The organism is Streptomyces sp. NPDC026062, from assembly GCF_055568375.1.
Map to the genome: position 1 here is coordinate 106932 of NZ_JBVHOQ010000004.1, position 56435 is coordinate 163366.

At 71.7% G+C, this 56435-nt stretch carries 48 protein-coding genes and 1 pseudogene (1 of these 49 only partly in view); 16 read left to right on the forward strand and 33 right to left on the reverse strand.

Going from position 1 to position 56435, the window contains the following annotated elements; all coding sequences use genetic code 11:
• Positions 1 to 111 precede the first annotated feature (111 nt).
• From ACZ4LX_RS05135 to ACZ4LX_RS05150, 4 genes are all read right to left on the reverse strand, one after another.
• A complete protein-coding gene (locus ACZ4LX_RS05135) occupies positions 112 to 1230 on the reverse strand; it encodes an acyl-CoA dehydrogenase family protein (RefSeq protein ID WP_467639651.1) in 1119 nt (372 codons plus the stop codon).
• Positions 1227 to 2414, reverse strand: a complete 1188-nt coding sequence (locus ACZ4LX_RS05140) for an acyl-CoA dehydrogenase family protein (protein ID WP_467639648.1) — start codon at positions 2412 to 2414, stop codon at positions 1227 to 1229. The genes ACZ4LX_RS05135 and ACZ4LX_RS05140 overlap by 4 nt, the downstream gene beginning before the upstream one ends.
• Positions 2411 to 3379, reverse strand: coding sequence for an NADPH:quinone oxidoreductase family protein (locus ACZ4LX_RS05145; protein WP_467639645.1), 969 nt, complete (start codon positions 3377 to 3379; stop codon positions 2411 to 2413). The genes ACZ4LX_RS05140 and ACZ4LX_RS05145 overlap by 4 nt, the downstream gene beginning before the upstream one ends.
• A gap of 173 nt (positions 3380 to 3552) precedes the next feature.
• Complete coding sequence (locus tag ACZ4LX_RS05150) at positions 3553 to 6222, reverse strand: beta-N-acetylglucosaminidase domain-containing protein (RefSeq protein ID WP_467639642.1); 2670 nt, start codon at positions 6220 to 6222, stop codon at positions 3553 to 3555.
• A 211-nt stretch (positions 6223 to 6433) separates the two neighbouring features.
• Between ACZ4LX_RS05150 and ACZ4LX_RS05155 the strand changes: the two genes are divergently transcribed.
• Complete coding sequence (locus ACZ4LX_RS05155; protein ID WP_467639639.1) at positions 6434 to 7399, forward strand: SDR family oxidoreductase; 966 nt, start codon at positions 6434 to 6436, stop codon at positions 7397 to 7399.
• Between the two features lie 33 nt (positions 7400 to 7432).
• Here ACZ4LX_RS05155 and ACZ4LX_RS05160 read toward each other — a convergent pair whose 3' ends face one another.
• The 3 genes from ACZ4LX_RS05160 to ACZ4LX_RS05170 all read right to left on the reverse strand — a co-directional run bounded on the left by ACZ4LX_RS05160 (position 7433) and on the right by ACZ4LX_RS05170 (position 9697).
• Positions 7433 to 8266 (reverse strand): enoyl-CoA hydratase/isomerase family protein, encoded by an 834-nt coding sequence (locus ACZ4LX_RS05160; protein WP_467639636.1) that lies wholly within the window; start codon positions 8264 to 8266, stop codon positions 7433 to 7435.
• A gap of 216 nt (positions 8267 to 8482) precedes the next feature.
• A complete protein-coding gene (locus tag ACZ4LX_RS05165) occupies positions 8483 to 9214 on the reverse strand; it encodes a PIG-L deacetylase family protein (protein ID WP_467639633.1) in 732 nt (243 codons plus the stop codon).
• 204 nt (positions 9215 to 9418) lie between these two features.
• Positions 9419 to 9697: a metal-sensitive transcriptional regulator gene (locus ACZ4LX_RS05170; RefSeq protein WP_467639630.1), complete on the reverse strand. Its 279-nt coding sequence runs from the start codon at positions 9695 to 9697 to the stop codon at positions 9419 to 9421.
• 101 nt (positions 9698 to 9798) lie between these two features.
• On the opposite strand from ACZ4LX_RS05170, the gene ACZ4LX_RS05175 reads away from it, so the two are divergent.
• Positions 9799 to 10371 (forward strand): rhodanese-like domain-containing protein, encoded by a 573-nt coding sequence (locus tag ACZ4LX_RS05175; protein WP_467639627.1) that lies wholly within the window; start codon positions 9799 to 9801, stop codon positions 10369 to 10371.
• A gap of 78 nt (positions 10372 to 10449) precedes the next feature.
• On the opposite strand, the gene ACZ4LX_RS05180 is transcribed toward ACZ4LX_RS05175, so the two are convergent.
• Positions 10450 to 11745: an alpha/beta fold hydrolase gene (locus ACZ4LX_RS05180; protein WP_467639624.1), complete on the reverse strand. Its 1296-nt coding sequence runs from the start codon at positions 11743 to 11745 to the stop codon at positions 10450 to 10452.
• Between the two features lie 104 nt (positions 11746 to 11849).
• Here ACZ4LX_RS05180 and ACZ4LX_RS05185 point away from each other — a divergent pair, with 104 nt between their 5' ends.
• The 3 genes from ACZ4LX_RS05185 (at position 11850) to ACZ4LX_RS05195 (ending at position 15212) form a co-directional block, all read left to right on the forward strand.
• On the forward strand, positions 11850 to 13013 hold the full coding sequence (locus tag ACZ4LX_RS05185) for an ABC transporter ATP-binding protein (RefSeq protein WP_467639621.1): 1164 nt from the start codon (positions 11850 to 11852) through the stop codon (positions 13011 to 13013).
• A gap of 121 nt (positions 13014 to 13134) precedes the next feature.
• Positions 13135 to 14286 carry a Gfo/Idh/MocA family protein gene (locus tag ACZ4LX_RS05190; protein ID WP_467639913.1) on the forward strand — a complete coding sequence of 384 codons (1152 nt, stop codon included), beginning with the start codon at positions 13135 to 13137 and terminating at the stop codon, positions 14284 to 14286.
• Positions 14283 to 15212, forward strand: coding sequence for a DUF6807 domain-containing protein (locus ACZ4LX_RS05195; RefSeq protein WP_467639618.1), 930 nt, complete (start codon positions 14283 to 14285; stop codon positions 15210 to 15212). Before ACZ4LX_RS05190 ends, ACZ4LX_RS05195 begins: the two co-directional genes overlap by 4 nt.
• Before the next feature lie 42 nt (positions 15213 to 15254).
• On the opposite strand, the gene ACZ4LX_RS05200 is transcribed toward ACZ4LX_RS05195, so the two are convergent.
• From ACZ4LX_RS05200 to ACZ4LX_RS05215, 4 genes are all read right to left on the reverse strand, one after another.
• On the reverse strand, positions 15255 to 16208 hold the full coding sequence (locus ACZ4LX_RS05200; protein ID WP_467639614.1) for an ABC transporter substrate-binding protein: 954 nt from the start codon (positions 16206 to 16208) through the stop codon (positions 15255 to 15257).
• Positions 16205 to 16882 carry an ABC transporter permease gene (locus tag ACZ4LX_RS05205; protein WP_467639611.1) on the reverse strand — a complete coding sequence of 226 codons (678 nt, stop codon included), beginning with the start codon at positions 16880 to 16882 and terminating at the stop codon, positions 16205 to 16207. The genes ACZ4LX_RS05200 and ACZ4LX_RS05205 overlap by 4 nt, the downstream gene beginning before the upstream one ends.
• Complete coding sequence (locus tag ACZ4LX_RS05210; RefSeq protein WP_467639608.1) at positions 16879 to 17556, reverse strand: ABC transporter permease; 678 nt, start codon at positions 17554 to 17556, stop codon at positions 16879 to 16881. Before ACZ4LX_RS05210 ends, ACZ4LX_RS05205 begins: the two co-directional genes overlap by 4 nt.
• Before the next feature lie 105 nt (positions 17557 to 17661).
• The gene (locus ACZ4LX_RS05215; RefSeq protein ID WP_467639604.1) at positions 17662 to 18360 is read right to left on the reverse strand and encodes an alpha/beta fold hydrolase; all 699 of its coding nucleotides are present in this window, start codon (positions 18358 to 18360) and stop codon (positions 17662 to 17664) included.
• Between the two features lie 358 nt (positions 18361 to 18718).
• Here ACZ4LX_RS05215 and ACZ4LX_RS05220 point away from each other — a divergent pair, with 358 nt between their 5' ends.
• Both ACZ4LX_RS05220 and ACZ4LX_RS05225 read left to right on the forward strand, forming a co-directional pair.
• Positions 18719 to 19111 carry a nuclear transport factor 2 family protein gene (locus ACZ4LX_RS05220; RefSeq protein WP_467639601.1) on the forward strand — a complete coding sequence of 131 codons (393 nt, stop codon included), beginning with the start codon at positions 18719 to 18721 and terminating at the stop codon, positions 19109 to 19111.
• Between the two features lie 91 nt (positions 19112 to 19202).
• Positions 19203 to 19880: a formylglycine-generating enzyme family protein gene (locus ACZ4LX_RS05225; protein ID WP_467639598.1), complete on the forward strand. Its 678-nt coding sequence runs from the start codon at positions 19203 to 19205 to the stop codon at positions 19878 to 19880.
• A gap of 21 nt (positions 19881 to 19901) precedes the next feature.
• On the opposite strand, the gene ACZ4LX_RS05230 is transcribed toward ACZ4LX_RS05225, so the two are convergent.
• From ACZ4LX_RS05230 to ACZ4LX_RS05240, 3 genes and pseudogenes are all read right to left on the reverse strand, one after another.
• Positions 19902 to 21059 carry a PLP-dependent cysteine synthase family protein gene (locus tag ACZ4LX_RS05230; RefSeq protein WP_467639594.1) on the reverse strand — a complete coding sequence of 386 codons (1158 nt, stop codon included), beginning with the start codon at positions 21057 to 21059 and terminating at the stop codon, positions 19902 to 19904.
• On the reverse strand, positions 21056 to 21883 hold the full coding sequence (locus ACZ4LX_RS05235) for a Rossmann-like domain-containing protein (RefSeq protein ID WP_467639591.1): 828 nt from the start codon (positions 21881 to 21883) through the stop codon (positions 21056 to 21058). The genes ACZ4LX_RS05230 and ACZ4LX_RS05235 overlap by 4 nt, the downstream gene beginning before the upstream one ends.
• Positions 21880 to 23135: pseudogene (locus ACZ4LX_RS05240) on the reverse strand (ATP-grasp domain-containing protein). The gene ACZ4LX_RS05235 and the pseudogene ACZ4LX_RS05240 overlap by 4 nt, the downstream one beginning before the upstream one ends.
• Positions 23136 to 23569: 434 nt before the next feature.
• On the opposite strand from ACZ4LX_RS05240, the gene ACZ4LX_RS05245 reads away from it, so the two are divergent.
• From ACZ4LX_RS05245 to ACZ4LX_RS05255, 3 genes are all read left to right on the forward strand, one after another.
• Positions 23570 to 24862 carry an alpha/beta family hydrolase gene (locus tag ACZ4LX_RS05245; protein ID WP_467639588.1) on the forward strand — a complete coding sequence of 431 codons (1293 nt, stop codon included), beginning with the start codon at positions 23570 to 23572 and terminating at the stop codon, positions 24860 to 24862.
• A 276-nt stretch (positions 24863 to 25138) separates the two neighbouring features.
• On the forward strand, positions 25139 to 26230 hold the full coding sequence (locus tag ACZ4LX_RS05250; protein WP_467639585.1) for a tetratricopeptide repeat protein: 1092 nt from the start codon (positions 25139 to 25141) through the stop codon (positions 26228 to 26230).
• Positions 26227 to 27276, forward strand: a complete 1050-nt coding sequence (locus tag ACZ4LX_RS05255) for a polyprenyl synthetase family protein (protein ID WP_467639582.1) — start codon at positions 26227 to 26229, stop codon at positions 27274 to 27276. Before ACZ4LX_RS05250 ends, ACZ4LX_RS05255 begins: the two co-directional genes overlap by 4 nt.
• Positions 27277 to 27352: 76 nt before the next feature.
• Here ACZ4LX_RS05255 and ACZ4LX_RS05260 read toward each other — a convergent pair whose 3' ends face one another.
• Positions 27353 to 27784: a DUF2000 family protein gene (locus tag ACZ4LX_RS05260; protein WP_467639579.1), complete on the reverse strand. Its 432-nt coding sequence runs from the start codon at positions 27782 to 27784 to the stop codon at positions 27353 to 27355.
• A 114-nt stretch (positions 27785 to 27898) separates the two neighbouring features.
• Here ACZ4LX_RS05260 and ACZ4LX_RS05265 point away from each other — a divergent pair, with 114 nt between their 5' ends.
• Entirely contained in the window at positions 27899 to 28717 is an 819-nt protein-coding gene (locus ACZ4LX_RS05265) for an AraC family transcriptional regulator (RefSeq protein ID WP_467639576.1), read from the forward strand.
• 367 nt (positions 28718 to 29084) lie between these two features.
• On the forward strand, positions 29085 to 30038 hold the full coding sequence (locus tag ACZ4LX_RS05270; RefSeq protein WP_467639573.1) for a nitroreductase/quinone reductase family protein: 954 nt from the start codon (positions 29085 to 29087) through the stop codon (positions 30036 to 30038).
• A 187-nt stretch (positions 30039 to 30225) separates the two neighbouring features.
• Here the strand turns inward: ACZ4LX_RS05270 and ACZ4LX_RS05275 are convergent, their stop codons facing one another.
• From ACZ4LX_RS05275 to ACZ4LX_RS05295, 5 genes are all read right to left on the reverse strand, one after another.
• Positions 30226 to 30738, reverse strand: coding sequence for a mycothiol transferase (locus ACZ4LX_RS05275; RefSeq protein ID WP_467639570.1), 513 nt, complete (start codon positions 30736 to 30738; stop codon positions 30226 to 30228).
• A 108-nt stretch (positions 30739 to 30846) separates the two neighbouring features.
• Positions 30847 to 32997 (reverse strand): discoidin domain-containing protein, encoded by a 2151-nt coding sequence (locus tag ACZ4LX_RS05280; RefSeq protein ID WP_467639567.1) that lies wholly within the window; start codon positions 32995 to 32997, stop codon positions 30847 to 30849.
• A gap of 220 nt (positions 32998 to 33217) precedes the next feature.
• The gene (locus tag ACZ4LX_RS05285) at positions 33218 to 33535 is read right to left on the reverse strand and encodes a YkvA family protein (protein ID WP_467639564.1); all 318 of its coding nucleotides are present in this window, start codon (positions 33533 to 33535) and stop codon (positions 33218 to 33220) included.
• Positions 33536 to 33610: 75 nt separating this feature from the next.
• Positions 33611 to 33865, reverse strand: coding sequence for a WhiB family transcriptional regulator (locus ACZ4LX_RS05290; protein ID WP_467639561.1), 255 nt, complete (start codon positions 33863 to 33865; stop codon positions 33611 to 33613).
• Between the two features lie 135 nt (positions 33866 to 34000).
• Positions 34001 to 34465 carry a hypothetical protein gene (locus ACZ4LX_RS05295; RefSeq protein WP_467639558.1) on the reverse strand — a complete coding sequence of 155 codons (465 nt, stop codon included), beginning with the start codon at positions 34463 to 34465 and terminating at the stop codon, positions 34001 to 34003.
• Between the two features lie 212 nt (positions 34466 to 34677).
• On the opposite strand from ACZ4LX_RS05295, the gene ACZ4LX_RS05300 reads away from it, so the two are divergent.
• The gene (locus ACZ4LX_RS05300) at positions 34678 to 35595 is read left to right on the forward strand and encodes a carbohydrate kinase family protein (RefSeq protein WP_467639555.1); all 918 of its coding nucleotides are present in this window, start codon (positions 34678 to 34680) and stop codon (positions 35593 to 35595) included.
• A gap of 134 nt (positions 35596 to 35729) precedes the next feature.
• Here ACZ4LX_RS05300 and ACZ4LX_RS05305 read toward each other — a convergent pair whose 3' ends face one another.
• Both ACZ4LX_RS05305 and ACZ4LX_RS05310 read right to left on the reverse strand, forming a co-directional pair.
• Positions 35730 to 38732, reverse strand: coding sequence for a carbohydrate binding domain-containing protein (locus ACZ4LX_RS05305; protein WP_467639553.1), 3003 nt, complete (start codon positions 38730 to 38732; stop codon positions 35730 to 35732).
• A gap of 289 nt (positions 38733 to 39021) precedes the next feature.
• Positions 39022 to 39621: a TetR/AcrR family transcriptional regulator gene (locus ACZ4LX_RS05310; protein WP_467639550.1), complete on the reverse strand. Its 600-nt coding sequence runs from the start codon at positions 39619 to 39621 to the stop codon at positions 39022 to 39024.
• Between the two features lie 153 nt (positions 39622 to 39774).
• Between ACZ4LX_RS05310 and ACZ4LX_RS05315 the strand changes: the two genes are divergently transcribed.
• Positions 39775 to 42066, forward strand: a complete 2292-nt coding sequence (locus ACZ4LX_RS05315; RefSeq protein WP_467639547.1) for an exo-beta-d-1,3/1,6-glucosidase — start codon at positions 39775 to 39777, stop codon at positions 42064 to 42066.
• Between the two features lie 123 nt (positions 42067 to 42189).
• Complete coding sequence (locus tag ACZ4LX_RS05320) at positions 42190 to 42780, forward strand: SMI1/KNR4 family protein (RefSeq protein ID WP_467639544.1); 591 nt, start codon at positions 42190 to 42192, stop codon at positions 42778 to 42780.
• Positions 42781 to 42943: 163 nt separating this feature from the next.
• On the opposite strand, the gene ACZ4LX_RS05325 is transcribed toward ACZ4LX_RS05320, so the two are convergent.
• From ACZ4LX_RS05325 to ACZ4LX_RS05355, 7 genes are all read right to left on the reverse strand, one after another.
• Complete coding sequence (locus tag ACZ4LX_RS05325; RefSeq protein WP_467639541.1) at positions 42944 to 44572, reverse strand: MFS transporter; 1629 nt, start codon at positions 44570 to 44572, stop codon at positions 42944 to 42946.
• 145 nt (positions 44573 to 44717) lie between these two features.
• On the reverse strand, positions 44718 to 46574 hold the full coding sequence (locus tag ACZ4LX_RS05330) for a dipeptide ABC transporter ATP-binding protein (RefSeq protein WP_467639539.1): 1857 nt from the start codon (positions 46572 to 46574) through the stop codon (positions 44718 to 44720).
• Positions 46571 to 47452, reverse strand: coding sequence for an ABC transporter permease (locus ACZ4LX_RS05335; RefSeq protein WP_467639536.1), 882 nt, complete (start codon positions 47450 to 47452; stop codon positions 46571 to 46573). The genes ACZ4LX_RS05330 and ACZ4LX_RS05335 overlap by 4 nt, the downstream gene beginning before the upstream one ends.
• Before the next feature lie 5 nt (positions 47453 to 47457).
• A complete protein-coding gene (locus ACZ4LX_RS05340; protein WP_467639533.1) occupies positions 47458 to 48402 on the reverse strand; it encodes an ABC transporter permease in 945 nt (314 codons plus the stop codon).
• A gap of 1 nt (position 48403) precedes the next feature.
• Entirely contained in the window at positions 48404 to 49996 is a 1593-nt protein-coding gene (locus ACZ4LX_RS05345; RefSeq protein WP_467639530.1) for an ABC transporter substrate-binding protein, read from the reverse strand.
• 348 nt (positions 49997 to 50344) lie between these two features.
• Complete coding sequence (locus ACZ4LX_RS05350) at positions 50345 to 50428, reverse strand: putative leader peptide (protein WP_467639910.1); 84 nt, start codon at positions 50426 to 50428, stop codon at positions 50345 to 50347.
• Positions 50429 to 50517: 89 nt separating this feature from the next.
• Positions 50518 to 51744, reverse strand: coding sequence for an ROK family protein (locus tag ACZ4LX_RS05355; RefSeq protein WP_467639527.1), 1227 nt, complete (start codon positions 51742 to 51744; stop codon positions 50518 to 50520).
• Positions 51745 to 52288: 544 nt separating this feature from the next.
• Between ACZ4LX_RS05355 and ACZ4LX_RS05360 the strand changes: the two genes are divergently transcribed.
• Positions 52289 to 53251: a TauD/TfdA dioxygenase family protein gene (locus tag ACZ4LX_RS05360; protein ID WP_467639524.1), complete on the forward strand. Its 963-nt coding sequence runs from the start codon at positions 52289 to 52291 to the stop codon at positions 53249 to 53251.
• Positions 53252 to 53627: 376 nt separating this feature from the next.
• Here the strand turns inward: ACZ4LX_RS05360 and ACZ4LX_RS05365 are convergent, their stop codons facing one another.
• The 3 genes from ACZ4LX_RS05365 to pcaB form a co-directional block, all read right to left on the reverse strand.
• Entirely contained in the window at positions 53628 to 54803 is a 1176-nt protein-coding gene (locus ACZ4LX_RS05365; RefSeq protein WP_467639521.1) for a 4-hydroxybenzoate 3-monooxygenase, read from the reverse strand.
• A 3-nt stretch (positions 54804 to 54806) separates the two neighbouring features.
• Positions 54807 to 56012, reverse strand: a complete 1206-nt coding sequence (gene pcaDC, locus ACZ4LX_RS05370; RefSeq protein WP_467639517.1) for a bifunctional 3-oxoadipate enol-lactonase/4-carboxymuconolactone decarboxylase PcaDC — start codon at positions 56010 to 56012, stop codon at positions 54807 to 54809.
• Positions 56013 to 56136: 124 nt separating this feature from the next.
• A protein-coding gene (gene pcaB, locus ACZ4LX_RS05375) for a 3-carboxy-cis,cis-muconate cycloisomerase (protein WP_467639907.1) crosses the window boundary here: on the reverse strand, positions 56137 to 56435 show its final stretch. The gene runs 1177 nt beyond the window's last position; only the last 299 of its 1476 coding nucleotides appear in the window; its start codon lies beyond the right edge, outside the window; the stop codon is at positions 56137 to 56139.

Consider the following 56435-nt stretch of genomic DNA (forward strand, 5'->3'; position numbering starts at 1 on the left):
GGCCCCCCTGGCCGCCGGGCCGGGCGGGAGGGGCGGTGCGGCTGGGGCGGGGGGGGGGGGGGGGGGGGGGGCCGCGCCGGGGCGCCCCCGCCCCGGGTCCGGTCGACTGCGCTACGGGGCCGGCAGCTCCATCAGAGCGGCGACGGTCTCACGGTGCCGGCCCGCCGTGCCGAAGGCGGTCGCGTCGGCCTTGGCCCGCTTCAGGTACAGGTGCGCCGGGTGCTCCCAGGTCATCCCGATGCCGCCGTGGAGCTGGACGCACTCCTCCGCCGCGTGGACGGCGACCTTGGAGCAGTACGCCTGCGCCACGGCCACGGCCAGCGGTGTGTCGGGGCTGTCCGTCGCCAGCGCGTCGGCGGCGTTGCGCGCCGCCGCCCGGGCCGAGACGACTTCCAGCCAGAGCTGCGCCATGCGGTGCTTGAGCGACTGGAAGGATCCGACCGGGCGGTTGAACTGGTGACGCTCACGGGTGTGCCGCACCGTCTCGGTCAGGCACCACTCGGCGAGTCCGAGCTGCTCGGAGGCGAGCAGTCCGGCGCCGGCCAGCAGTCCCCGGTCCACCACGGCCCGCGCCGCCGCGGCGTCCGCGAGGCGGGTTCCGGTGGCGCCGGTGAGGGTGACGGTGGCGAGCGGGCGGGTGAGATCGAGCGGGACGAGCGGCTGTACGGCGACGCCGGGCGCGTCCGTGGCGACCGCGTAGAGGCCGTCCCCGGTGGGAATCAGCAGCACGTCGGCGGCAGCCGCGTCGGCCACCGGCCCGAGTACCGTATCGAGGGTTCCTGTCTCCACCGGCGTGTGGGACGTCGCGGCCGAGAAGGGGACGGCGAGCACCGCGACCTTGCGGCCGGCTGCCAGGTCGGCAAGGATTCCGGCCGCCGGCCCGTCGTCGGAACCGAGCGCCAGAAGCGTCTGAGTGGCGACGACGGAGCTGGTCAGATAGGGCGCGGGGGCGACGCTGCGCCCGAGCTCCTCAAGAACGACGGCGGCCTCCCGGTGGGTGGCCCCCTGTCCGCCGAGCTTCTCGGGCACCAGCAGTCCGGCGGCGCCGATGTCGGCGGCGAGGCCCTTCCAGAGCTGCGGGTCGTACGGCGTGTCGGACTCGGTGCGGGCGATCACCGCCGGCGCGCCGCACCGGTCGGCGAGCAGGGAGCGGACTGCGGCCCGCAGGTCCTCCTCGGCCTCCGAGTACAGCAGGTCGGGTGCCTGGCCGGATTCGGTCTGTGCGCTCATCGGGAGAGGTCCTTCCAGGCGACGTCCTTGTCGTTGCGCGGCTCGGCGGGCAGGCCGAGCACGCGTTCGGCGACGATGTTGAGAAGCACCTCGCTCGTTCCGCCCTCGATGGAGTTGCCCTTGGAGCGGAGGTAGCGGTAGCCGGCGTCGCGTCCGGTGAAGTCGACATGGTCCGGGCGCCGCATGGTCCAGTCGCCGTACAACAGGCCCTCGTCGCCGAGGAGTTCGACTTCGAGTCCGCTGATCTCCTGGTTGAGGCGGGCGAAGGCGAGCTTCATGCCGGAACCCTCGGGTCCCGGCTGTCCCGCGACGAGCTGCTGGCGCAGGCGCTCGCCCGCGAGGCGGGCGACCTCGGCCTCGACCCAGAGGGTCAGCAGGCGCTGGTGCAGGTCGTGGGTGCGCAGTCCGGGCCGTTCACGCCACGTCTGCGCGATGGGGCCGATCATGCCGCCCTCGCGCGGGATGCGGGATCCGCCGATGGAGACACGCTCGTTCATGAGCGTCGTCTGCGCGACCTTCCAGCCTTCCCCGACCGCGCCGAGCCGGCGGCTGTCCGGGATGCGGACCCCGGTGAGGAACACCTCGTTGAACTCGGCCTCGCCGGTGATCTGGCGCAGCGGCCGCACCTCGACGCCCGGGTCGGTCATGTCGCAGATGAAGTAGCTGATGCCCCGGTGCTTGGGCACGTCCGGGTCGGTGCGGGCGATCAGGATCGCCCAGCGCGCCACATGGGCGCTGGATGTCCAGACCTTCTGTCCGTCGACCACCCAGTCGTCGCCGTCCCGTACGGCACGCGTACCGAGGGCTGCCAGGTCGGAGCCGGCGCCCGGCTCACTGAAGAGCTGGCACCACACCTCCTCGCCGACCCACAGCGGGCGCAGGAATCGCCGCTTCTGCTCGTCGGTGCCGTAGCCGAGGACGGTCGGGGCCGCCATGCCGAGACCGATGCCGATGCGGCGCGGGTCGTTGTCCGGAGCGTTCGCCTCGGCGAGTTCGGCGTCGACGACGGGCTGGAGGGAGCGCGGCGCGTCGAGGCCGCCGAGTCCGGCCGGGTAGTGCACCCAGGCGAGTCCCGCGTCGAAGCGCGCCTTGAGGAAGTCGGTGCGCTCGGTGGTGGCCGGAGGGTGCGCGGCAAGCAGTTCGCGGGTGCGGTGGCGCAGTTCGGCGGCGTCGGGGGCGGTCATCGGGCGGCTCCTGACGGGAGGACGACGATGCGGCCGGTGCTGGTGCCGTCGGCGACCCGCTGGACGGCGGCCGCCGCCCCGTCCATCGGGACCCGTTCGCTGATCAGCGGCTTGATGACGCCCTTCGCGGCGAGCCGGGTGAGCTCCTCGTGGCAGTCGCGGACGGCCTGCGGGGCCTTCGTGTTGTACAGGCCCCAGTGGAGCCCGACGACCGAGTAGTTCTTGACCAGGGCGTGGTTGAGCCCCGGGGTGGGGATGACGCCACTGGCGAACCCGACCACGATCACCCGGCCCTCGAAGGCGATGCACTTCACGGACTTGGCGTACGCGTCGCCCCCGACCGGGTCGTACACCACGTCGGCGCCACGCCCGCCGGTGAATTCCTTGACCGCGGCGACGATGTCCTCGGTGCGCCGGTCGATGACCAGGTCGCAGCCGAGCCCGGCGGCGATCCCGGCTTTCTCCGGGCCGCCCACGACACCGATGACGGTGGCTCCGGCGGCCTTGCCGAGCTGGACGGCCGCACTGCCGACGCCGCCGGCCGCGGCGTGGACCAGCAGGGTCTCGCCCGCCTGCAGACGCGCCCGCCGATGCAGCCCGAACCAGCCGGTCTGGTAGCCGATGTGCAGCGCGGCCGCCTCGGCGTCGTCGAGGGCGTCGGGGGCCGGCAGCAGGGCCGCCTCGTCCGCGACGACGTACTGGGCGAATCCGCCGTCCGGCAGCGCGGGGGTGGCCAGCACGCGGCGCCCGTCCTCGGTCCTGCCGCAGATCTCCACACCGGGTGTGAACGGCAGCGGGGGCCGCACCTGGTACTGACCTCGGCAGAGCAGCGCGTCGGGGAAGTTGATGTTCGCCGCGAGCACTTCGATGAGCACCTGCCCGTCGCCGGGCGTCGGCCGGTCCGTCTCTTCCAGCCGCATCACCTCGCTCGGCTCGCCGTTCCGGTGCACTCGCCATGCCTGCATGAGGGGCCTCCACAACACTGTCGGCATTACCACTGCTCCGCCGCATACTAAGCGGTCGCTTGCCCCTCTGGGAACAGCCTGCGGGTGACCGTTTCCACCGGGCCGCGGCATGGACGTGCGCCCGGCCCGCCCGCAGGGGTACGGCGGCGCCGGGCGCACGGTGGTGCGGTTCGCTACTTCCCGACCACGACCTCCGCGATACCGGGCGCCGGGGAACCCTCGCGCCAGGCAAGGCGTACCGCGTCGGCGGTCCGGCCGGCCGCGTCGACGCGCGTGTACGGACCGTCGAGCGCGCCGATGGTCAGCCAGCTCCCGTCCGCGTTCCTCAGCTGGACGTCGGCCGCTGCCGCGGAGCCGGACGGCTGGAGAACCGTGATCGCGCCGACCGCACGGGCGGCGACGAGATTCACCTCCAGCGATTCGCCGGCCTCGGGTGCGCGCGCGGCCCGGTACACACTGGCCGGGTCCCCGTCCGCCGCCGAGCGCAGGACGGATCCTGCGGCTGCCGGCGGGTTGCCCGTGATCTCACCGTCCGTGGTCGCCACGTCGAATTCGCGTACGACGACCCAGCTGTCCTGTCCGGCGGTCGCCCGGGCCCGGACATAGCGGGCCTCGGTGCCTGCGGGGACGGCCGCGGTGACGTCCGGCCTGCCGGAGAACTCGGTGAGCGTCGTCCAGTTCTGCCCGTCGGCGGAGTACTCCAGCACTCCCGCGTGAAGGTAGTCGTCGGTGCTGCCGGGCTTGGCCATGGCGAGGGTGACGTCCCCGATCTCCCTGGCCTCCCCGAGGTCGACGGTGAGCTGGTCGCCCGCGGCAGGTGCGCCGTCGCTCCAGAAGTAGGTGGAGTCGTCGCCGTCGAGAATCCTGGCGAGGGCGTTGCTCTGGTACGCGCCGAGGCTCGTCGAAGCCGTGGGCCTGCCGCTCACACCGAGGATCCGGTCGTGCTCGGCGGTGGCCGCCTCGACGAACCCGTCCAGCTTCCCGTCCCCCACGAGGACCGGCACCTTGCCTCCGCCGAGCCCGGTGTACGTGAACGACTTCGCGTGCTCGACCTGCGCGGGCAGCCGCTGACGCAGCTCCCAGGCCAGTCCACCGTCTCCGGCACGGGCCGCCTCGACCATGCGCAGGGCGGTGCCCGCCGCGGTCGCCCAGGACTCCGTGGCGTCGAGCCAGGGGCCCGAGTCCTCGATGAAGCCCCGGTCCGGAAGGTGCGCCCGCAGCCGGGCAGGGGCGGCGCCGAGGCCGGTCAGCACAGAGGTGAGCCGCTTGGCGTCACCGGACTCCCAGTAGCGGGCGAACTCGGCGGCCAGCTCGGGCGCCTTGTCGGTGTTCAGCGCCGAGCTGTAGTTGACGTCGGCGAAGGCGCGAAGGGCCCGCTCGGTGAGCGGGTCGCCGCCCGCGTACTCCTTGAGCCCCCTGCCCCACGAGGTGCGCGGGTCGTAGGCCCCGTCGTTCCAGGCGTAGTCCGCGACGGTGTAGAGCGAGAGCTTCGAAGCGTACGGCTGGATCATCGGGTTGGCGGTGATCCCGGCCAGCCGGCCCGGCAGTCCCTTCTCCCGGCCGTTGAACGGGCCGAGCAGCAGCCGGTTGGTCGCGTAGTCGTTCACCGGATAGTTGTCCCAGGTCAGGATCGGGTGCCCGAACACCTTCCGGGCCGCGTCGGCCTGAGCGACCGTCATGGTCGGCGCCACCACGCCGACGCCGGTCCACTCCACGAGCACATCCGGGTCGAGCTGTTCGGCGAGCGCCTTCTTGTACGGGGACTCGGCCACGTTGTAGTACTCGGTGGGGACCATCTGAAGCGGCTCGGCACCGGGGTGCGTGGCGATGAACTCCTGGTTGACCTTGTTCAGCAGATACGCCTGCGCGGCGCCTGCCGCCCCGCCGCCGGTCCCCCATTTCGCCTTGTCGGCTTCACAGTTCCAGTCGGTGTAGCTGATGTCGTCGAGCGGCACCGCGAAGGTGCGCACGCCGATGTCCCAGATCGTGCGGAACTTGTCGACGAGCGCCTTCGCGTCCGCGTCGGAGCTGTAGCAGACCGACAGGCCGGGAGAGAGCGCGTAGGTGAACTCCACATGGCGCCGGACCGCCCGGTCGGTGAGGTCCTTGATCTGAGCCAGTTGGTCGGCCGGGTAGGGGTCGCGCCACTTCTCGCGGAGATAGGCGTCGTCCTTGGGCGAGTACACGTAGATGTTCATCTTGTGCTCGCCGTAGTAGTCCAGCTGGTCCAGGCGCGCCTCGTGGGACCACGGGGTGCCGTAGAAGCCTTCGATGACGCCGCGCAGCGCGGTGCCCGGCCAGTCGCGCACCGCGAGCCCGGCGACCGCGGCTCCGGGATGCGCTCGCTGCGGCAGGACCTGGCGCAGGGTCTGCGCCGCGTAGTACGTCCCGGTGGTGTCCTTGCCCGCGAGCACGATCCGGCCCGCCCCGATACCGAGGACGTATCCGTCGGCGGGGAGCTCGGACGGCCCTTCGAGCTTCTGGGCGGCCAGTGCGCCGGCGTCGCCGACATGGACGTTGAGACCGTGCGCGGCCGGCCGTGCGGCGCGGACCACCCGCTGCGCGCCGGCCTTGCGCAGGGCGGCCGTCACCACGTCGAGCGTCGACTGATCGGCCGTCTCCCCGGCCACCAGGGTGACGGTGGGCGTGATCGTGATCCGGTCGGGCCGGATCCTGACGGACTGCGGGGTGGGAGTGATGGCCGGCGTGTCCTGGGCCTTGACCGGGGTGCCGTCCGGTCTGCTTCCGGCCGCCTGAGCGGTGGGCCCGGTGGTCAGCAGACCACCGACGAGCATGGCCGCCGCAGCGGCGATTGCGGTGAGGCGGGGTGGGCGAGGCGTCACAGATCCTCCATCGGTCACTCAAGTCACCAGAGTCGCGCAACACAACGACACCGAATTCAACAGCCTGGCGCTTACATGTCAATGGTCTGGACAACATCAACGCTTGGACCTGGACTTTTGTCTCGGAGACCTGGATTTTTGTCGCACAGAGACTCGACCCGTCCCCGCTCGGACCTAGCGTTGTGCCGACGGAAGCGGTACTCATGCGTCCATGACGGAGAGCATGCACACTCCCGGAATCGCCGCGCCTCCCCCGCTCGGCGCGTGCGCCCTGCCGGCCGGCACCTACGACGGCAGCGTGGTCCTGGTGACCGGCGGTGGCTCGGGTCTCGGCAAGGCTGTCGCGGCCGAGTTCGCCAGGCTGGGGGCGGACGTGGTGCTCGTCGGCCGGAACGCCGACCGGCTGGCCGCCGCCCGCCGGGAGCTCGCACCCCTGACCGGCGGCCGGGTCCTGGCCGTCCCGGGCGACATCCGGCACCCGGAAAGGATCACGGAGGTGTTCGACGTGGCCGAGGCCGAACTGGGGCCGCCCGACGTGCTCGTCAACAACGCGGCCGCCAACTTCCCCTCACCCGCCGAGGAGCTGTCACCGAACGCCTGGCGGGCGGTACTCGACATCACACTGACCGGGACCTGGTTCATGACGCGTGAGTTCGGGCGCCGCCACCTCGCCGCCGCGACCGGCGGGGTGATCCTGTGCGTCGGCGCCTCGTACGCCTGGACGGGCGGACCCGGATACGCGCACTCCGCGGCGGCCAAGGCCGGGGTGAAGAACCTGGTCGAGACCCTCGCCGTCGAGTGGGGACCGTACGGAATCCGGGTCAACGGGCTGGTGCCGGGGCTGATGCCGCACGAGGACATGACCGTTGACATCCGCGCCCACCTCGACCGGGACGGGGCGGCAGCGGGGAGCGGGGACAAGGACGGGGCGGCAGCGGGAGGCGGGCACCGGGATCTCGACGCGCGGCAGCCCGCGCTGCGGGTGGGGCTGCCACGCGAACTGGGCTGGGCGGCCACGTTCCTGGCCTCGCCGTACGCCGCGTTCATCTCCGGTCATTCCTTGGTGGTCGACGGGGCGAACTGGCAGCGGCGCTCACTGGTCGCGCCCCCCGTGGTGCCGGTGCGCGAACAGCTGGGCCGGGGGCCCTTCGCCCTGCCCGGCGAGGAAGGACCGTGAGCCGGACCTCACAGGCGCGCGGAGGACAGCGGATCAGGTCCCGTCGAAGGACGGCGGCCGGCGGGCCGCTTTCGCGGCGTAGCCCTCGGCGGCGTCCCGCGAGGTGAGGGTGAGCGCCGCGGCCAGGGCCGTACGGTCCAGCGCCTGGCCGAGACCCGCGTCCGCGTACGCGTCGACCGAGCGCTTGATGTGGCGCACGGCGAGGGGCGCGTTCGCCGCGACGGCCTCGGCGACGGACCACGCGGTGCGCTCCAGATCACCGAGGGGCGCGACGGCCTGGAGCAGCCCGATCCGCTCCGCCGTCGCCGCGTCGATCCGGCGGCCGGTGAGCGCGAGGTACTTCGCCCAGCCGGCCCCCGCCTCGCGGGCGATCCGCATGTCGCCCCCGGCATCGACCGCCACCCCGATCCCGGCCTCCGGCAGCGCGAACACGGCGTTGTCGGCGGCGATCCGGATGTCCGCCATGAGGGCGAGTTCGAAGCCGAAGCCGAGGCAGTAGCCCTGCACGGCGGCGATCACCGGCTGCGGAAGCCCGGCGAACGCGGCGAAGCGCTCGTGCACCCAGCGGATGCCCTCGTAGTAGCGCTGGGTGCGCTCGGCGGCGGACCGCCCCGTGATGTCGCCACCGGGCGCGGTGACATCGATCCCGGCGCAGAAGGCCCGGCCCTCGCCCCGCAGCAGGACGGCCCGGACCGAGTCGTCGAAGCGGATCCGGTCGGCCATGATGCCGAGCTGCCTGCTGGACTCCCAGCTCCAGCCGTTGAGCTGCTCCGGCCTGCACAGCGTCAGCAGACCGACACCGTTCTCGATCCGGAGCGACATCCGCTCCTGGCCGTGCGGGATGTCGTGGTCCAGGATGTCGAGCACGGCCGCCTCTTCCCGTTGACTGACACACCGTCAGAATTCGGTGGTCCGGCCCAGCGTAGGGCGGCGCACCGCATGGAGCCAGGGCCCGGCGGGACCGGCGGGCTCGTGCACGGCGAGGACCGGCACTCTCCGGCGACCGTTTCGACGCACGCCATGGCCGCTCCTTCGACGGCAGACTCCGCCGCTGTGCCCGGGTTGCCGTCGCGCTCGGTCCCGTCAGCGCGCGAAGAGCTCGAAGGCGACCGCCGGGCGACCGCCGAAGCGCTCGGCGGATGACTGCGCGTTGCCGGTGAGGAAAGTGCGGCAGTAGGCCTCGGGATCCTCGTCCGTGAGGGCCCCGATATACGTGCGGTGCGCGAGGAGCGATTGCACGGACCGTTCGAGGCCGGGCGTCGCGTCAACGGCGTGGGTGGGTGTGGACGATCCGGCCACGGCCACCCAGCGCACACCGCCCCAGGGCTCGATCCCCTGCTCGGTCAGCTCCGGAAAGATCCAGCGGTTCCCGGCGTCGGCCGCCGCGTCCAGCGTGGCGCGGCCGACCGCGCGGTGATCGGGGGTGTTCCAGGCGACACCTCCCCAGGTGTCACGGTGATTGAGCGTGATCACCAGTTCCGGCCGGTGACGGCGGACGGCGGACACGATGTCGCGGCGCAGGCCGATGCCGTACTCGATCACTCCGTCCCGGTGGTCGAGGAACTCGACGCGGGACACCCCGACGACCGCCGCACTCGCACGCTGCTCCTGCTCGCGCAGCGGGGCGCACCTCTCGGGTTCGAGCGTGTCGATCCCGGCCTCGCCCCGCGTGGCCAGGAGATAGGCGATGTCACGTCCGCCGTCGGTCCACCCCGCGACGGCAGCCGCGCAGCCGTACTCCAGATCATCGGGGTGTGCGACGACGGCGAGGGCGCGCTGCCAGTCCGCAGGCATGGGTTCCAGCTGCTCCGTCATGGGGGCAGGCTAACCGGCCCGGCCGCACGGGGCGCCGTGTCGCGTACGCCTCACCCACCGAATGGACACCACCAGGGGTACCAGCGCCCGCCCCGGAGCAATACCCACGGAGGTGAACCGGCCCCCGGCCCGACGGGCTGCACCCCGTGAGTCCGGCGCCGGCCGCGGCGCTCCGCTCCGTGAGCCGGTGCGGGCCCCTCCCCCTCAGGCCAGCGAGAGAAAGAGCTTCTCCAGCCGGGAGCGCATCTGGTCCCGGTCCGCGGGTTCGCTGCCGCCGTCGGCCATGCAATGCTGAAGACCCGTCGCGATGATCGCGAAACCGGCCCGGTCGAGCGCCCGCGAAACGGCCGCCATCTGCGTGATGACGTCCTCGCAGTCGCGCCCTTCCTCGATCATCCTGATGATTCCGGTGAGCTGGCCCTGAGCGCGGCGCAGGCGATTGAGCACCGATTTGAGTTCATCGGCCGCCATGTCGAGTTCCACACATCCTCCTCTTTCATACCCCGAGGGGTATTCTAGCCCGTCCGGGGCAGGCAGGACGGAGTCTCTGCCTCACACCCGGTGGACGAAAGGAAACACAGCTCGTGACCAGCCCCGTATCCCTCTCCCCCGCCCAGGCCGCCGCCCGTCTCGCGGAGTTCACCGTGATCGATGTGCGCGCCCCGGGCGAGTACGCCTCCGGGCATGTGCCCGGTGCTCTGAACATCCCGCTCGACCGTCTCTCCGAGGCGGTGGCCGCGCTGAAGTCCGCCTCGGCCCGCGGCGCCCTGCTCGTGGTGTGCGCGTCCGGCGTCCGCTCCACACGTGCCTGCGACATCCTCGCGGCGGCCGACATCGACGCCGCGACGCTCTCCGGCGGAACCTCCGCCTGGGAGGGCGAGGGCCATGGCCTCGACCGCCCGGAGGGCGGCCGGACCACCTGGCCGATGGAGCGCCAGGTGCGCCTCGCCGCCGGTTCGCTCGTGGTGGCCGGTCTGCTCGTGAGCGTGCGCCGCCCCGCCGCGCGCTGGCTGTCCGCCGGCGTCGGCGCCGGTCTCGTCTTCTCCGCCGTGACGAACACGTGCGGCATGGCGGCGGTGCTGTCCAAGCTCCCGCACAATCGCGCCCCGCGCTCGGCCGCGAACCTGAACGCCACGCTGGACGCGCTTCAGGGCTGACTCACCACGCCGGGCGGGAGCCGGCCGCACCCCGTGCGCGGCCGGCTCCGACCGTCCCGGCTCGGACCTCGTCCCGGCTCAGATCTCGTCGCGGACCAGCGCGAGGAGGCGGTCCAGCACCCTCGGCCCACCCGCGCGCAGCCCGTCGTGCTCGAACTCGTCGGTCACCCAGGTCCGCAGCCCTCGGATCGCGGCGGCGGTGCGCAGCGCGTGCGCGGTGTCCACGTACATGTCGTCGTGGTAGACGGCCGCGGCCACCGGCACCTCGTTGGCGGCCAGACGCTCCGTGTCGTACAGCGGTTCCCAGTCACCACGCGTGGCGAGCAGCTCCGCCGTCTCACGCAGCGGCCGCAGCGCCGGGTCGACGTCGAAGTGCCAGGGGTGGATGCTCTCGCCCGTGAACAGGACCGGCCCGTCGCCCTTCAGGGCGGCCTCCGCGTCGAACTGCGGGAACTCCGCGCGGACCCGCTCGGCCGCCCATCCGGTGGGGCGCTCGTCCTGACCGTAGATGGCCTCGTGCAGGACTGCGTACAGCGGGTGCCCGGCGAATGAGTTGGCCGTGCGCATGGCCTCCTGGAAGGTGTCGGAGAGCTCGGTGCCGTGCGGGGTGGTGACGAAGGCGTTCTCCATCAGGTAGTGCAGCTGGTGGCTGCCGCCACTCCCGCCGAGCATGATGCCGAGCGACTGGAATCCCTCGGGCGTCAGCCGGTGTCCAGCGCTTTCGGGGCGGTGCTCCGCGAGGTGAGCGGTGATCTCGCGGGCGCGCGCGACGTCCTGCGGGTAGCGGGCGTAGTGGGCGGCGACCTTCCGCTCGATCCTCGGGTACGCGGCGCGGTACACGTCGTCCGCGTGGGCGTCGAGGGACGGCAGTCCGCCGGTGATCAGGACGGTGCTGAGACCCTCGGGTGCGGACGAGAGGTAGCGGACGGCGCAGAAACCGCCGAAGGACTGGCCGAGGACCGTCCAGGGCGCCCCGCCCGTCAGCCGCGGGCGGATCAGCTCGCAGTCACGCACGATGCTGTCGGACCGGAAGTGCGCGAGGTAGTCGGCCTGCTCGCGCGGACCGCCGCGCAGCGGCAGGGTCTGCCGGTTGGCCGGGGTGGACAGCCCGGTGCCGCGCTGGTCCAGGAGCAGCACCCGGAACTCCTTCACCGCTCGCCCCAGCCAGGCCTCCGCGCCGGTGAAACGCCGGGCGCCGAAGCCGGGGCCGCCCTCCAGGTAGAGCAGCCAGGGCAGTTCCTCGCCGGCCCGGGAACCGGCCACCACCTCACGGCCGAAGATCTCGATCTGCTCACCGCCGGGGTCGGTGTGGTCGAGCGGCACGGTGAAGTGCCGGTCGGTGAGGACGAGGCCGGGCTGACGGTAGCTGTTCAAGGGTGCTCCTGGATCGATGGTTCAAGGACAGTTCAGCACACAGCCGTTCCCCGGACGGTCCCGGCCCGTGTGCGTCGGCCCCGTCCCGCTCCTACGGTGCAGTCATGATCCGGTTCGAGCAGGTCCGCAAGGTCTATCCGGACGGGACGACCGCGGTCGACGGACTGTCCTTCGAGGTCAGGGAGGGGGAGCTGGTCACCCTGGTCGGCCCCTCGGGCTGCGGCAAGACCACCACCATGATGATGGTGAACCGGCTGATCGAACCGACCTCGGGCCGGATCCTGGTCGACGGCGAGGACATCTCGAAAACCGATCCGGTGAAGCTCCGCCGCCGGATCGGCTATGTCATCCAGCAGGTCGGACTCTTTCCGCACCGCACCGTGCTCGACAACACCGCGACGGTCCCGGCGCTGGTCGGCTGGAAGCGCTCCCGGGCACGGGCACGCGCGGCCGAGCTGCTCGATCTGGTGGGGCTCGCCCCGGGGACGTACGGCTCGCGGTACCCCGCCCAGCTCTCGGGCGGCCAGCGGCAGCGGGTCGGGGTGGCCCGCGCCCTGGCGGCGGACCCGCCGGTGCTGCTGATGGACGAACCGTTCGGCGCGGTGGACCCGGTGGTGCGCGAACGGCTGCAGAACGAGTTCCTGAGCCTGCAGGCCACGGTGCGCAAGACGGTCCTGATGGTCACCCACGACATCGAGGAAGCGGTGCGGATGGGTGACCGGATCGCGGTGTACGGGGAGGGGCGCATCGAGCAGTTCGACAGCCCGGGAGCCGTGCTCGGGTCCCCGGCGACCCCGTATGTGGCGCGGTTCGTCGGCGCGGACCGCGGTCTGAAGCGGCTGTCGGTCACCACGATCGAACCGCGGGACCTGGAGGAGCCGCCGGTTGCCCGGCTGGACGAGCGGGCACCGGTCGCGGCGGCCCGGCTCGGCGCCGCCGGTGCCCGGTGGGCGGTGGTACTGAACAGTGCGGGCGAGCTGCACGGCTGGGTGTCGGCGCAGGCGCTGCGGACCGCCGGTGACCGGGGGACGGTGGCTGAAGCCGCTCGCCGGATGGATGCCTGGGTGCCCGTGGGCGCCCCGCTCAAGCAGGCGTTCAGCGAGATGCTCCAGCACGACGCGGGGTGGGTGGCGGTGCTGGACGGGGCGCGCTTCCTCGGTGTGCTGACTCCGGCCGGACTCCACGAGGCGCTGCGTCGTTCGGTGGACGCGGACGCGCGGGGCGTGGGACGTGACGCGGTGCGCTTCGACTCGGTGGCGGGTGCCTGACATACGCCCCGGGGCGAGCAGGGGCGCAGAGGGCTCGTCCCTTGACCCGAGCCCTGCGCAAAGCCTAGGTTTCCGCAGGGAGAAAGCGCTTGCTATCGGGTGGGCGCCCCTCACCGTGGAGGTGTTTGTCACGCCCAGCCAGGCTTCCCCCAGCAGGCCGATCCGGGTCGCGGTCGTCGGTACCGGTGCGATCGCACGCGTCAGCCATCTGCCTGCCCTGCGTGCGCTGGCAGCCGAACAGCCCCTGGAGATCGTCGCGGCGGTCGACGTCGACGCCGCCTCCGCCGCGGAGTTCTGCGCCGAAGCGGGCACGGGCCGCCCGTACACGGATCTCGGCCGGATGCTCGCCGATGAGCGGCCCGATCTGGTCACTCTCGGCACCCCGCCCCGATTCCACCGCGACCAGACCATCGCCGCGCTGCGGGCCGGGGCCTGGGTGTGGTGCGAGAAGCCGCCCTGCCCCTCGTTGGAGGACTTCGACGCCATCGAGGCCGCGGAGGACCCCGACAGCGGCGGCCCGTACGCCGCGATCGTGTTCCAGCACCGGTTCGGCTCCGGCTCGGACCATGTCCGGGCGCTGCTGGCCGGGCAGGCGATGGGACGGCCACTGGTCGCCCACTGCCAGACCACCTGGTACCGGGACGAGGCGTACTACTCCGCGCCCTGGCGGGGCCGTTGGAGCACGGAGGGCGGCGGCCCGGCGATGGGCCACGGAATTCACCAGATGGATCTGCTGCTGGATCTGCTGGGCCCGTGGTCGGAGATCCGCGCGATGGCGGGACGGCTGGTGCACGACGTGGAGACGGAGGACGTCTCCACGGCGCTCGTCCGCTTCGAGAACGGCACGATGGCCACGATCGTCAACAGTGTCCTCAGCCCCGACGAGGTCAGCCGGATCCGGATCGACTGCGAGCGGGCGACGGTCGAGCTCACGCATCTGTACGGCCATCGCAACGCCGACTGGCGGATCACCCCGGCCCCCGGCGTGCCCGCCGAACAGGTGGCCGCCTGGCGGGACTTCGGCGTCGACGTGCCCAGTTCCCACGAGGCTCAGCTGCGCGGCCTGCTCGGTGACCTGCGGGCGGGAAGACGGCCGCGCAGCAGCGGCGCCGACGGCCGTACCAGCCTGGAACTGGTCGCCGCCCTGTACAAGGCGGCCTTCACCGGAGGCACCGTCCGGGCGGGCGAGATCGGCCCCGGCGACCCGTACTACAGCGCCCTGCACGGCAACGCCCCCGGCTGGGCACCCGAGCCGGCGGAGGCCTCCGCATGACGAGCAGGCTGAATCTGGTGCACCGGCACGGCGACCACATCGCGGTCTCCGTGGCCGGCACCGGGGTGGAGCTCCTGCGGTACGTGTACCGGCCCGAGGCGGCCTGGGAGGCGCCGAAGCCGTACATCCATCCGCTGCGCACCCTGGCCGACCGGGTGGTGACCGACTACCGGCCCCACGACCACCGCTGGCACAAGGGGCTGCAGCTGACCGCCTCGCATCTGTCGGGGCAGAACCTCTGGGGCGGCAACACCTACGTGCCGGGCGAGGGCTATCAGCCGTTGCCCGAGCGGGTGGGTTCCATGGCGCACCGCGGATTCGACGAGGTGTCGGTGCATGAGGACGGCGCCGCGGTCGCCGAGCGGCTGAGCTGGCATCCGTACGGCGGCGGGCTGTGGGCCGACGAGGTGCGCCGGATCGAGGTGCACGACGTCGATCCGGCGGCCGGCAGCTGGGTGCTGACATGGGCGTCGGCCGTCACCAACCGGCGGGACGAACCGCTGCGGTTCGGCAGCCCGGCCACGCACGGCCGGCGCGATGCCGGTTACACGGGGCTCTTCTGGCGCGGGCCGCGCGCCTTCCGTGACGGCCGGATCCTCACCTCCGAAGGGGAGGGTCCCGAGGTGATGGGGCGGCAGGCGCCCTGGCTGGCGTACAGCGGCGAGCACGACGGGGCGGACGGTCACGCGACGCTCGTCTTCGTCCACGCGCCGGAGAACGACCACACGGGTGCCGGAGGCGAGCACCCCGCGCACTGGTTCGTCCGCAACGACCCCTTCGCCGCGGTGGCCCCGTCCTTCGCCTTCCACGACGAACTCGTCCTGGAGCCCGGGGCGACGCTGGCCCGGCGCTACCGGGTGATCGTCGCGGACGGGGCATGGGACCGCGAGCGGATCGAGGCCCGGCTCGCAGAGCTGAGCTGGTAGAACCGCGCGCAGGTCGGCGAGCCCTGCCCCTTTGCCCGCCGGTCAGTCGCCGGGCAGGAGGCGGCGCGAGCGCAGATAGGCGCGGGCCACGTCCTCGGGGAGCCGGCGCCAGCTGTCCACCTCCTCGTTCATCCGGGCCAGGTCCTGGGTCGTCAGTACGGTGTTCAGTTTGTCCAGCGCCGTACGGACGCCTTGGCCGCCGGCCCGGGACCGGTTGACGACGGGGACCAGGTAGTCGGCGTTCTGGAGGTGCTTGTCGTCCGCGAGGAGGACGAGGCCGAAGCCGTCCAGGGTGGCGTCCGTGGTGGTGGTCAGCACCAGCTGGCCGCGGCCGCTGCGGACAGCCTGCTTGGCCTGGGTGGTGCCGACTCCCTTGGGGTCGACGGCGGTGATGTCGATGCCGTAGGTCTTCTTCAGCACAGGGGCGCAGTAGGGGCGCCGGACGCATTCGTCGCCTGCGGCCAGCCGGACCGGCAGTCCTGACCTCCCCAGGTCGCTCAGCGAGGTCAGGTGGTGCTTCGCCGCGTAGGCGGAGGTGACCGCGAAGGCGTTCTGGTCGACGGCGCGGCCGGGGTCCAGGACGGTGAGACCGCGGGGTGCGGCCAGGGCGCGCAGGGCCTTCATGGTGGTGGCGAGGCGCGGCGAGCCGACGGGAGGGGCGTCGGCGCCGTTCTTCCTGGCGTTCAGCCAGTCGGCGAAGGTGGCGGCGTACTCGGGGACGACGTCGATCTGACCGTTCTCCAGGGCCGGTTCGTAGATCTCGCGGTTGGTGACCGAGATGGTCCGGGCGGAGTATCCGGCCCGGCGGAGCAGCAGCGCGTACATCTGGGCGAGCAGATCGCTCTCGGTGAATCCCGCCGAGCCGACGGTGAGGTGTCTGCTGTCGCCGGGCGGGGCGGTGACGTCGCCCTGATTCTCCAGTGCGGGTCCGGTGGCGCAGGCGGAGACCTGTGCCAGCAGAAGAAGGACGGCGGCAGTCGGGTTCCGGAACCTCATACCGGGTTCCCGCCGCGGAACCGGTCGGGGGTGAGCCGCTGTGCCAGCTCGAAAAGGCCTTCCACGATCAGGGCGAACACGGCAACCAGCACGGCCCCGGCGATCACCTGGGCGGTGGAGGCGAGGCTGAAGCCTGCGGTGATGATGCGGCCCAGTCCCCCGCCGCCCGCCAGCGCGGCAATGGTGGCGGTGGCGACGAGCTGGACCGCCGCGATCCGTACGCCGGTCACCATGAGCGGCAGGGCGAGCGGGACTTCGACCCGGGTCAGCATCTGCCGGCCCGTCATGCCCATGCCGCGGGCCGCCCGCACGACGTCCCGGTCCACCTCCCGCATGCCGACGTAGGCGTTGGTAAGCAGTGGCGGTACGGCGAACAGGACGAGCGCGACAATGGTAGGCCCCTCGCCGAACCGCCCGACCGGGGTGAGCAGCAGCAGGACGAGAACGGCGAAGGTGGGGACGGCTCGGCCGACGTTGGAGATGTTGACGGCCAGGGCGCCGCCCTTGCCGAGATGGCCGAGGACCAGGGCGACGGGCAGGGCGATGAGGCAGCTGATCAGCCGACAGACGGCGGTGAGGACGAGGTGCTGGGCCAGCCGGGTCCAGATGCCGTCGTCGCCGTACCAGTGCGCCGCCGTCGTGAGCCAGGCCCAGGCGTCGGTGAGGGTCTTCACGACTGACTCCGGGTCCATGGGGTGAGCAGGCGCTGGGCGCACAGGAGCAGCAGGTCGGCGGCGACGGCGATGGCGACGCACAGGGCGGAGGCGGTGAGCACCTGGGCCTTGAAGTAGGTGTTCATCCCGGAGTAGATGAGGTTGCTGAGCCCTCCGTGACCGACGACCGCGCCGATGGTGACCAGGGATACGGCGGAGACGGTGGCGATGCGCAGGCCCGCCATCGCGGCGGGCAGGGCGAGCGGGAGTTCCACGGCCACGAGCAGCCGGACGGGCCCGTACCCCATGCCGCGCGCCGCCTGCCGCGTCTCCTCGGGTACGGCGCGCAGCCCGGCCAGGATGTTCCGTACGAGCAGGGTGAGCGAGTACAGGACGAGGCCTGCCACGACGAGCGAGGCGGAGAGTCCGTACACGGGGAGCAGGAGCGAGAACATGGCGAGCGACGGGATGGTGCAGAGGATGGTCGTCACTCCCGTTACCGGCCCCGCGGCCCAGCGCAGGCGGCGGGCCACGAGGGCGAGGGGCAGCGCGATGACCAGTGCGATGAGTACGGAGACAGCGGTCAGCTGAAGATGTTGCAGCAGGGCGTCCCAGAGAATGTGCCGGCGGCTGCTCAGGTAGGCGCCGCAGATCCACTCGTTGCGCGCGAGGCAGTCGTCCGGGGGCGCCGTCATCCCTCCATTGCAGACCGGATCGGTGCGGGGGCGCGCGTCCTGTTCGGCTGTCCGGGGTGCGCGGACGTACACACCCCGGGACGAACGGTCCGGACCGGAGGCCGGTCAGGGTGCCGCCATGCCGTTCAGGATCGCCACCAGTTCGTCGGGCCGGGAGAACATGGGCCAGTGGCCCGTGTCCATCGTGATCAGCTCCCACTGCTCACCGGTCAGCAACGCGGCTACGTCATCGGCCGGTTCGGGGCCGTCGAGCAGGCACTTGATGTACGTCGCCGGAAGCGCGCCGAGCGGGCCGGTCAGTACCGCGGGGTCGCTCAGCGAGGCGCCCGGATGCGGCGTGGCGCTGCTCAGGATCCGTGCGGTCTGCGCCTCGGTGAGGCCCTGCCCCCGGAAGTCCGCCGCGGATGGCGGGGCCCAGGAGCCGCCGTTCCCCGCGATCTCGTCCCGGAGCGCGGCGGGGCCCTGCCACCAGGCGGAGACGAACGACTCGCCGTCGGCCGGAACACTCGCGTCCACGAAGACGACGCGGGCCAGCCGGTCACCGATACGCTCGGCGGCCTGTCCGACGGGAATGCCGGCGTAGCTGTGGCCGACCAGAACGACGTCACGCAGACCGAGGCGATCCACCTCGTCGACGATGTCGGCCACATGCGTCTGGCGGCCGGCCGGTCTGTCCCGCCTCTCGCCGACGCCCGACAGGGTCACCGGATGCGCTCCGTGTCCTGCCGCTCGCAGACCGGGCACCACGTCGTCCCAGGCCGGGGCTCCGAGCCAGGCACCCGCCACCAGCACAAAATCAGTCATGGGGAAACGGTAGCCGGGGGGTATGACATCGGTACCGGTACCAAAGCTTTGGCGGCCGTGGCCGTTCGCAGCGGGCAGGTCGGGCGCGCGCCCACTCCGCGTGTTCATCGGCCGCCGCGCGCACCGCTGCCCCGTCACCGTCGTTCTCGGTCTGTTCCCCCGGCCACCGGGTCGTCACTGGACGGCCGGGCGCCGGCGGGAGGCAGCGCCCGGTCACTGGATGGCAGGGCGCCGGCGGGAGGCAGCGCCCTCCGGCAGAGCCACCAGGAGTGCACGGTCGAAGGACATCTGGACACCCATACATGGATGTGATTAATCTCATTCACGCTTATTCAACAAATTGACTATGGAGCTCCGGATGCACCCATTCCGCAAGGCCGTCGAGGCGCACGACCTCGGCGCGGTCGAGGCACTGCTGGCCGACGACGTCGTCTTCACCAGCCCGGTGGCGTTCAAGCCCTACCCGGGCAAGCCCCTGACCGCCGCGATCCTGCGCGCGGTCACGGAGGTCTTCACGGACTTCCGCTACGTCAAGGAGATGGCGAGCGACGACGGCCGCGATCACGCCCTCACCTTCGTGGCGAAGGTGGGCGACCGGGAGATCAACGGCTGCGACTTCCTGCACATGAACGAGGCGGGCGAGATCGAGAGCCTCATGGTCATGGTCCGGCCCCTCTCGGCCGCGCAGGCACTGGCAGCGGCTATGGGCGCCCGGTTCGACCGGATCAGCCGCGAGGCGTCGGCAGGCTGATCCGCGTTCGGTCAAGGCCCGGAAGCGTGAGGGTGGTTGGCACGGTTCACGCGCCTTCCGCAGGAAGCGCGGTTGGTAGGATCGCCGCCCTATGGACACCAGCACCGAGATCGCCATGGTCGATGTTCCGCCGGGCCGGGTGACCCTTTCCGACCGTCGTACGCAGCACAGCTGGGCGGTGGATGTCGCGCCGTACCGGCTCGCGGCTTTCCCGGTCACCCAGGCTCAGTACGCGCAGGTCACGGGCGAGCGGCCGAGCACCGCGCAGGGCGGCGGGCGCCTTCCCGTCGAAGGGGTTTCCTGGCTGGACGCCGTCCGGTTCTGCAACGCCCTGTCCCTGCGCGAGGGGCTGGCACCCGTGTACCGCCTCCACGACGACGCCGCACGCACCGAGTGGGACACGGCCGCCGACGGGTACCGGCTTCCGGCCGAGGCCGAATGGGAGCACGCGTGCCGGGCCGGCACCGCGGAGGCACGGTACGGGCGGCTCGACGACATCGCCTGGCATCGCGGCAACGCGCGGGACCGGCCGCACGAGGTGGGCGGCAGACAGCCCAACGGCTGGGGCCTGTACGACACGTTGGGCAACGTGTGGGAGTGGTGCTGGGACGTCTACGACCCCGAGGTGTACGGCACCTACCGGGTGCTGCGCGGAGGCGGGTGGTTCGACGAGCACTGGAGCTGCCGGGCTTCGGTGCGCCGCCGCAGCCACCCGACGTTCCGGATCGACGACACGGGATTCCGCGTCGCACGCTCCGGCCACCGGTGAGCGGTCCTTTCGCCGGCGGATTCACGGGCAGGACGGCTGCGGAGCGCTTGCCACAGGCACCCGGGACGCCCCCGCTCCCCCGGGCGCACGGGACACCGCCGGACAGGCGGGCAGACGGTCCCCGCGGCGTCCGGCGGCCGTGCGGCAGCGTGTCCAGCCGGTCGCTTCCGCGGCCCGCGGGTGGCGGATCTCCACCGGGTGGACGGCCGCGGCCTGCGGGCCCAGCCCGTGCAGGGCGTTGAACCCGTCGTCGAAGACGCTGCCGAGATAGCGGTGCGGGCCGTCGGGGAAGACCGTGACGACGACGGCGCCCGGGTGCACCCTGGCCGCCCAGGCGGCGACCAGGGCGACGGCACCGGTGCTCCAGCCGCCGCTGACGAAGTTGCCCCTGGCCAGCCGTCGGCAGCTGTCGGCGGCCTCCGCCGGCCCGACCCAGTGGATCTCGTCGAACTGGCCGTGGGCCACGTTGCCCGGACGGATGCTGCTGCCCAGCCCGCGCATCAGGCGGGGCCTGGCGGGCTGCCCGAAGGTCGCCGAACCGGTGGCGTCGACGCCGATCAGCCGCAGTCCGGGCCAGCGCGCGCGCAGCGGACCGACAACACCCGCGCTGTGCCCGCCTGTTCCGACGCTGCACACCAGGACGTCCACATGGTCGAGGCGGTCCGTGATCTCGGCGGCGAGGGACGCGTAGCCGGCGGTGTTGTCCGGGTTGTTGTACTGGTCGGGCCAGTAGGCGCCCGGCAGTCCGGTGAGCAGTTCCCGGATTCTGGCCAGCCGGGCGGCCTGCCAGCCGCCCTCGGGGGCCGGGCGGCCGACGAGTTCCAGCCTGGCGCCATGGGCGTTCAGCAGACCGCGTATCGAGGGTTCGAGTTCGGTGTCGCCGACCAGCACGACCGGATGGCCGAGTGCCTGGCCCGCGAAGGCGAGTCCGATACCGAGGGTGCCGGAGGTGGACTCCACCACCGGCGCCCCCGGGCGCAGTTCGCCGCGCTGTTCGGCGCCGAGCAGCATGGACACGGCGGCTCGCGCCTTCATTCCGCCCACGCCGAAGCCTTCGAGTTCGGCCCAGAAGCCGGGGTGCGGGCAGGGCAGATCGGCAGTGATCCTGGCGAGCGGGGTGCGGCCGACGAGCCCGAGGAGTTCCCGGTTGCCCGCGGGTCGCAGCAGTGCGGTGGTCACAGGGCGCCTCCGTAGCGGTGAACGGTTCCGGGGCCGCCGTCGAGCCAGAAGAAGGGGTACGGCTCCGCGGACACGGCGGTGACTCCGGCGCCGATGAGCCGGGGCAGCACAGCGCTGCCGGTCTGGGCGAACACGACGAGGGGCTTGCCGTGCCGCAGGGCGTGCTCCCGCAGCGGTTCGAAGCTCCCGTTGCCGAGGGTCATCCCGGACGCCAGGATCGCGTCGCAGCGCTCCTGTTCGGCCGGCGCATGCGTCCGTACCGGCTCGCCCCACTCCGTCGTCCCGCCCTTGAGGTCGCACGGCACGTAGGCGAGTCCGCGCTCACGCAACGCCTCCAGCAGCGAGTTGACCACGCCGACGACGAGAACGGTACGGCCCGGCGGGATGTCGAGCAGGGCGACGACGGCGCGTGCCCGCGCCCGGGACTTCTCCAGCGAGCCGCCGGCCGGCAGGGTCCACGGCCGGCCGCCGGCGCGGGGACCGTGGGGCAGCACATCCATCAGACAGGTGTCGAGCGCGGCCACCCGCACCGGGCGCAGCCGGTGTGTGAGCAGCGCGGCAACATCCGCGCCGACGCAGTCGTCGACGACCGCGGCGGGCAGCTCGCCCGGTTCGACGGCGCAGGAGCCGACGGCCGCGCCGAGCCGCAGACTCAGCACCTCGTTGCGGTAGCCGCTGCCGCGTCCCGGATGCCGTACGGCCTGGCGGGTGGTGAAGCCCATCGCGATGCGGCGGGTTCGCGGGTCGGGGCCGAAGCGGCCGGCCAGGACTCCGGCGACGAGGTCCTCGTACGAGGCGGCGGCGGGGTACGTGGTCGAGGTCATCGGTTCACCAGCCGGGGGCGCAGCCGGGCGAGGAGTGCCTCGACGCGGTCCCGGGCCCCCGGGCCTTCCGCGTCGCCGGCCATCACATGGCCCAGGTAGTCGTTGTTGCTGTTCGCGGCACCGGTGCGGGTGCCGGGTGCCGCGACGGCGATCTCCGGGACGTCCGGCTCCTTGCCCACCTCGTCCGCTCCTTCGACCGCTTCCAGCACACCCCCGGTCCCGGGCACCAGGAAGCCGATGGCCGCGCTGTGCAGGCCGTGGCGCGTGGGCGCAGGTCCGGTGCGCGGCCGAGTGCCACGTCCGCACAGGCGGCCGCGAGGTCGATGCCGGTCACATGTCGGACCAGTTCGGTGATGCGGTTGCCGGCCGGACGGGGGTTGACCTCCACCACCCGGGGGCCGTCCGGCGTCAGCTTGATCTCGGTGTGTGCCACCACGGCGTCGAGTCCGAGCGCCTCGACGGCCCGCACGGCGGTCTCCCGCACCGCGCGGTCGTCCTTCCCGGTGAGCGCCGCGGGGAACATGTGACCGGTCTCCACGAAGGCCGGTGCGCCGCCCGTGCTCTTGTCCGTCACCCCGACCACCTCGGTCCGGCCGCCGAACGTCACGGTCTCCACGCTGACTTCGGGACCGTACAGCAGCTCTTCGAGCAGCACCACGGGCGCCCGTTCCTGGCCTCGCGCGTTGACGGGGAAGTCCATCAGCGCCCGGTGGGCCCCGGCGAGGCCCGTCTCGTCGTCGACGCGGCGCACGAACATCCCGGCGCACAGGTCCACGGGCTTGAGGACGAGCGGGAATCCGATCTCCCGGGCGGCCCGCGCGGTCTCCGGGTGATCCGAGCAGACGGCGAACCTCGGTCCCGGCACCCCGGCTTCGGCAAGGACCCGCCGCGTGACGTCCTTCCGGCAGGCGTTGACCACAGCGGTGGGAGAGGGCCCCGGCAGACTCAGCCGGGCGGCGGTCCTGGCGGCGGCCGGCAGGTAGTAGTCGCAGGAGGTGATCACGCCGTCGAACCGCAGGGTGGCGTGGGCCCGCTCGGCGAACACCGGCAGCCAGTCGGCATCGTTGGTGTCCGCCGTCAGCACATGGCGGGCCGAGAGCAGGGGGTGTGCGACGCCTTCGGGGGCCGCGCGCAGGTAGTGGTGGAGGTCGCGGGTGAGGAGGGTGAACTCGTGCCCGCCCTCCAGGATCGCCCGTGGCAGAAGTCTGCTCATCGATCCGCCCCGGCTCTCGACCATCAGCAGATGTGCCACGACTACCCCTCTTCGCAGTGCAGTTCAGGATCCGGGCAGGCGGCGGCGCCCGTCCGGGGGCTCGTGCCTGACTCGCCACACGTTATTGACAATCGTTTTCATTGTCATCTAGCGTCCGGAGCTCACCCCTTGGACCCGCAGCGCACCGTTGAACGAAGGGGAACGTCGCTTCGGCGGGAACCGAGGTCCCCCGGTCTCGGGGTCCGGCATACCGGCCGTCCGGCGGCCCGCCACCGCGACAGCACCCGCGCCCGGACGCCACCCTCCGCAGTCCCGGCTCCGAGGGCGCCCTTGCCGAGCGGCCTCACGTCCGCCCGGCGCGGTTCACGGCGACAGGAGGGTCTCCGGCGGTTGCGGGCCGGCGGCGCACGGTGTTGATTCGAAACAGATGGCCGGGCGGCTGTCCGTCTTCCCGATCCAGGGGGTGAACCCCTGTGCTGTTCGCCGACCGCGCCGAGGCGGGACAACGGCTTGCTGAGGCCCTTCGCCCGCTGGCGGCATCCGATCCCGTGGTGCTGGGACTGCCGCGTGGCGGAGTTCCGGTGGCCTTCCGGGTCGCCGGGGAACTCGGGGCCGCGCTCGATGTGATCGTGGTGCGCAAGCTCGGCGTCCCCTACCACCCCGAGCTGGGATTCGGCGCCATCGGCGAGGGCGGTGTGCGGGTGATCAGTGAGGACATCGTGCGCCGCGGCCGGGTGTCGGGGGCGGACATCGCCGCAGTCGAGCGCGCCGAGGAGGCCGAGCTGGTGCGGCGGGCACGGGCGTTCCGGGGCGCCCGGCCCCGTATCCCCCTGGCGGGGCGCACGGTGATCGTCGTCGACGACGGAATCGCGACCGGCGCGACCGCTCTGGCCGCGTGCGAGGTGGCCCGCGCCCAGGGGGCTGCGCGCGTGGTACTGGCCGTTCCGGTGGCGCCGCCGGACGCCGCCGAACGGCTGCGCGGCGAGGTCGACGACCTGGTGTGCCTGTCGACGCCGCACGGGTTCTCCGCCGTGGGCGAGTGGTACCGGGACTTCGGCCAGACCCCGGACGAGGAAGTCGTCTCACTGCTGGCCCGTGCCGCGGCACCCGACACACCCCGCCCCACCGTCGAGGCCGCGGTGGAAGCGGGTGGCGTGACCCTGCCGGGCGAGCTCACCGAACCCGGGGACGCCGGAGCGCTCGTCGTTTTCGCCCACGGCTCCGGCAGCAGCCGCCACAGCCCCCGCAACCGCGCCGTGGCGGCCGCCCTGAACCGGGCGGGGCTCGGCACCCTGCTCTTCGACCTGCTCACGCCCGCCGAGGAGGCCGACCGCGCCAACGTCTTCGACATCGCCACGCTGGCCGACCGGCTGGCCGATGCCACCGCCTGGGCGCAACGCCGCACATCCGCCCCCGTCGGCCTGTTCGGGGCCAGCACCGGGGCCGCGGCCGCGCTGCGGGCCGCCGCGGCCGTCGGCACCGAACACGGCGCAGGGATCGGCGCGGTCGTCTCCCGGGGCGGCCGGCCCGACCTGGCCGGCGACTGTCTCGCTGACGTACGCGCCCCGACCCTGCTCATCGTGGGCGGCGACGACACCCGTGTGCTGGAGCTGAACCGGCAGGCCCAGGCACGGCTGCGCTGCGAGAACCGGCTCGACGTCATCGCCGGCGCCACCCATCTCTTCGAGGAACCGGGTGCCCTGGACGAGGTTGCCGAGCTGGCCCGGGAGTGGTTCACCGGCCATCTGGCCGTGCGACCCGGCTGACCCGGGGCCGCCTCGTCACCTGTCCGCGCACAACTGCTCGGCAGGACCGGACGCATGGGGCCGGAACCGGCTTCCACAGGGTTTCACCGATCACGAGGCAACCCTCCGCGCACATCTGCCGTCTTGATCCACAACAAGGCGGCACGCCGCACACCATCGGCTTCGTCCCACCCCCACGAGCGCAGGGGTCAGAGCACCGCGCACCTATACGCATGATGTATACATAGAGCGTATAGATGTGTGGCCTGCCCGCCCCGTCGCGCGCGAAAGGCTCCCATGCACAGCAAAGCACTGGCGCCCGAGTACCAGGGCGCCCTCACCAAGATGTCCGTGAACGCATCCCTCACGGACGTGCTGGCCGAGGGCGTACGTCACTTGAAGGAGGCCGAACTCGCCGGCTCTCCGCAGGAGGTGGCCCGCACCGGGCTCGCGGTGGCCGAGGCGCACCGCAGGCTGGGCAACGTGCAGGAAGCCGACCGCGCCTGGAAGGCCAGCTACCGCGCCGCCCGGTCGGCCGGTGACACGGGAGCCATGGCATGGGCCCTGTGGAGCGGCGGGACCCTCGCCCGGCAGCGCGGCGGACTGCGGCTCGCCTTCCGCCTGTTGCGGCTGGCAGCGGACATGGGGAAGACGAGCGGGGATGTGGTCGCGCGCGGCTACTCGCTCGCCGGCCTGGCCGAGACCGGACGGATCCAGGGCGACTACCGGACCGTCGCCACCCTGCACGAGCAGCTCCTCGCCGAGGCCCGTGCCCGAGGCGAGGCCCGCCACACCGTCTGGGCCCTGGAGGGCATAGCCCAGATCCACCGCAACACCGGGTCGTTCGACACCGCACTGGAGATGTTCGAGGAGGCGGCCCAGATCGCCGGGGACGCGGACGACCGGCGCGGACGGGCCTGGGCGCTGCGCGGGATGGCCGACATCGTCTCCGTACGGGACAACGACCCGGAGCGCGCACTCGGTCTGCTCGCCGAGGCCGAACTGACCTGCCGTGCGATGAATCTGTCGAGCGCCCTCGCCTACAACCACAAGATGCGCGCCAATGTGCTCTACCGTGCCGGGCGGTACGAGGAGGCCCGGGAGGTCTACACGGAGGCGCTGGCGGAGTTCCGTGCGATGACGGAGCCCCGGGGCGAGGCACTGGCCCGGCTCGGGCTGGTGAAGTCGCTGGCCCGGCTGGGCCGGGACCGTGCCGAGACCGCGGCGGAACTGGACGTGCTGCGCGGCACACTCGACCGGATCGGGCTGCTCAACGCCCGCGACATGGTCGACAAGGCATACGTGGAGCTGGAGGTGACACCGGCCGACGGCGCGGTGACTGTGACACCGGCCGACGGTGCGGTGGACACGGCGGGGGGCCACCGATGACGCCGCCCCTGGCCCAGCGCACCGACGCGCCCCGGGTACTCGCCCGATGCGGCGACCTCGTCCGCCCGGCGCTCAGCAGGGCGGTCCGGCAGCTGCATCCGTGGCATGCCGAGATCACCGCGTTCTCCCTCGGCTGGGACGGACCCGACGGCCGGGCCTCCCCCGGCGCGCAGGGCAAGGGGGTCCGGCCCGCGTTGGCCGTCCTCGGGGCGGAGGCCGTCGGCGCGCAGGCGGAGAGCGCGGTACTCGGCGCGGTCGCCGTCGAACTCATCCATACGTTCTCGCTCGTCCACGACGACATCATGGACGGCGACGAGACCCGCAGGCAGCGCGCCACCGCCTGGAAGGCCTACGGAACCGGGCCTGCGGTCCTCGCCGGGGACGCGCTCTTCGCACTGGCCGTGCAGACACTCGCCGGGGCTCCCGGTGGTGCGTGCGTCCCGGCGGTCCGGCTGCTGGCGGCGACACTCGGCGACCTGGTGCGCGGCCAGGCCGACGACCTGCTCTTCGAGTCGCGGCCCTGGACCGGGCCCGGCGCCGTGCAGCCGCACGAGTACCGGCTGATGGCCGAGCGGAAGACGGGCGCGCTGCTGGGCTGCGCGGCCGGTCTGGGCGCCGTCCTCGGCGGCGCCGGGCGCTCGGAGAGCGATGCCCTCGCGGCCGCCGGGCGCCATCTCGGTGTGGCGTTCCAGGCCGTGGACGACGTGCTCGGGATCTGGGGCGACCCTTCCGTCACCGGGAAGCCGGTGCACAGCGATCTGCGCCGCCGCAAGAAGACGTACCCCGTCCTCGCCGCCCTTGCCGCCGGCGGACCGGCCGCTCAGCGGCTGGGCGCGCTGCTGCGCACCGGCGAAGCCCTGGACGACGGTGACGTCCGGAGGGCGGCCGGGCTGATCGAGGAGGCCGGCGGCCGAGCGGCGGCGCTGGCCGAGGCGGACCGCCAGCTGGAGAGCGCCCGCGCCTGTGTGGAAAGCGTGGTCCTGGCCCCTGCCCCTCTCGCGGACCTTCTCTCCCTGCTGCCGTACTTCGTGGATCGCACCGTGTGACACACCACGCGGCCGGGCGGGGCGGGCCAGGCCTCCGCCCGCCGCCACAGGTGTTCCACACGCGCGGCAGCCGACTTCAGGGATGCATGGACGCGCCCTTGAGGATCTTGTCCACGGCGTTGCGGGGTCCGTGCACGGCCAGCCCGACCAGATCCATGCCGTCCCGCCGCACCGCGCGGACAGCGGCACGGTTGTCCCGGTCGTTGCCCGTCGCGAAGAGGTCCGATGTGAACACCGACAGGGTGACGCCCCTGGCGACCGCCCGGGTGTGGGCCGTCGTCAGCAGCTCCTTCGGCCCTTCGAAGACCATGACTGGCTGCCGGAACATCGGCAGGTACGGAGTGCCGTCGGCGTCGGCGTACGGCTCGCCGATCACTTCGGGCACGGCCGTCCCGAGCCCACTGACGAGGAAGGCCGTCACGTTGAGCCGCTGCCAGGTCTCCAGGTCCTCCCTGAGCAGTACGGCGATCTTGGTGTCGAAGCGGACGGGGGCGAGTTCATCTGTCATGACCCCGAGCCTGCCGGGCCGTCCACCGCCCCGTCTTGTACGAACTTTGCACGGCGCCCGCCCCGGTGCCCCCGGCCGGTTCGGCGGCACAGCCGCCGGGCGTACGATCGGCGCATGGCTGCACGTCCCGACATCACCGCGTGGCGTCCGGACGTGGCGGGAATCGAAGAGGTCTTCCACGCCCGCTTCACCGACCACACCTACCCGATGCACACGCACGACGCCTGGACGCTGCTCATCCTGGACGAGGGCATGGTCCGCTACGACCTGGACCACCACGAGCACGGTGTCCTCACGGATGTGGTGACACTGCTGCCCCCGCACGTTCCGCACAACGGCGGTGCCGCCACCGCCGCGGGGTTCCGCAAGCGCGTGCTGTACCTCGATGTCGCACAGGTCGACGAATCGCTCGTCGGGACGGCCGTCGACCGGCCCGTCCTGCACGATCCGGCCCTGCGCCACCGCATCGGCCTTCTCCACACCGCGCTCGCCGGACCCGGTGACGAACTGGAGGCGGCGAGCCGTCTCGCTCTTGTCGTCGACCGCCTCGACCACCACCTGCGCAGCCGTGCGGAGCCCGTACGGTACGTCCACGACCGCCGGCTCGCGCACCGGCTGCGGGACCTGCTCGACGAACGGTTCGTGGAGGGCATCGCGCTCCAGGAGGCCGCGCTGAAACTGCACTCCCATCACGCGCACCTGGTGCGGGCCTTCAGCCGGGAGTTCGGAATGGCACCGCACCAGTACCTGACGGGGCGCCGCGTCGATCTCGCACGCCGGCTGCTGCTCCGGGGACTGCCCGCGTCGGAGGTGGCGGGCGCCGTGGGGTTCTACGACCAGTCCCATCTGACGCGCCATTTCAAGCGGGTCGTGGGGACCGTTCCGGGCCACTACGCCCGTACGCGCGGCGTGTCCCTCCCTCCTGCCGTGTGACCGGAGCCCGACAGCTGGATCACGCCCGGCGCCCGGGTGCCGGGCCGGCGGCTCCTGACAGGCACCTGCCGTCCCACGGGGGTCCAACTCCGCTTCCCCGGATCGCGATTGCTCTCGCCGATGTGACATTGCCCGATCAGCGGAAATGATGTTACGTTTCCTTTGAGCCCCGTATGGGCCTACGCATGGAGGTAGCGGCTACTCAGCCATTACAGAGATCGGCATGTTCCATCTCTCGCAGCTCGTCAATCCCTTTCCTGGGATTGCTGCGCCCATTTTTTCACTGCGTAAGCATGCGGGGTACTTCTGTGTCGATTTCCGGTGGCGTGGCCCTCCTTCGCGGTCGATCGACGTGGAAGGGCAGCACATGAGCAAGGAACAGGCCGAGACCGGAGAAGCGCGGCCCGATACCGGGGCGGGTTTCGACGTCAATGAGTTCCAGCGCCAGGCCATCGCCGAATTCCGGGCAGGCAACGGAAGGATGAGCGGCATGTTCGAGGGCTGGAAGTTGGCCGTGCTGACGACGGTCGGAGCCAGGAGCGGCCTGCGCCGGGAGAGCATCCTCGGGTATCTCGAATTCGACGGAAAAGGGATCGTCGTCGCCTCCGCGAATGGCGCCGACAAGCACCCGGCGTGGTATCACAACATCCGGAAGAACCCGATCGTGACGGTCGAGACGGGCACCGACACCTACCAGGCGATCGCCGCCGTCCCGCCGGGCCAGGAGCGTGACAAGCTCTTCGGCCGAGTGATCGCCGAGGCACCGGGGTACGCCGGCCACCAGGCCCGAACGACCCGGGTCATCCCGGTCGTCGTACTGAACCGGACCGGCCCCAGGCCCGGGGAGGAGCGGGTCAAGGGCATGGGCGACTGGATCGTCGAGGTGCACGACTGGCTGCGTGGGGATCTCAGGACGCTCCGCGCCCAGGCGGACCGGGTGGTCGAGGGCGACGCGGACACGATCGAGCGGACACGGCCGGACCTCGCCCAGCAGCTGCGCACCCACTGCCTCGACTTCTGCGGGGCACTGAAGAGGCATCACGGCGGCGAGGACACAGCCGTGTTCCCGACGCTCGCCAGGCAGTTCCCCGCACTCGCCCCGGCGCTGGCGCAACTCGGCGAGGAGCACCAGGTGGTGGCGCGGCTCCAGGGGGAGATCCAGCAACTCGTCGACGGGTTCGTACCCGGGGAATCCGACCCCGTGCGGCTGCGCACCGGCCTGGAACAGCTGGCGAACCAGCTGGAGTCCCACTTCAGGTACGAGGAGGAGACCATCGTGACGGCGCTCAACGCCACCGCCCCGGCACCTGACTTCGGCTGATCATCCGCCGGCCCCGGGCCGGTCCGCTCCTCGTTCTGCGGCAGGCCCCCGCCAGGTCCTGGCAGGGGCCTGCCGCAGAACCGGAACTCCGGTTCCGATCGGCGCGACTGCGACGGGGGCGGGCGGCGCTCCTGGCCGTCCTCCCCCGCCCGCTCCGCCGACCGCCCACTCCGATTCCAGCGAGGTCCTACCGGCGGCGCTCCAGGCAGCCCCGCACGAATGCCGCCTGCCCGGCATGCTGGAGGTCGTCCGCCAGGACGCTGACCAGGCGGACGCCCAGAGTGACGGGCGGCGACCAGGCCTCGTCGACGATGCGGTCGAGCGCTCTGCCGTCGAGTTCCCGGATGAATTCGGCCGACCGTTCGTGCACGGCGTCGTAGTAGCCGAGCAGCAGCTCGGCGGAGCCCACCCGGACGGCGCCGACCTGTTCGCTGCTGTGTCCGTAGCCGGTGGCGCCCTTGGCTACGGGCAGATCGAAGCGTGCGGCCCAGTCCTGGGTGAACCAGACCTGTTCGGTACCCGCCGCGTCCGCGAGATGGTCGTCCTGGACGCGGGTCAGGTGCCAGACCAGCCAGGCGATCGAGTTCGCCCCGTCGTCGAGGCGGGCGTTGAGGTCGTCGGGGGCGAGACCGTCGACGGCCGCGTGCACGGTCTCCCTGATGCGGGTGTATCCATCGGTCAGGATGTCTGCGACGTTCATGCCCTCACCTTGGCCGCTCCCCCGCCCTCGCCCCGCCATCGACACGCGCCGCGTCGGACCGGTGCCGGTGAGGGGCGGCCCTCGTCCCTCACCGGCACCGCGCCCCGGTCAGCCGTAGATACCGAACTCCCAGAGGGAGTAGCCCCAACCGGTGCCCCGATGCGTGAGGTTGAGCTTCACATAACGGGCGGTCTGCGCGAGGTCGAGGTCGTCGGCGTCACCGTTGCCGACGGTGGTGGTGTAGACGGACCGCCAGTTGGCGCCGTCGTCCGAGACCAGTACCTCGTACGCCTTGGCGTAGGCCGGATCCCATACCAACTGGAGGTGGCGGAAGGACTTGCGCTCACCGAGGTCGACCTGGATCGACTGGGGGTCGCTCCAGTCGCTGGCCCAGCGGGTGTCCATTCTGCCGTCGGTCGCCATCGCTGCCGTGCAGGGGCAGCCGGTGCTGCCGGACTGCGCGGAGGTGGCGGTGGCCGGCCGCCCGAGGGCCAGATTGGTGCCGGTGACCGGAGGAACCACGACCTTCACGGACTTGGTCTCGATGCCCGCGTTGCCGTGTCCGTCCTCGGCCTGGATGTAGACCTTCCACACACCCAGCCGCTCCGGCGCCCGTACGGCGAACGTGCCGTTGCCCGTGGACCGCCATTCCGCCTCGACCAGGGCCTTGTCACCGGTGGCGTAGTTTCCGCTCAGATAGATCCTGTAGGTCAGCGGGTCGTTGTCCGGGTCACGGATGTCGGCACGAACGGTGAACTCCTGCCCGGCGGGAGCCCCGGTGGCGTTCTGCACGGTCATGCCGCTGATGACCGGCGGGGTGTTGTCCCCGGCGGTGGAGCCCGCGTACGCCTTCTTCAGGGCGTAGTACGAGAGCCTTCTCCTGCCGTCGGGCACCACGTTGAACCAGACGCCGCCGAAGTCGTGCTCCGTGCCGTAGTGGAAGAGCGTGGCTCCCAGCGCGACGCCCTGATGGGCGGTGACACAGTTCCAGGCCTTGGTGTAGCCCTCGGCCTTCTGGACGTCGGTGGGCTCGTCCGGGACGCCGTTGGCGTCGTCGGGGACCTCCCACTCACCGGCCGGACCACCCTCGGTGATGATGTAGGGCTTGGTGTACCCACCGGTCTGCCAGGCCTCGCGGACCCCGCAGATGTCGCCGTAGGAGTTGACCGAGTACAGGTCGAGGTCGGGGGCGTTGCGCTTGTAGTAGGGCCACGCGCCCGTCCAGGCGTCGGTCGAGGTCACCGGGTGGTCCGGGTCGACGGTGTGGATCTTCTTCGCCACGTCGTTGACGAAGGCGGTGTAGGCGTTGCGCTGCCTCTCCAGTTCGTCACCGCTGTAGCAGTTCTGGAGGCCGAGGACCGACTCGTTGCCGACGTTCCACATGAGGACGCCCGGGTGGTTCCGGTATGTCTCGGCCCACTTGGCGAACTCGGTGAGCGAGGAGGACTTGTAGGCCTCGTCGGTGACGTAGTTGACGCACCCCCCGCTGCCCGGCCCGCCGCCCGGCTGGAGCCAGAAGCCGCTGACGACCCGGATGCCGTTGGCCGCGGCCTCGTCCAGCAGCGGCTTCGAGGAACCGTCGGTCCCCCAGGTACGGATGGTGTTGACGCCCATCGATCTCAGGTCCGGCAGGTACCGAGCCGCGTCGGCGACGGACGGGCCCCAGGTCAGACCCTTGACCTGGTAGGGCTTGCCGTCGACGGTCAGCTGCCAGTCGCCCTGTGAGCCGGTGACACGGACAGCGCCGCCGGAGCCGGGGGGCGTGCCGGTGGCACTGCCGTACACCTGGAACTCCCAGAGGGAGTAGCCGTAGCCGCCGGAGCGGGCGGTGCCGTACATCCGGACGTAGCGGCCCGACCCGGAGACGGCGAGATCGTCCGTACCGCCGTCGCCGGCGGTCACGGTTTCGAGGGTCCGCCAGTGCGATCCGTCGTCCGAGGCCTGGATCTCGTACGCCTTTCCATAGGCGGACTCCCAGGTCAGCACGGCCCTGCTGAGGTCTGCCGTGGCACCCAGGTCCACCTGGATCCACTGCGGATCGCGCCACTCGCTGGCCCAGCGGGTGCCGCTGAGGTCTCCGTCCACGGCGGCGGAGGCGGAGTAGCCGTCGCCCTCCTGGGACGAGGCGGTGGCGTTTTTCCCCTGTGAGAGAAGGGTCTCGGCGGCTCGGGCGGGGGGCGCGGCCAGCATCACGAGCGAGGACGCGAGAAGGGCGAGAAGGGTGATCAGCAGCGTGCCCGGACGCGGTCTCGCGGGCATGGCTGCGCAAGCTCTGTGCACATTCTCTCCTGGCAGAAGAGTGCGGGACGGTGTCCCGTAACCGAATGGGAGAGCGCTCTCCCAGGAGAGTGGCGTGTACGTGCTCAGCTGTCAACGAACGTGACGCGTCCGGTTCCCCCGGACATGACCGCAGGGGTCCAGGGAGGTGAGGGACGCCCGGAATCCGGACGCCGCTTCCCTGCTCGCGGACGGGGCGGCCCTACGGAACGAGGCTTCCGGCCTCCACCGGCCGCTCCGCGCGCCCGCCGGCTCCGGCCGCCCGCGCGGCGGAGTGCAGCGAGCGCAGGGCCAGCAGCAGAAAGCCGATGTCGTCGAGGTACACAGGATCCGGCACCAGGTCGACGGGCGACACCGTGTAGATCACGGCAGCCCAGAGCAGGGCCTTGTCGCGCAGCGGGATTCCGGCGTCGGCCAGCAGTTTCCTGGCGCGCAGGACCCGCAGCAGGAGGACTCCGGCGACGCCTGCGGTGAGCAGCACGAAAGCCGCGCCGATGACGATCCAGGCCGTGGTGTCCATACCTCATCGTGCACCAGCCGCCCCGGGAATCACCAGGCGAGAGCGGGGGCACGCGGTGTGACAACGCCCTCGTCGCTATCCGGGACCTTTGGCCCGCCTGTGCGAGCGGCGCTTCAGCGCGCGGCGCTCGTCCTCACCGAGGCCGCCCCACACACCGGCGTTCTGGCCGTTCTCCAGGGCCCACCGCAAACACTCCTCCTGTACGGGGCAGCCCCGGCACACCGTCTTCGCGTCCTCCTCCTGCACGAGCGCGGGGCCGGTGCTGCCGACGGGGAAGAACAGGTCGGGGTCCTCGTCGCGGCACGCCGCGTGTGTGCGCCAGTTCTCCATGGAGTCTCACTCTCCTGACGGTCGCGTGTGGAGCTGTCCGGCTCCGTACGCTGCGGGTGACCGTCCCGGGGCTTTTGAAACCCCTGCGGCGCACCTCCGCGGCTGTCGAGGCCGCGGGGGCGGTATCCGGGTGCGTCAGTGTGCGCACCCGCGGTGCCGGCGGCAACGGTGCGTGGCCGGCCTTCCTCGGCGCGGCCCCGCGCCGAGGAAGCCCAGCCCGATGCCGAACATCCAGGAGTCCTTGGCCAGCGGGACGCCGTCCTGGCTCGGGCGCAGGCTGCCGGGTTCACGCATTCCCGGTACCCGCAGATACAGGCCGAGCAGCCCGCCGGAGAATCCGGTGAGGGCCAGTCCGGCAAGCCTCGTCGGCACGAAGGGGACCAGCAGGCTGCTGCCGACCGCGATCTCCGACCAGGCCAGCAACCGGGTGAACCGGTCGGGCTCGATCTTCTTGAGGAACGGGTAGGCCGTGCAGGCCATGCCGTGCAGGCCCTGCTGGGTCGCCTCGTCGGCCTTGAGCTTGCCCAGGCCGGAGTTGAGGATGAACGCGCCGGTGGCGATGCGCGGCGGGAAGTCGCGCGGGTCGGGCAGCGGGAACATGAGGGTCCTCCACGGTTCGACAGCCCCTGACCGACCATAGCCAGCGGAGGTCCGGGCCGCGCGCAGAGAAGGGCCGGCCGGGACCGGGGCCGCACACCGAGAAGGGCCTGCCCCGACCGTTCCACGCGGAAGGAGCCGGACCCGCAGGTGAGCCGGACTCACGCGCAGGCCCTCGGTCATACTGGCCACGGCGGGAACGGAGAGGCGGCACAGTGGTCCAACAGCAAACGGAATACGACGTCTTGGTGGTCGGCGGCAGCGGGGTGGACACCATCGTCCGCGTCGACTCCCTGCCGGTCCCGCTCGCCGACTCGGTCATGGTCGGCCCGATCGAGGAGTGGCCCGGCCAGACCGGGGGCAATGTGGCGCTCGGTGCCCGCGCGCTGGGGCTGGATGTCGCACTGCTCGACTGCATCGGCGACGACTGGACCGGTGCGCAGGTGCGCGAGCGGCTGGCCGGGGGCGAGGTGGAGTTCCACCCGCTGATCTCGGCGGCGGGCACCCGCCGTGCGGTGAACCTGGTGGACGCGACCGGCCGGCGGATGTCGTTCTACGACGCCCGGGATCCGGCGGATCTGCGGATGCCGCGTGACTTCTACCTCCCCCGAATGCGGCGGGCGCGCCACGTCCATCTGTCGATCATGAACTTCACGCGTTTCCTCTACGACGACATCGAGGCCCTGGGCGTTCCGGTCTCCACCGATCTGCACGACTGGGACGGTGTGGGTGACCATCAGCGGGAGTTCGCGCTCCGCTCCGATCTCGTCTTCTTCAGCGCGGCGGCGACGGGCGACCGCGCCCCGGCGCTGATGCGGGAGATTCTGCGTGAGGGCCGTGCAGGCACGGTGGTCGCCACGGACGGCGCGGCGGGGTCCTACGTGCTCACCCGCGACGGTGGCCCGGACCCGGTCCACGTGCCGGCGACGGTTCCGCCCGCGCCGGTGGTGGACAGCAACGGTGCGGGCGACGCGTTCGTCACCGGGTTCCTGTACGGACGGCTCGACGGCCGGGACGCCCTCGGGTCCGCCCGTCTCGGCGCGGTGGCGGGTGCCTTCGCCTGTACGGCTCCGGGGTCGACCGCCCTGATCGGCCGCGAAGCCCTGCTGGCGGCGGACGGCGGCGCTTCGTAGCCGTCCCGGAGTGTGCGCGTGCCCCGGCGGGCCGGATTCACCGGACCGCCGGGGCACGCGCCGCGCGGCCGAAGCGCCGCCGTTTCCGTCGTGCTTCGGACGGCCCCGGGCCTCGGACTGCTTCGGCTACGGAACTACTTCAGATACGGACCCGCTGTGCCGATCATCCCCGGACCGTTCAGCACATAGACGCGCATGTTGCCCTTGCCGGGTGCGGCGACAGTGAGCTTCCCGTCGCTGACGACCCGCGTGTCACCGGTGACGGCGTCCTTGTACGTTCCGTTGGGGATCCCCGTGTACGAGGCTCCGCCGGTGACGGTGACGAGCGCGAAGCTGTCCGTCGTGCCGCTGGTGTAGCGGCGCTTGTACGCCATCTGCCCGGTGATGCCCTCGGTGGAGTACTGGCCCATCTGGAGGGCCGGGACAGCCCGCCGGATCTCGTTGAGCCGCTGGACGTGTTTGACCAGTGGCTTGGACAGCGTGTTGGCGACCTCACCGGTGGCCGAGTCGACCTTGGAGAACTCCGAGGAGGTGACGTCGCCCGCGAGGTGGTCGCCGTAGTAGGCGCGTCCGGTGGTGGCCAGCGGACAGCTGGGCCCGCAGTCGATCTTCTTGCCGGCCTGGAACTCGATCTCCGATCCGTAGTACAGGGTCGGAATGCCGCGGAAGGTCCACATCAGGGCCATGTTCTCGGCCCAGGCGTCGGTGCCGCCCGCGTAGCGCTCGCTGCTTTTGTTGGGGCCGTAGTCGTGGCTGTCGACGTAGACGACGTTGTACGTGGCGTCGTTCGTCGAGTCGTCGGAATCCTTGCCGTTGTTGTACGCGTTCGTGGCATCACCGAAGTTCATGTGCATGCGCATGTCGATGATGTTCATGCCCGAGAACCGGCTGTGGTCGGGGGCGTGGTAGGTGTTGCCGTCCAGGAAGGCGTTGGTGGACGTCGGCTGGGAGCCGGTGCCGAGCTGGTTCTCGTAGTCGTACATCTCCAGCGCGGCCTTGGCGTCGTCGGCGTCGTACTCCTTGCGTTCCTTCCAGGTGAAGAACTGCGCGGAGTGGTTGACCGAGCCCCGGTTCCACTTGTCGTTGACGAACGCTCCGACCTCGCCGAAGACCAGGAAGTTCTTCGCGGCCTCGGCGCCGAACTGCTGGGTGACGCGTTCCTGGATCGCGGGCAGGAAGCGGCGGTTCCAGGTGGTGCGCGGGATGTGCACGGCCGTGTCGATACGGAAGCCGTCGACGCCCATGTCGATGTACTTGTCGTAGGCGCCGATCAGATAGTTCTGGACGGGGGCCGACTCGGTGTTGAAGTCGGCCAGGTCCTCGTGCAGCCAGCAGGAGCGGGAGTCCTCGCCCTCCCAGTTGCCGAGCCAGCAGTTGTGGTAGTACTCCTTCGGGAACATTCCCGAAGTCGGGTTCGGCCACTGGCAGTTGTAGATCTTGTAGCCCTCGGGCGAGGTGGCCCCCGTGGGCTTGCCCCAGTTGAGGCAGGTGTTGCCCGCCGGTTCGGCCGTGGACCACAGGTCGCCGTTGTAGTAGGACTTGCCGCTCTTGGGGTCGACGGTCAGACCGTCGTACTCGAAGCCTTCGTTCTTCTCGTCGTAGTACCAGCTCCACTGGGAGTCCCGGACCCCGTAGACCGTCGGGGTGAACAGCCCCTTGGCGCCCCAGCGCGAGGAGTGGTTGTAGACGACGTCCTGGTAGATCTTGATGCCCTTGGCATGGGCGGCGTTGATCAGGTCCTGGTACGAGGCTCCGGCGGACTCCAGGCGGGGGTCGACCTTGTAGAAGTCGTAGCCGTGGTAGCCGTGGTAGTCGTAGTCGGACCGGTTCAGGACGACCGGGGTGATCCAGATGGCCGAGAAGCCGAGCCCCTTGATGTAGTCGAGCTTCTTGACCAGGCCCTTGAAGTCGCCCCGGAACATGGGGTCGTTGTTGGCGGCGTTGCCGGACTTCACATCCTGGCTGCCGCCCCGGTTGTTGCTCGCGTCCCCGTCGTTGAAGCGGGCGGTGAGGACGAAGTAGATCGGGTCCTTGCGCGGGTCGGTGCCGAGCGGCTTGCCCTGGGACGCCGCGGGCGGCTTCTCCCCCGTGGTCGCCTTCGCGGCGGCGGAGGCCGCCGAGGTGTTGCCCGCCGCGTCTGCCGCCTTGACGGTGTAGGTGTAGGAGGTGTTCTCCTCCAGGCCCGACTCCGAGAGCACCGTCGAGCTCACGTCGGTGACGACGCTGCCCTTGGTACCTCCGGTCCGGGTGACCTGGTATTTGGTCACCTTCTTGTTGTCCGTGGAAGGTTCCCAGGTCAGGACCACCCCGACGCCGTCGGCCTTGGCCGTCACTCCGGTGGGCACGGTCGGCGCCTCGGTGTCCGGCGTCTCAGCGGCGCACGGGTCCTCGGCGTCCTTGACGACGGCCCGGTCCTTCACGGTGCTGACACCGGCGGGGATCGTGTAGTCGCCGCCGTTGTTGTTGTCCCAGACACCGTTTCCGTTGTTGAACGCCGCCTTCATCGAGGTGGCGGCGCCGAGATCGACCGTCTTCTTCACCCAGCCGGTACAGGCGGGCTCCATACCGACGCCGGGCACCGCGGTCCAGGAGCCGCCCGCGGGCTGGTAGTGCAGGTTGGTGGTGGTCCAGCCGACCGTGGCGGTCGAGTAGTACACCGAGGCGGTGGTGCCGGCACTGCCGGTGGGGCTCGGGCTCGGGTCCGGACCGGTTCCCCCCGCGCACGGGTCGCTGTGGGCCACGACCCCGTCCTTGACGGTGATGCTGCCGCTGCCCAGCTCGTAGTTCTTGCCGGCGTTGTTGTCCCAGACCCCGGACCCGTTGTTGAAGGTTGCCTGCAGTCCTTGCGCGGTTCCGAGCGGAACGGTCTTCTTCACCCAGTCGGTACAGGCGGCCTCCATCGCCACCCCGGGCACCGCGGTCCAGGAACCGCCGTCCGGTGCGTAATGGAGGTTGTAGGCCGTCCAGTTCTTCGTTCTCGTGTAGTAGAAGACGGTCGTGGACGTCTCGGCAGCGGCGACGGGCTTCGCGTCCAGGTCGGGTGTGCCGGGCAGCGCGGTGAACAGACCGAGCACTGCGGCCGCGGCCGTGGCTGCCGCGAAGGGGCGTCTCAGCAGCCGGTGAGGGGTGCGTTTCATCGGTGTCTCCAGGGAAGGGCCACGGCGACGGCGAAGCCGTGGCGTCCAGGGCGCAGGCGTAGGGGACCTGCACCGTCCCGCCGGAAACCCTGACGCGCCTCAAGGTCCGAGCGATGGGCATGCGTTCCGTCTGCAATTCCAGCCGGAATTTTGCTGCAATCTCTTGCGGTTGGGAAGTTACCGGCACATGACAAGCCCGTAAAGAGGCCCGGCACCCCACAGCCCGCCCTCCCCATACGGACGGCATGATTCCGGATGCCCGGACCGTCCGCGCCCGCCCCGCCCCCTCTCAGAGCGGCACGGTCAACTGCGCCTGCAGATGGGCGCGCAGCACTCCCGCCATGTCCGTGGTGCAGCCGCTGAGGAGCCACTGCGTCTGGAGTCCGTCCATCAGCGCGATCAGCTGCTGCGCCGCCTCGTCCGGGTCGATCCCGTCCCGCAGGACCCCCTCTTCGCGGGCCTCCGCATAGGAGACGGCGGTGGTCAGAACCGAGTGCCGGTACCGCTCGACGAAGTAGGCGTGCGCCGGGTGACCGGCCGAGGTGGCCTCGGCGGCGAGTACGGAGAACAGCTCGACGATTCCCCGCCGTTCGGCATTCAGCGCGGCAAGGCCGGCCAGCCGCCGCAAACGGTCCACGCCCCTGGGAGCACCGACGGACAGCCACGCCCCGTCGACCTCGTCGCGGTGTTCGAGAACGGCGAGCAGCAGTGAGCCCTTCGTGGGGAAATGGTGCAGCAGGCCCGGGTGCGAGATGCCGCAACGCGTCGCGATCACACGCAGCGAGGCACCCCGGTAGCCGGCCTCGCCGAACATGGCCATCGCCTGGTCGAGGATCTCCACGCGCTTCGCGCGGCCCTTCGCGTAGCCACGACGTGCCTCACCCGTCACTCGCCACTCTCCCGGTCATGGCGGACGGCACCCCTGCGTACCGTCGCGCACCCAACATACTTACCACCCGGTCGGGATTTGGGCGTACGGTGGATCCCAGCGGCAGAGTTGTGCCGTGCCGCGCCATCCCGCCGACCTGTGAAAGGAACCCCCGTGGGCTCCTCCCTGCCCTACCTCGACCCCGCGCTGTCCGTCCCGGAGCGTGTCACCGACCTCGTCGGCCGGATGACGCTGCCGGAGAAGGTCGGCCAGATGCTCCAGCTGAACGCGAAGGACGGGGTACGCGGCCTCATCGAGGAGATGCACGCGGGTTCGATCCTTCACGCCTCACCCGAACGGGTCCTGGAGGCGGCAGCGCTCACCGAGCGGACCCGGTTGCGGATCCCGCTGCTGGTCGCTGAGGACTGCATCCACGGACACTCGTTCTGGGAGGGGGCCACGATCTACCCCACCCAGCTCGGCATGGCGGCGACCTGGGACCCGGAGCTCGTGGAGCGGATCGCCCGTGCCACCGCTGTCGAGGTGGCCGCGACCGGGGTCCACTGGACGTTCTCGCCGGTCCTGTGCATCACCCGGGACCTGCGCTGGGGCCGGGTGAGCGAGACCTTCGGCGAGGACCCCTTCCTCATCGGTGAGCTCGCCTCGGCGATGGTGCGCGGCTACCAGGGCGACGGGCTGGACGACCCGACGGCGATCCTCGCGTGCGCCAAGCACTTCGCGGGGTATTCCGAGACCCAGGGCGGCCGGGACGCCAGTGAGGCCGACATCTCGCGCCGCAAGCTGCGCTCGTGGTTCCTGCCGCCGTTCGAGCGCGTCGCCCGCGAGGGCTGCCGGACGTTCATGCTCGGCTACCAGTCCATGGACGGTGTCCCTGTCACGGTCAACAACTGGCTGCTGAACGAGGTGCTGCGCGGCGAGTGGGGGTACACCGGAACCCTGGTGACCGACTGGGACAACGTGGGCCGCATGGTGTGGGAGCAGCATGTGTACGCCGACCACACCCAGGCGGCCGCCGCCGCGGTCCGCGCGGGCAACGACATGGTGATGACGACGCCGGCCTTCTTCGACGGGGCGCAGGACGCGGTCGCCGCCGGCACGCTCGACGAGGCGGAGATCGACGCAGCCGTCCGGCGCATTCTCACGCTCAAGTTCGAGCTGGGACTGTTCGAGAATCCGCGCCACCCGGACCGGGAGCGCCAGGCCGCCGTCATCGGCAGCGCCGGTCACGCCGGGCTGAACCTCGAAGCGGCGCGCCGCTCGCTGGTGCTGCTGGCCAATGACGGCACGCTGCCGCTGGCCGGCGGGTTCGAGGCCGGTACCGACGGACGCGCGGTCGCAGGGGCCGGATCCGTACCGCGCACGGTCGCCGTCATCGGGCCCAACGCCGACGACGCGCAGACCCAGCTCGGCGACTGGGCGGGTTCGTCGGGCCAGGCGGACTGGCTGCCGGAAGGGCAGCCGCGCACCATGATCCGTACCGTGCTGGACGGGTTCCGCGAGCAGGTTCCGGACGGCTGGAACGTCACGTACGCGCGGGGCGCGGACATCCTGACCGTGGGGCCGGACCCCGAGGGCGCCTTCTTCCCCGACGGACAGCCGCGGCCGGAGATCGTCGTCCCGGCCGAGCCGTCCGAGGCCATGATCGCCGAGGCGGTCGCCGCGGCGGAGGCCGCCGACTACGTCGTCGCGGTCGTGGGTGACCGCATCGAACTCGTCGGTGAGGGCCGCTCCACGGCAACCCTGGAGCTGATCGGCGGCCAGGTCGCGCTGCTCGACGCGCTCGTGGCGACGGGCAGGCCGCTGGTCGTGGTCGTCATCAGCTCCAAGCCGCTCGTACTCCCGCCGTCGGCCCACCGCGCAGCGGCGATCGTGCACGCCTTCAACCCGGGCATGCTCGGTGGCCGGGCCGTGGCCGAACTCGCCCTCGGTCTCATCGAGCCCTCCGGACGGCTGCCCCTCTCCTTCGCACGTCATGCGGGGCAGCAGCCGACGTACTACAACCAGGTGCGGGGCCAGCACGGCACCCGCTACGCCGATCTGACGCAGAGTCCGGCGTTCGTCTTCGGCGAGGGGCTCAGCTACACGACAGTCACCTACACGGATCTCGAGGTGCCCACCGACGTCCTCGGCGCCGGTGACACCCTGCGGGCGCGCGTCGTCGTCCGGAACACCGGTCGGCGCCCCGTGCTGGAGACCGTGCAGGCGTACGTCAGCGACACGGTGACCTCCGTGACCTGGGCGGAGAAGGAGCTCAAGGCCTACCGCCAGGTGTCGCTGGCCCCCGGCGAGTCGCGGCAGGTCGTCATCGAGCTGCCGGTCGCCGACTGCAGCCTGGTGGACGCCGAGGGCAGGCGGATCGTCGAGCCGGGCGCGTTCGAGCTCCTCGTCGGGCCTTCGTCGCGCGACGCCGTCCTTCTGCGGGCGCCGTTCATGGTCAAGGGCTGAGGACTGCCCCCATGGCGCTCCCCGCGGATCACTTGGTCCGGTGCCCATGGGGGCTCCACACGCCCCCGGTGGTGTCCCCCTTCCCTCCTTCCGTCCGTCCGTAAGAGTTCCCGGAGCTGGCCCATGACGGATTCGCCCCTCACCGAAGCGGAGATCTCCGAGGCAGAACAGGAACTCGGCGTGTCCTTTCCCGGGGAGTACCGGGCTCATCTGCGCGAGGTGAGCGCGGGCGGGTCACTCGCACGGCTTGAGCGGACCGGGCGCGGATGGTGGTGGGCGGGGAACGACGAGGGACGGCGCGAGTTGCTGACCGTTCCCTTCCCGCATCCCGGCTCCTACGCCGGCAGGGACGACGAGCTGTCGGCGCGTGAGCCAAGGCCCGAGGCGTTCGGCGACGACGCCGGGTACCGAGCGGCCTGGCGGGCCTGGTTCGACGAGACCGAAAGGTTCGAGGACCTGAAGACGGCCGGTGCGGTCGTCGTCCAGGAGCACGGCTGCGGCTTCTCCACCCTGCTGGCGCTGACCGGCTCCCTGGCCGGCACCGTGTGGTGGGACGGACGGGCCAGCTGTGACCTGATCGTCCCGCTCTCCTTGGATCATGGCGCCGGCGCCCGGCCCGTCACATTCCGGGAGTGGCTGGATCACGGTTCATGGGCTCTGTTGCCACCGGACTGGGGGCCGCCCCTTCCGCCGGAACCTGTTGTTCGCCGCTGAGAGCTGTCCCCGCACGCCGTACGAACCTCCCGGCGGACGGACCTCCCGGTCGATTCCGGCCCGGGTGGCCCAGCCGGGGCCCGGCGCCGGACGGAGTCGGTCGCCGACGGCGCTCGGGCGCGTGCCGAGCAGGCAACCGGCCTGGCAGCTCTTCGGTGCGGGGTCACTTCTCCGGCCCCGGCGGTTCGCCGGACGGACCCGCCGCCGCGGGACCCGTACCGCTCTCCGCCTGCCCGTCCGCCTCCCCCACGCCGGGCATCGGTGCGCCTCCGCGCAGGCGCTCCACGTCCGAGGGGCGCACTTGGATGACGAACAGGGCGATCAGGGCCGCGACGACGGCGAAGACCGCCGCGACGACGAACGCGGTGGAGACGCCCGAGGCCAGGACCTGGTCCCCCCAGGTTCCCGGCAGCTGTCCGGTACGGCGGAATTCGGCAAGCTGGGCCGGCGTCGCCTCCGCGAGGAATTTCGGCACCTGGTCGGTGGCCTCGTCGCGGCTCGCCGTACCGAAGACCGTGACGAGGATGGAGAGGCCGAGCGATCCGCCCACCTGCTGGGTGGTGTTGAGGATGCCGGAGGCCGCACCGGCCTCGTGCGGGGCCACCCCCGAGACGGCCATCAGCGTGAGCGAGACGAACTGCAGTCCCATCCCGAGACCGAACACCAGCACCGGGCCCAGGAGGCTCCCCAGGTACGAGCTGTGGACGTCGGTCCGGGTCAGCCAGCCCAGCCCCGCGGCGGCCAGGAGCGCACCCGTCACCATGAAGGGTTTCGGGCCCCACCTGGGCAGCAGCCGGGAGGCGAACCCGGCGCCCACGGCGACGATCACGCTGATCGGCAGGAAGGCGAGGCCCGTCTTCAGCGGGCTGAAGTCCAGGATGTTCTGGACGAACAGGGTCAGGAAGAAGAACATGCCGAACATCGCCGCGGCAAGGCTGAGCATCATTCCGTAGGTGCCGGCGCGGTTGCGGTCACGGAACATCCACAGGGGTGTGATGGGCTGGCGCGACCGGCTCTCGATCGCGATGAACAGCGCCAGCAGCACCACGGCCGCGGCGAAGGCAGCGAGAGTCAGGGTGTCGCTCCAGCCCTCCTCGGACGCGCGGATGAAGCCGTAGACGAGACACACCATGCCGAGCGTCGCCGTCAGTGCGCCCACGACGTCGAAGTGACCGGGATGCCGTTCCGACTCACGGATGTAGCGGCGGGTGGCGAGCACGATCAGCAGACCGATGGGGACGTTGACGAAGAAGATCCACCGCCAGTCGAGCCACTCCACCAGTACGCCGCCCGCCAGCAGTCCGATGGCACTGCCGCCGGCCGAGACGGCCGCGAACACACCGAACGCCCTGTTGCGGGCCGGGCCTTCGCGGAAGGTCGTGGTGATGAGCGACAGTGCGGTGGGTGAGGCGATGGCACCGCCGACACCCTGCAGGGCGCGGGCGGCGAGCAGTTGCCACGATTCCTGGGAGAGACCGCCGAGCAGGGAGGCGAAGACGAAGAGGCTCACACCGAACATGAAGACTCTGCGGCGGCCGAGGATGTCTCCCAGACGCCCGCCCAGCAGGAGCAGCCCGCCGAAGGTCAGTGTGTAGGCGTTGATCACCCAGGAGAGGTTCTCGGTGGAGAAACCCAGCGCGGTCTGGATGTGCGGGAGTGCGATGTTCACGATGGTGATGTCGAGAACCACCATCAACTGGCATGAGCAGATGACAAGTAGAGCGATCCCGCTGCCTCGCCCCGTCTTCCGGGGTTCGGCAGCCTGCGGGGGTGTCGCGTGGGAACCCGTCATGGGATTGCTTGCTTGCCGCTCGGGCCGTCGGTGAACGTGGCCGTTCACTCCCCCGACGTTAGCCCCGCCCGTCGGGCGCCGCCATTCGGACGACGGCGCCCGGCGTCGCGGCCCGCGTGGTGCGGCCCGGTCTTCGCGCTGGCGGTCAGGCGAGTGCTCCCGTCCGCCGCGTCCGTACGGTCCGGGCCGCCGGGGGTACGGGTTCGGGGGCGGCGGCCAGCAGGGCGCGGGTGTACGGGTCGCGGGGGTGCTCGCAGACCTCGTCGGCGCTGCCGGTCTCCACGATCCGGCCCTGGTGCATGACCGCGATGCGGTGACTGACCTGCCGGACGACCGCGAGGTCGTGGGCGATGAAGACCAGGGCGAGGCCGAGGTCACGCTGGAGGTCGGTGAGCAGGCCGACGATCTGCGCCTGTACGGACACGTCGAGGGCGGAGACGGGTTCGTCACAGATGAGGACGGAGGGTTCGGGGGCGAGGGCCCGCGCGATGCCGATGCGCTGGCGCTGGCCGCCGGAGAAGGAGCGCGGGTGCCGGTCGGCGACATCCGGGTCCAGGCCGGTCCTGCTCAGCAGTCGCGCCACTCGCTCCTGCCGTTCGTTCCGGTCGCCGAGGCCGAAGGCGATCAGGGGCTCGGCGATGATCTCGCCGACCGTCATCCGGGGGTTGAGCGAGGCGTACGGGTCCTGGAACACCATCTGGACCTGGCGGCGCACGGCGTGCAGGGCGCGCTTGGAGGGCCGGGTGACGTCCTCGCCGCGCAGCCGGATGCTGCCCCCGTCAGAGGCGTGGGCGTGCGCCAGTACCCGGGCCAGGGTGGACTTCCCGGAGCCGGACTCACCGACAATGCCGAGGGTCTCCCCCGCCGCCAGCGTCAGCGACACGCCGTCGAGCGCGGGAACTGCGTGCCGCCTGGGCCCGCGCCCCTTGTAGGTCTTGCGCAGCGCCTCGGCCTCCAGGACGACGGCACCGGGGGCGGGCCGGTCGACGCGGACGGGCGGGGCGGGTGCGGGCAGCGGCTCGGTGCGTCCGGCGGCGGGCAGGCAGGCCACACGCACGCCGTCCGACGACCGGGCCAGCCGGGGCGCGGCCGTCCGGCACCGGTCCTCGACGAGCGTGCATCGGTCGGCGAAGGCGCAGCCGTCACCGAGCAGGGTGAGGTCGGGCGGGCTGCCGGGGATTCCGGTGAGCCGGGTGCCGGACGGGGCGGAGAGGCGGGGCACGGCGGCGAGGAGCCCTGCGGTGTACGGGTGGCGGGGGCGGGTGAGGACCTCGGCGGTGGGCCCGTCCTCGACGACCGTGCCGCCGTACATGACCAGGACGCGTTCGCAGGCGCGGGCGACGACGCCCATGTTGTGCGTGATCAGGACCAGAGCGGTGCCGGTCTCCCGGTTGAGGTCGGCGAGCAGGGTGAGGATCCGGTCCTGGACCGTGGCGTCCAGCGCCGTCGTCGGTTCGTCGGCCAGCAGGATGTCGGGTTCTCCGGCCAGGGCCATGGCGATGAGGATCCGCTGGCGCTGGCCTCCGGAGAACTGGTGCGGATGGTCGCCGGCCCGCCGGTGCGGCTCGGGGATGCCGACGCGGTCCAGGAGCTCGACGGCCCGGGCCCTGCGGGCGGCCCTGTCGCGGTTGCCGTGCGCGCGCAGGACCTCTTCGATGTGACGGCCGGCCGTCAGGACGGGGTTGAGGGCCGTCATCGGGTCCTGGAAGATCATGCCGATGCGGGCTCCGCGCACCGCGCGCAGCTCCTGCTCGGTGGCGGCGGCCAGGTCCCGGCCGTCGAGGCGGACCGTCCCGGTGGTGATGCGGCCGGTGCCCGGCAGCATCCGGGTCAGGGCGAGTGCGGTAGTGGACTTGCCTGAGCCGGACTCGCCGACGACGGCCAGCCGCTCGCCCCGGTTCAGGCTGAACGAGACGCCCCGGACGGCGCGCAGCGCCGAGCCGTCGGGGGCGGTGAACTCGACACCGAGGTCGCGGACCTGCAGCAGTTCCTGGGCGGTCATCGGCGTATCTCCCGGTTGAGCGCCTCGGCGATCAGCGAGAGGCCGAGGACGAGCGCGGTCACGGTGATCAGGGGGCCCGCGGCGAAGTTCGGGGCCTGGGCGAGATAGGGCATGGACTGGCTGAGTACGGCTCCGAGGGTGGGTTCCGGCGGTCGTACACCGACTCCGAGGAAGCTCATGGCGCCTTCGATGAACACGGCGACGGTCAGCGAGACGGCGATCTGGACGATGAGCGGGTCGGCCGCGTTGGGCAGGATGTGCCGGACCAGCACCCGGCGGCCGGAGCTGCCGCCGACCCGGGCGGCGGTGACGTACTCCCGCTCGCGCTGGACGAGGATCCCGCCGCGCAGCAGACGTCCGAACGCCGGGATCTCGGCAAGTGCGATGACGAGGACGACGGGGATGCGGCCCGGTCCCAGGATCGCGGTGACGGCGAGCGCCAGGATCAGGCCCGGGAAGGCGAGAAGGAGGTCGAAGACGCGCTGGACGACGGTGTCGGCCACCGGGTGCGCGGCGGCGGCGAGGGCGAACAGGCAGCCCAGTACGGCACCGAGGGGTACGGCGAGCGCGATGATGCCGAGGTCGGCCCGGATGCCGTAGAGCACGCGGCTGAGCAGGTCACGGCCGAGGTCGTCGGTGCCCAGCGGATGCCCGGGGGTGCCGAGGGCGGCCAGGCTCTGGCCGCTCTGTTCGGTGGGGCCGTGTCCGGCCAGCAGCGGCGCGAGCAGTCCGGCGAGCATCACCGCACCGACGAGGACGAGCCCCGTACGGCCGCGGGCGGTGGACAGCGCCCCGCGGTAGGGGTGGCGGTTGGGGGTCCGGTCGCGCGCCTCGGGGGCGGGGGGCGGGCCGGCGGTGAGGTCGGTCGTCGAGGTCATGGGTGTCACTCCCACCTGATCCGGGGGTCGAGCCAGGCGTACACGAGGTCGGTGAGCAGCTGGACGAGGACGAAGACGGCGACCAGGAGCAGCAGGAGGTCCTGGACGACGGGGTAGTCCCGGCGCTGGAGGCCCTGCTCGGCGAGCCGGCCGAGACCCGGCCAGGCGAAGATCGCCTCGACGAGTACGGCTCCGCCGAGGAGGTGTCCCACCTGCATGCCGAGCAGGGTGACGACGGGCGGGAGGGCGTTCGGCAGGGCGTGGCGCCACAGCAGCCGGCGCGGAGCGATGCCGGCGGCGGTCGCGGTGCGGATGCAGTCCTCGGCGAGCGCTCGTTCGATGCCGTCCTTGAGGTAGCGGCCGAGTACGGCGGCGCTGGGCAGGGCCAGGCAGAGCGCGGGCAGCAGCAGGTACTGCGCGGCGAGATCGGGTGCGGTCAGGAAGGCAATCCGGCCGCCCGGCGGCAGTACGCCGAGGATCACGGCGAACAGCAGCACGAGCAGCACCCCGCTGACGAAGGGCGGCACGGCCAGGGCGGCGGTCGTGGTCACTCGGACCGCGGCACGGATCCAGCGGCTGCGGGCGGTGGCGCCGAGCACGCCGAAGGCCGTACCGAGGACGGTCACGAACAGGAGTGCGGCCAGGGTGAGTTCGGTGGTTGCGCCGAGCCCGTCCCGGATCAGGTCGGCGGTCCGGCCGCCGATCGCGTACGAGGGGCCGAGGTCTCCCGTCAGCAGCGAGCCGATCCAGTGGGCGTACTGGGAGAGCAGGGGCGCGTCGAGGCCGAGCCGGTCCCGGATCGCGGCGACGGTCGCCGCGTCCGCGTCGGGGCCCGCGAGGGTGGTGGCCGGGTCACCGGGGACGAGCCGCAGGATGGTGAAGATCAGGAACGAGGCGGCGATCAGGACGAGGAGGGCCGACGGCAGCCGCCGGATCAGATAGCCGCGCATGTCACACCAGGTAGGCGTTGTCGAGGTTGAGATAGGCGAACTTGTTCAGGGTGACGCCGTGCAGCCGGCCGGCGGCGACCTGGACCTGTCCTCGGACGACGAGGTCGATGAGGAAGGCCTCGTCGAGCAGGATGGAGGAGATCTTCTCGTGCTGGGCGTTGGCCTCGGCCGTGCTCGGCTCGGGCTTGGTCCAGGCCTCCTGCACCACCTCGGTGTACTCGGCCGACCGGTACTCGGAGGTGTTCTTCGCCTCGTTGAACGGATAGGCGCTGACCGCCAGGGTCGAGGGCTGGACCTGGGCGAAGCCGTGTCCCATGGTCCACAGGGCCGGCATGCCCTGGGAGATCAGCTTCTTCTGTCCGGTGGCCGGGTCGGTGGGCTGGAGGGTGACGCGGACGCCCACCTGTCCGAGGTCGTACTGGAGGGATTCGGCGATCGCGGTCTCGCCGGGCAGTGCGAGGTGCAGCAGCGGCAGCTCCAGCTCGGTGTGCCCGGCGGACTTCAGCAGTTCTCTGGCCTTGGCGGGGTTGTGGGAGTAGTGGGTGCGGTGCGCCTCGGTGAAGGCGGGAGACGATCTGGGCCAGGGGGAGGCCGAGGCGAGGCCGTAGCCGCCGAGGGTCTGCGCGAGCAGCCGGTCGCGGTCGACGGCCCAGGCGAGGGCCTGGCGCACGGTCCGGTTGTCCAGCGGGGCGATGGTGGTGTTCACCCCGAGGTAGACGGCGCCGCCGCCCGTGTCGTAGTCGCTGATGGTGAGGTGCGGATCGCTCTTGAGGACGCCGAGGCTCTTGCCCGGCACGTTGAAGGAGAGCTGGGACTGGCCGGAGCGCAGGGACGAGATCAGGGCGTCGGCCTGGGGAATGACGCGCAGTTCGACACCGTCGAGATAGGGCCGGCCCGGTTGCCAGTACGCGGTGTTCCTGGTCAGGCTCAGGCCGGAGCCGGGGCTCCACTTCTTCAGCTCGAACGGGCCGGTGCCGATGAGCTTCTTTCCGGTGACGGCGTCCTCGACCGTCTCCGAGTCAGCGATGATCATGAACTCGAACAGGTCGAAGAGGTTGTTCACCGGATGGGCCAGCTTGAGCACCAGTTCATGGTCGCCGCGCTTCTCGAAGCCGGTGACCGCAGCGGCTGTGGCGCGCAACTGTGCTGCCCTTACCGGGTTCTGAAGGTTCTTCACCGCGAAGATCACATCGTCCGCGGTGAATTCGCGGCCGCTGTGGAACGTCACGTCGTCGCGCAGCCGGAGCGTGATGCTGCGTCCGTCCCTGGCGTACGTCCATGAGCGGGCGAGCTCCGGCTTCGGGCTGAGCCGGTCGTCGTACCGGGTCAGGGTGTTGTAGATCAGCCGGTGCTGGAGCGACTGGCTGCTCTGGGAGAACAACAGGGCGGGAGTGAAGTCGCTGTTGACGGCGACGTCGAGGACGCCGCCGCGCCGGGGCGCGGCGCTCGCGCCCTGTGGTTCGGACGCGGCCTGCGACACAGCCGAGCGGCAGCCCGCCAGGCCCAGTCCGAGAAGCAGGGTGCCGCCCCCGGCGGCGCGCAGAGCGGAGCGCCGGGAGGGGCCGGGAGGCGTGAAGGGGTACAGCTCGGTCATCGAAGCCTGCCTGTGACGGTGAGAGACGGGGAGGGAGAGGCTGCGGCGGGGCGCACCGATGCGGCGCGGCGCGCTCATGCGTTCGTTCCGCTGCGGGAGGAATTGAGGCCGAGGTGGTACGACCTGAAGGAGACACGGTTCGGGCGCACAGGGAGCCTGTGCGGGATCAGCGCCGACGGCCCACCAGGGTGCCGGCCGGAGCGGAGGGAGGTGTGGTGCCGCGTATCCCGCCGTGACGGCGTGCGGGACCGCGGGGAATCAGCACCGGCCGGGGTTCCCTTTCCGCCGACGCGGTGTCAGCGAGTCGTCGCACGCACCGGGAGGGGACCTGGGAAGAGACGGGCCGGGTCAGCCGCGGACGGCACAGACCGCGCTGGCCTGCCGACAGAGGTCGACATGCCTGCGGGAGACGAGGCGCTTGTCCGGGTTCACGGGAGCAATATGGCAGTGGCTTCGCCGGACGGTCAACCCGCTCTGTCCGGATCCTGATACGAGGTCCCTCTCGTGCCCCTCACCGTCCCCTACCGGACCGGTCCCGTCAGCGGGCTCCTGAACAGCGGGTTCAGCAGGACCGTGCCGGCCGCGACAGGGATGACGGCGGTACCGGCATGCGGACTGACGATCCGTTCGGGATCCCGGCAGACATGGGAATGGTCCACCGCCGCTCCCCGGATCTCCTCCAGGTATTCCGGATTGACCAGGCTGGAATGTTCGGTGACCACGACCAGATCGGGGTTGAGGACGTCCAGGAGCAGGGCCGTCGCCCGGCCGACCGCACGGGCCCGTTCGCGCAGCAGCCGGTCCGCGCGCCGGTCGCCGGCCGCCGCGGCGTCCACCACCAGGAACGTGTCCGGCTCGGGCACGATCCCTCGGCGCACGGCGGTCCGGGCGACGGCGGTGTTGGAGGCGGTCGCCTCCAGGCAGCCGGACCGCCCGCAGGGGCAGACGGCCGTGGAGTCGGGCACGGGCAGATGCGCCACATCACCGGCTCCGGAGCCCGGCCCCTGGTGAACCACTCCGGCGATACCGAGCGCGGCGTCGACCACGTTGCCGATGAAGAGGTGGACCAGGCTGCGGCGCGCCGCGGGCCGCCCGAAGAGGATCTCCGACTGCGCGACGGCGCGGGCGTGGTTGTCGATCCGCACCTCGATACCGCCCAGTCCGCGGGCGAGTTCGGCGGCCAGCGGCCGCTGGTGCCAGCCGAGCGCGTCATGCCTCACGGCGGTGCCCGTGACCGGATCCACCCAGCCTCCGAGTGCCGCGCCCACACCCAGCAGACGCCGTCCGCGCCCCACGTCACCGAGAAACGCGCGCAGCCCCTGGGCGATCCGGAGCGGCAGCTCGTCCGGCGCGACGGCGTCGTGCGGGAGGGCGCGGCGGGCCAGCAGCCGTCCGCGCAGGTCCAGCAGGCCGAAAGTCGAAACGGGTACGCCGATGTGGACTCCGGCCGTGACCGGCCCCCCGCTCTCCCCGGTGTGGAGATCGACGGGGATCTGAGGCCTGCCGACTCCGCCGCTCGCCACCAGTTCGGGCAACTCCCGCACCAGACCGAGCCCTACGAGGTCGGTGCACTGGCGGGACACGGCGGCCGGGCTGAGCCCCGACAGACCGGCGATCGTCCGGCGCGCGACCGGCCCGTGGTCGAGCACGGTGCGCAGCACCGTGGCGGCGTTGGCCTCGCGCCGGCCGTCACCGGTCGCCCGGAAGACATGCGGGGCAGTCGCCGTGGGGCCTTGCTCTGGTGTCATGGAGGTCTTCCTCGGGTCCTGCGACACGGGAGCGGTCGCAACGTTACGGCGGCGTGAATTCGTCTCCGGGCGGGCGCCCGGCACCGGACCGGGGCTCGCACCCCCTCCCGACCGGCAAGGAAAATCGCAGTTCAGAGGCGGTTCAACGGTGCTTGTCCGGAGGGGGCGCGAGCCCCGTGCAGGCGCCGATTGAACCACTGCCCGACGCCCTGCGGGGCACCTGGTCGCGCTTGACGTACGCCGCGGGGCGCTGCGAGTCTCCAGAACATGTTCGCGACGGCCGTTACCGATGCGCGGCCCGCCCGCGCCGGCCGCACCGCAATGCCGCCCGTGTGTCCGGGCCGCTGTACCGCCGCCTGACCAGGCTGCTTCGCACCGTACGCCGGACGGCTCTCCGTCCCGCCTCCGCTGCCGGACGGCACCAACCATCCGCCTGCGGGCGCCACACGCCCCCATTAATTCCTCTCCCGAATTAATCAATGTGCCGTTGTCCGAGCCTCACGATCGGCCGGCGGCACGAGCTCGTCCTCGAAAGGAATCTGCCATGACCTCCACAACCACCGCCCCCGCACCCGCCCTTACTGTCCAGAAGCTCGGCGGCCGCATCGGCGCCGTCATCTCCGGGGTCCGCCTCGGCGGAGATCTCGCGCCCGAGACCGTGGCGGCCGTCCGGTCCGCGCTGCTGGCCAACAAGGTCGTCTTCTTCCGCGGTCAGGACCATCTGGACGAGGACAGCCACGAGGCGTTCGGGCGGCTGCTCGGCACCCCGGTCGCCCACCCGACGGTTCCGTCCGCCGACGGCCGCTACTCGCTGGGCATCGACTCCGACCACGGCGGCCGGGCCAACCAGTGGCACACCGATGTCACGTTCGTCCCCGCCTACCCGGCCTTCTCCATCCTGCGCGCCGTCGTCATCCCGCCGTACGGCGGCAACACCCTGTGGTCCAACACCGCCGCCGCCTACGCCGAACTGCCGGAACAGCTGCGCACCCTGGCCGACGGCCTGCGGGCCGTCCACTCCAACGACTACGACTATGTGGCGCTGCGGCCGACCGCCCCGCCGGAGGCGCTCGCCAAGTACCGGGAGGTGTTCACCTCGACGAAGTTCCTCACCGAGCACCCGGTGGTCCGCGTCCACCCCGAGACCGGTGAACGCGTCCTGCTTCTCGGTAACTTCGTCCAGCGGATCAGCGGGCTGACGGGGAGCGACTCCCGGGCACTCGTCAATCTGTTCCAGTCCCACATCGAGCGCCCGGAGAACACGGTGCGCTGGGACTGGCAGGTGGGCGACGTCGCCATCTGGGACAACCGCGCCACCCAGCACTACGGCGTGGACGACTCCGACACCCACGAGCGCAAGCTGCGGCGCGTGACCATCGACGGTGACGTCCCCGTCGGCACCGACGGCCGCTCCTCCACGCTCATCAGCCCCGAGGCGGTGCCCGACCCGTCCTTCGGTATCGCTTCCGGCGCCTCGACGGCCTCGGTCGCCCAGGGGGCCGTGTGAGCGGGTCCACCCCGCGCGGTGCGGCACCGGTCCCGGTGGCCGGCGCTGCGGCGTCGCCCACCGGGGCGTTCCCGGTGGCCGGGTACAACGGCACATGGCATCCGGCGGGCGAGGGCCACCCGGACGGCCCGTGGAAGCGGGCGGCCGGGGCGGCTACGCGCACTGGATCGCCTCGGACGCCCAGGAGGGGGCCCGGCGTGTGTGCGACGGTGAGTACCGGACCGGTCCTGGTGGTGGGGCGAGGCCGGCACATGGGCCCCACGCGAGTGGGCCGTTTCGGCCGGACGGTAGGCACGTCCGCTCAGAGGATCCTGGGTGGACGCATCTGAGGTCGTGAGCGGAGGGAGCGCCCGTTGAGGCTGCCGGGTGGCCGCGCCTACGGCAGGGGCAGGCCCGCGTAGTTCTGTGCGAGTTCGGCGGCGGCGTGCGGGGAGGCGGCGATCCGGTCCAGCTGCGAGACCTGCAACCGGGTGTCGAATCCGCTCTGCTCCGGGTCGGTGTGGAGCGTGGTGGTCATGAAGTACGAGAAGTGCTCGGCCCGCCACACCCGGCTCAGGCAGGTGTCGGAGTACGCGTCCAGCAGGTCGGAGGAGCCGGTCGTCTGCCGGCGCACCAGGGCACGGGCCAGCACGACGACGTCGGCCGCCGCCAGGTTGAGCCCCTTCGCCCCGGTGGGCGGCACGATGTGGGCGGCGTCCCCGGCGAGCAGGACGCGGCCGTACCGCATGGGTTCGGTGACGGAACTGCGCATCGGCAGCACGGACTTCGAGGTGATCGGGCCGCGCCGCAGTGTCCAGTCCCCGTCGACGGCGAAGCGGGCTTCGAGTTCGTCCCAGATCCGTGAATCGGACCAGTCGGCGGGGTCGGTGCCGTTGGGCACCTGGAGGTAGAGCCGGCTGACCTCGGGCGACCGCATGCTGTGCAGGGCGAAGCCGCGCGGCGAGTGCGCGTAGATCAGTTCGTCGCAGGACGGCGGTACGTCGGCCAGGATCCCCAGCCAGGAGTACGGGTACACCCGGTCGTACGTACGCTGCGCCCCGGCAGGGATCGCGGCCCGTGCGACCCCGTGGAATCCGTCGCAGCCCACCACGTAGTCGCAGGTGAGCACCGTGTCGCGGCCCTCGCGCGTGTAGTGGATGGCCGGCCGGCCGGTGTCGGCCCCCTCCACCGAGGTGACCTCGGCACCGAAGAGCAGCGGTGCGCCGTCCGCCAGTTGCAGGGCTATGAGGTCCTTGACGACTTCGGTCTGGGCATAGACCCACACCCGGCGGCCGCCGGTGAGCGAGGGGAAGTCGACGCGGTGGGCACGGCCCTCCCAGCGTAGCTCGATACCGTCGTGCACCAGGCCCTCGGCATCGAGGCGCTCGGCGGCGCCGGCCTCGCGGAGCGCGTCGACGGTGGACTGTTCGAGAATGCCGGCGCGCTGACGCTGTTCGACGTACGCGCGGTCGCGGCTCTCCAGGACCACGCACTCGACACCCGCGCGGTGCAGCAGGCGGGCAAGGAGGAGTCCCGCCGGTCCGCCGCCGATGATGCCTACGGTCGTGTGCATGGGCTACTTCTCCTTGGCTGCGTGAGTGATGTCGGTGAGGATCCGGTCCGCGGCGGCGAACGCGGCGTTGGCTGCCGGGACTCCGCAGTAGACGGCTGCCTGGAGCAGGACCTCCTGGACGTCCTCGGGGGTGAGGTCGCCGCTGCTGAGCGCGGCCCGCAGGTGCATGGCCAGTTCCTCGTGGTGGCCGAGTGCCACCAGGGCGGTGAGGGTGAGGCAGCGCCGGGTCCGCTGGTCGAGACCGGGCCTGGTCCACACCTCGCCCCACGCGTAGCGGGTGATGAAGTCCTGGAACACGGCGGTGAAGGGCGTGGCCCTGGCGACGGCCCGGTCGACATGCGCGTCGCCGAGGACGGCGCGGCGCACGGCGAGCCCGGCGGTGTGGCGGGACGCGTCGTCGGTGGCGGCCTCGGTCCCGGCCGCGAGGTGGTTCAGCAGCGCTGCCCGTACGGGGGCGGGCCGTTCGACGTTGGCCAGGTGGGAGGCGTGCGGGAGTTCGACCAGCGTCGAGCCGGGGATCGTGTCGGCCAGTTCGCGGGCGTGGGCGACGGGGGTCGCGGGATCGTCGCGGCCCGCGACGACGAGCGTGGGGGCGGTGATGCCCGCCAGCTCACCGCGCAGGTCGTACGCGGCGAGGGCGTCGCACAGCGAGGCGTACGCGTGAGGGTCGACGTCGCGCAGGTCTGCCAGTACCGCACGGGCCGCCGGGCTGTCGGCGAAGTCCGCGGTGAACCAGCGGCCCGCAGCGGTGCCGGCCACCGGGCCGATGCCTTCGGCCCGTACCAGGGCGGCGCGTTCCTGCCAGGCTCTCGGATCACCGAAGCGCGCCGAGGAGCACACGAGCGCGAGCGAGCTGATCCGGTCGGGGTGGTGGACGGCCAGCCAGGCCCCGACCGCTCCGCCGAGGGATATGCCGGCGTACGCGAACCGGTCGATGCCGAGGGCGTCGGCGAGGCGGAGCACTTGCCGGCCCAGTTCGGCGACGCCGCTGCCTTCGGGGAGCAGTGCGGCGGGGGTCGAGCCGTGTCCGGGCAGGTCCCAGCGGACCACCCGGTGATCGCGGGCCAGTGCGGCGGTCTGTGCGTCCCACACGGAGAGTGCGGTGCCGAGGGAAGGTCCGAGGATGAGCGGCAGGCCGGAGAGGGGGCCGTCCACCCGGTGGTGGAGAAGCCGCGCGGTGGGGGCGTCGGGTGTGTGCGAGGTGGTCATGGTGCTCCTGGACCGGCCGTGGACGGTGGTGAGGGGTGCCCGGCTGCCGCCGTACGTGCACGGTGCGGGTGCGGTGCCGCAGGGCGGCCGATGCGTACCGGGTTCGTTGTGTGCGGTCTGCGCGTCATTCCGCGGCGGTCCCCTCGCCGCGGCGGCGCAGCGCGCGGTCGACGAGGAGCCCGGCTGCCCCGGTGTAGCCGGACGGGTCGGTGAGGGTCCTCAGTTCGTCCGGCGTCACCACGCCCGCCAGGGCGGGGTCATGAGCCAGGGCCTCGTGGAGCCGGATGCCCTCACGGGCCGCGCGGGCGGCGCCGTCGGTCACCGCCGTGCGGGCGGCGGACCGTCCGACCCTGGCCGAGAGGACCGCGCCGAGCCGTTCGCTGACGATCAGCCCGCCGGTCGCGTCGAGGTTCTCACGCATGC

Coding starts and splice junctions, on each gene's coding strand:
- ACZ4LX_RS05135 (WP_467639651.1), bottom strand. CDS start 1,230: ATGAGCGCACAGACCGAATCCGGCCAGGCACCCGACCTGCTGTACTCG.
- ACZ4LX_RS05140 (WP_467639648.1), bottom strand. CDS start 2,414: ATGACCGCCCCCGACGCCGCCGAACTGCGCCACCGCACCCGCGAACTG.
- ACZ4LX_RS05145 (WP_467639645.1), bottom strand. CDS start 3,379: ATGCAGGCATGGCGAGTGCACCGGAACGGCGAGCCGAGCGAGGTGATG.
- ACZ4LX_RS05155 (WP_467639639.1), top strand. CDS start 6,434: ATGACGGAGAGCATGCACACTCCCGGAATCGCCGCGCCTCCCCCGCTC.
- ACZ4LX_RS05165 (WP_467639633.1), bottom strand. CDS start 9,214: ATGACGGAGCAGCTGGAACCCATGCCTGCGGACTGGCAGCGCGCCCTC.
- ACZ4LX_RS05185 (WP_467639621.1), top strand. CDS start 11,850: ATGATCCGGTTCGAGCAGGTCCGCAAGGTCTATCCGGACGGGACGACC.
- ACZ4LX_RS05195 (WP_467639618.1), top strand. CDS start 14,283: ATGACGAGCAGGCTGAATCTGGTGCACCGGCACGGCGACCACATCGCG.
- ACZ4LX_RS05200 (WP_467639614.1), bottom strand. CDS start 16,208: ATGAGGTTCCGGAACCCGACTGCCGCCGTCCTTCTTCTGCTGGCACAG.
- ACZ4LX_RS05210 (WP_467639608.1), bottom strand. CDS start 17,556: ATGACGGCGCCCCCGGACGACTGCCTCGCGCGCAACGAGTGGATCTGC.
- ACZ4LX_RS05215 (WP_467639604.1), bottom strand. CDS start 18,360: ATGACTGATTTTGTGCTGGTGGCGGGTGCCTGGCTCGGAGCCCCGGCC.
- ACZ4LX_RS05220 (WP_467639601.1), top strand. CDS start 18,719: ATGCACCCATTCCGCAAGGCCGTCGAGGCGCACGACCTCGGCGCGGTC.
- ACZ4LX_RS05225 (WP_467639598.1), top strand. CDS start 19,203: ATGGACACCAGCACCGAGATCGCCATGGTCGATGTTCCGCCGGGCCGG.
- ACZ4LX_RS05235 (WP_467639591.1), bottom strand. CDS start 21,883: ATGACCTCGACCACGTACCCCGCCGCCGCCTCGTACGAGGACCTCGTC.
- ACZ4LX_RS05250 (WP_467639585.1), top strand. CDS start 25,139: ATGCACAGCAAAGCACTGGCGCCCGAGTACCAGGGCGCCCTCACCAAG.
- ACZ4LX_RS05255 (WP_467639582.1), top strand. CDS start 26,227: ATGACGCCGCCCCTGGCCCAGCGCACCGACGCGCCCCGGGTACTCGCC.
- ACZ4LX_RS05260 (WP_467639579.1), bottom strand. CDS start 27,784: ATGACAGATGAACTCGCCCCCGTCCGCTTCGACACCAAGATCGCCGTA.
- ACZ4LX_RS05265 (WP_467639576.1), top strand. CDS start 27,899: ATGGCTGCACGTCCCGACATCACCGCGTGGCGTCCGGACGTGGCGGGA.
- ACZ4LX_RS05270 (WP_467639573.1), top strand. CDS start 29,085: ATGAGCAAGGAACAGGCCGAGACCGGAGAAGCGCGGCCCGATACCGGG.
- ACZ4LX_RS05275 (WP_467639570.1), bottom strand. CDS start 30,738: ATGAACGTCGCAGACATCCTGACCGATGGATACACCCGCATCAGGGAG.
- ACZ4LX_RS05280 (WP_467639567.1), bottom strand. CDS start 32,997: ATGCCCGCGAGACCGCGTCCGGGCACGCTGCTGATCACCCTTCTCGCC.
- ACZ4LX_RS05285 (WP_467639564.1), bottom strand. CDS start 33,535: ATGGACACCACGGCCTGGATCGTCATCGGCGCGGCTTTCGTGCTGCTC.
- ACZ4LX_RS05290 (WP_467639561.1), bottom strand. CDS start 33,865: ATGGAGAACTGGCGCACACACGCGGCGTGCCGCGACGAGGACCCCGAC.
- ACZ4LX_RS05295 (WP_467639558.1), bottom strand. CDS start 34,465: ATGTTCCCGCTGCCCGACCCGCGCGACTTCCCGCCGCGCATCGCCACC.
- ACZ4LX_RS05305 (WP_467639553.1), bottom strand. CDS start 38,732: ATGAAACGCACCCCTCACCGGCTGCTGAGACGCCCCTTCGCGGCAGCC.
- ACZ4LX_RS05320 (WP_467639544.1), top strand. CDS start 42,190: ATGACGGATTCGCCCCTCACCGAAGCGGAGATCTCCGAGGCAGAACAG.
- ACZ4LX_RS05325 (WP_467639541.1), bottom strand. CDS start 44,572: ATGACGGGTTCCCACGCGACACCCCCGCAGGCTGCCGAACCCCGGAAG.
- ACZ4LX_RS05330 (WP_467639539.1), bottom strand. CDS start 46,574: ATGACCGCCCAGGAACTGCTGCAGGTCCGCGACCTCGGTGTCGAGTTC.
- ACZ4LX_RS05335 (WP_467639536.1), bottom strand. CDS start 47,452: ATGACCTCGACGACCGACCTCACCGCCGGCCCGCCCCCCGCCCCCGAG.
- ACZ4LX_RS05340 (WP_467639533.1), bottom strand. CDS start 48,402: ATGCGCGGCTATCTGATCCGGCGGCTGCCGTCGGCCCTCCTCGTCCTG.
- ACZ4LX_RS05345 (WP_467639530.1), bottom strand. CDS start 49,996: ATGACCGAGCTGTACCCCTTCACGCCTCCCGGCCCCTCCCGGCGCTCC.
- ACZ4LX_RS05355 (WP_467639527.1), bottom strand. CDS start 51,744: ATGACACCAGAGCAAGGCCCCACGGCGACTGCCCCGCATGTCTTCCGG.
- ACZ4LX_RS05360 (WP_467639524.1), top strand. CDS start 52,289: ATGACCTCCACAACCACCGCCCCCGCACCCGCCCTTACTGTCCAGAAG.
- ACZ4LX_RS05365 (WP_467639521.1), bottom strand. CDS start 54,803: ATGCACACGACCGTAGGCATCATCGGCGGCGGACCGGCGGGACTCCTC.
- pcaDC (WP_467639517.1), bottom strand. CDS start 56,012: ATGACCACCTCGCACACACCCGACGCCCCCACCGCGCGGCTTCTCCAC.